Origin of the sequence: Sulfurimonas sp., from assembly GCF_023228785.1 — a bacterium.
Classification (GTDB): Bacteria; Campylobacterota; Campylobacteria; order Campylobacterales; family Sulfurimonadaceae; genus Sulfurimonas.
Genome location: NZ_JALOAN010000020.1, coordinates 1 through 41,088 on the forward strand (window position 1 = coordinate 1; position 41,088 = coordinate 41,088).

The 41,088-nt window shown below is 34.3% G+C and carries 44 protein-coding genes; 20 read left to right on the forward strand and 24 right to left on the reverse strand.

Going from position 1 to position 41,088, the window contains the following annotated elements; translation table 11 throughout:
- The 4 genes from M0Q24_RS06555 to glmS form a co-directional block, all read right to left on the reverse strand.
- Window positions 1-1,038: AMP-binding protein (locus tag M0Q24_RS06555; RefSeq protein WP_295048655.1), on the reverse strand; the 1,038-nt coding region annotated here is incomplete at its 3' end.
- Window positions 1,028-2,218 (reverse strand): glutamate mutase L, encoded by a 1,191-nt coding sequence (locus tag M0Q24_RS06560; RefSeq protein WP_295048657.1) that lies wholly within the window; start codon window positions 2,216-2,218, stop codon window positions 1,028-1,030. The genes M0Q24_RS06555 and M0Q24_RS06560, both read right to left, overlap by 11 nt.
- Complete coding sequence (locus M0Q24_RS06565; RefSeq protein ID WP_295048659.1) at window positions 2,215-3,579, reverse strand: methylaspartate mutase; 1,365 nt, start codon at window positions 3,577-3,579, stop codon at window positions 2,215-2,217. The genes M0Q24_RS06560 and M0Q24_RS06565 overlap by 4 nt, the downstream gene beginning before the upstream one ends.
- The gene (glmS, locus tag M0Q24_RS06570) at window positions 3,576-3,989 is read right to left on the reverse strand and encodes a methylaspartate mutase subunit S (protein WP_295048661.1); all 414 of its coding nucleotides are present in this window, start codon (window positions 3,987-3,989) and stop codon (window positions 3,576-3,578) included. The genes M0Q24_RS06565 and glmS overlap by 4 nt, the downstream gene beginning before the upstream one ends.
- Before the next feature lie 196 nt (window positions 3,990-4,185).
- On the opposite strand from glmS, the gene M0Q24_RS06575 reads away from it, so the two are divergent.
- The 5 genes from M0Q24_RS06575 (at window position 4,186) to M0Q24_RS06595 (ending at window position 11,000) form a co-directional block, all read left to right on the forward strand.
- Complete coding sequence (locus tag M0Q24_RS06575) at window positions 4,186-5,760, forward strand: hypothetical protein (RefSeq protein ID WP_295048663.1); 1,575 nt, start codon at window positions 4,186-4,188, stop codon at window positions 5,758-5,760.
- A gap of 406 nt (window positions 5,761-6,166) precedes the next feature.
- Window positions 6,167-8,008 (forward strand): SLC13 family permease, encoded by a 1,842-nt coding sequence (locus M0Q24_RS06580; protein ID WP_295048665.1) that lies wholly within the window; start codon window positions 6,167-6,169, stop codon window positions 8,006-8,008.
- Window positions 8,009-8,074: 66 nt separating this feature from the next.
- Window positions 8,075-8,554, forward strand: a complete 480-nt coding sequence (gene rraA, locus M0Q24_RS06585) for a ribonuclease E activity regulator RraA (RefSeq protein ID WP_295048667.1) — start codon at window positions 8,075-8,077, stop codon at window positions 8,552-8,554.
- A 6-nt stretch (window positions 8,555-8,560) separates the two neighbouring features.
- The gene (gene dctP / locus M0Q24_RS06590; RefSeq protein WP_295048669.1) at window positions 8,561-9,694 is read left to right on the forward strand and encodes a TRAP transporter substrate-binding protein; all 1,134 of its coding nucleotides are present in this window, start codon (window positions 8,561-8,563) and stop codon (window positions 9,692-9,694) included.
- A 76-nt stretch (window positions 9,695-9,770) separates the two neighbouring features.
- On the forward strand, window positions 9,771-11,000 hold the full coding sequence (locus M0Q24_RS06595; protein ID WP_295048671.1) for a putative glycoside hydrolase: 1,230 nt from the start codon (window positions 9,771-9,773) through the stop codon (window positions 10,998-11,000).
- On the opposite strand, the gene M0Q24_RS06600 is transcribed toward M0Q24_RS06595, so the two are convergent.
- Entirely contained in the window at window positions 10,976-11,656 is a 681-nt protein-coding gene (locus M0Q24_RS06600) for a SprT family zinc-dependent metalloprotease (protein ID WP_295048673.1), read from the reverse strand. The two genes, M0Q24_RS06595 and M0Q24_RS06600, sit on opposite strands and share 25 nt — an antisense overlap.
- Complete coding sequence (queC, locus tag M0Q24_RS06605) at window positions 11,643-12,317, reverse strand: 7-cyano-7-deazaguanine synthase QueC (protein WP_295048675.1); 675 nt, start codon at window positions 12,315-12,317, stop codon at window positions 11,643-11,645. The genes M0Q24_RS06600 and queC overlap by 14 nt, the downstream gene beginning before the upstream one ends.
- Before the next feature lie 92 nt (window positions 12,318-12,409).
- Between queC and M0Q24_RS06610 the strand changes: the two genes are divergently transcribed.
- From M0Q24_RS06610 to M0Q24_RS06620, 3 genes are all read left to right on the forward strand, one after another.
- On the forward strand, window positions 12,410-12,595 hold the full coding sequence (locus M0Q24_RS06610) for a hypothetical protein (RefSeq protein ID WP_295048677.1): 186 nt from the start codon (window positions 12,410-12,412) through the stop codon (window positions 12,593-12,595).
- Window positions 12,596-12,666: 71 nt separating this feature from the next.
- Entirely contained in the window at window positions 12,667-13,086 is a 420-nt protein-coding gene (gene ybeY / locus M0Q24_RS06615) for an rRNA maturation RNase YbeY (RefSeq protein ID WP_295048679.1), read from the forward strand.
- Between the two features lie 2 nt (window positions 13,087-13,088).
- Complete coding sequence (locus M0Q24_RS06620; protein ID WP_295048681.1) at window positions 13,089-14,012, forward strand: calcium/sodium antiporter; 924 nt, start codon at window positions 13,089-13,091, stop codon at window positions 14,010-14,012.
- A gap of 11 nt (window positions 14,013-14,023) precedes the next feature.
- Here the strand turns inward: M0Q24_RS06620 and mrdA are convergent, their stop codons facing one another.
- Genes mrdA through M0Q24_RS06690 form a run of 14 tightly spaced genes read right to left on the reverse strand, consistent with a single transcriptional unit; the run spans window position 14,024 to window position 24,811 of the window.
- Window positions 14,024-15,808 (reverse strand): penicillin-binding protein 2, encoded by a 1,785-nt coding sequence (mrdA, locus tag M0Q24_RS06625; protein ID WP_295048683.1) that lies wholly within the window; start codon window positions 15,806-15,808, stop codon window positions 14,024-14,026.
- Window positions 15,805-16,257, reverse strand: a complete 453-nt coding sequence (locus M0Q24_RS06630) for a hypothetical protein (protein WP_295048685.1) — start codon at window positions 16,255-16,257, stop codon at window positions 15,805-15,807. The genes mrdA and M0Q24_RS06630 overlap by 4 nt, the downstream gene beginning before the upstream one ends.
- Window positions 16,224-16,682 carry an N-acetyltransferase gene (locus tag M0Q24_RS06635; RefSeq protein ID WP_295048687.1) on the reverse strand — a complete coding sequence of 153 codons (459 nt, stop codon included), beginning with the start codon at window positions 16,680-16,682 and terminating at the stop codon, window positions 16,224-16,226. The genes M0Q24_RS06630 and M0Q24_RS06635 overlap by 34 nt, the downstream gene beginning before the upstream one ends.
- Window positions 16,679-17,293: a ribosome biogenesis GTP-binding protein YihA/YsxC gene (yihA, locus tag M0Q24_RS06640; RefSeq protein ID WP_295048689.1), complete on the reverse strand. Its 615-nt coding sequence runs from the start codon at window positions 17,291-17,293 to the stop codon at window positions 16,679-16,681. Before yihA ends, M0Q24_RS06635 begins: the two co-directional genes overlap by 4 nt.
- A 1-nt stretch (window position 17,294) precedes the next feature.
- On the reverse strand, window positions 17,295-17,789 hold the full coding sequence (gene lptA, locus M0Q24_RS06645; RefSeq protein WP_295048691.1) for a lipopolysaccharide transport periplasmic protein LptA: 495 nt from the start codon (window positions 17,787-17,789) through the stop codon (window positions 17,295-17,297).
- 2 nt (window positions 17,790-17,791) lie between these two features.
- Entirely contained in the window at window positions 17,792-18,313 is a 522-nt protein-coding gene (lptC, locus tag M0Q24_RS06650) for an LPS export ABC transporter periplasmic protein LptC (protein WP_295048693.1), read from the reverse strand.
- Window positions 18,314-18,321: 8 nt separating this feature from the next.
- Window positions 18,322-18,816 carry an HAD hydrolase family protein gene (locus M0Q24_RS06655; protein ID WP_295048695.1) on the reverse strand — a complete coding sequence of 165 codons (495 nt, stop codon included), beginning with the start codon at window positions 18,814-18,816 and terminating at the stop codon, window positions 18,322-18,324.
- A complete protein-coding gene (hisB, locus tag M0Q24_RS06660) occupies window positions 18,813-19,385 on the reverse strand; it encodes an imidazoleglycerol-phosphate dehydratase HisB (RefSeq protein ID WP_295048697.1) in 573 nt (190 codons plus the stop codon). Before hisB ends, M0Q24_RS06655 begins: the two co-directional genes overlap by 4 nt.
- Window positions 19,386-19,389: 4 nt before the next feature.
- Window positions 19,390-20,208 carry a septal ring lytic transglycosylase RlpA family protein gene (locus tag M0Q24_RS06665; RefSeq protein ID WP_295048699.1) on the reverse strand — a complete coding sequence of 273 codons (819 nt, stop codon included), beginning with the start codon at window positions 20,206-20,208 and terminating at the stop codon, window positions 19,390-19,392.
- Window positions 20,201-21,430, reverse strand: coding sequence for a lytic transglycosylase domain-containing protein (locus M0Q24_RS06670; protein WP_295048701.1), 1,230 nt, complete (start codon window positions 21,428-21,430; stop codon window positions 20,201-20,203). Before M0Q24_RS06670 ends, M0Q24_RS06665 begins: the two co-directional genes overlap by 8 nt.
- Window positions 21,431-21,484: 54 nt before the next feature.
- Window positions 21,485-22,261 carry a TatD family hydrolase gene (locus M0Q24_RS06675; protein WP_295048703.1) on the reverse strand — a complete coding sequence of 259 codons (777 nt, stop codon included), beginning with the start codon at window positions 22,259-22,261 and terminating at the stop codon, window positions 21,485-21,487.
- The gene (locus M0Q24_RS06680) at window positions 22,258-22,422 is read right to left on the reverse strand and encodes a hypothetical protein (RefSeq protein WP_295048705.1); all 165 of its coding nucleotides are present in this window, start codon (window positions 22,420-22,422) and stop codon (window positions 22,258-22,260) included. The genes M0Q24_RS06675 and M0Q24_RS06680 overlap by 4 nt, the downstream gene beginning before the upstream one ends.
- Entirely contained in the window at window positions 22,410-23,954 is a 1,545-nt protein-coding gene (locus M0Q24_RS06685; RefSeq protein ID WP_295048707.1) for an ATPase, read from the reverse strand. Before M0Q24_RS06685 ends, M0Q24_RS06680 begins: the two co-directional genes overlap by 13 nt.
- Window positions 23,951-24,811 (reverse strand): NAD(+)/NADH kinase, encoded by an 861-nt coding sequence (locus M0Q24_RS06690; protein ID WP_295048709.1) that lies wholly within the window; start codon window positions 24,809-24,811, stop codon window positions 23,951-23,953. The genes M0Q24_RS06685 and M0Q24_RS06690 overlap by 4 nt, the downstream gene beginning before the upstream one ends.
- Window positions 24,812-24,973: 162 nt before the next feature.
- On the opposite strand from M0Q24_RS06690, the gene aspS reads away from it, so the two are divergent.
- Together aspS and M0Q24_RS06700 are read left to right on the forward strand one after the other, a co-directional pair.
- Window positions 24,974-26,731, forward strand: a complete 1,758-nt coding sequence (aspS, locus tag M0Q24_RS06695; protein WP_295048711.1) for an aspartate--tRNA ligase — start codon at window positions 24,974-24,976, stop codon at window positions 26,729-26,731.
- A 98-nt stretch (window positions 26,732-26,829) separates the two neighbouring features.
- The gene (locus M0Q24_RS06700) at window positions 26,830-27,399 is read left to right on the forward strand and encodes an adenylate kinase (protein WP_295048714.1); all 570 of its coding nucleotides are present in this window, start codon (window positions 26,830-26,832) and stop codon (window positions 27,397-27,399) included.
- Here the strand turns inward: M0Q24_RS06700 and M0Q24_RS06705 are convergent.
- Both M0Q24_RS06705 and M0Q24_RS06710 read right to left on the reverse strand, forming a co-directional pair.
- Window positions 27,390-28,091, reverse strand: a complete 702-nt coding sequence (locus tag M0Q24_RS06705) for an MOSC domain-containing protein (RefSeq protein WP_295048716.1) — start codon at window positions 28,089-28,091, stop codon at window positions 27,390-27,392. The genes M0Q24_RS06700 and M0Q24_RS06705 overlap by 10 nt on opposite strands.
- An 8-nt stretch (window positions 28,092-28,099) precedes the next feature.
- Complete coding sequence (locus M0Q24_RS06710) at window positions 28,100-28,387, reverse strand: hypothetical protein (RefSeq protein ID WP_295048718.1); 288 nt, start codon at window positions 28,385-28,387, stop codon at window positions 28,100-28,102.
- Between the two features lie 242 nt (window positions 28,388-28,629).
- On the opposite strand from M0Q24_RS06710, the gene M0Q24_RS06715 reads away from it, so the two are divergent.
- Window positions 28,630-29,238 (forward strand): DUF6166 domain-containing protein, encoded by a 609-nt coding sequence (locus tag M0Q24_RS06715; protein WP_295048720.1) that lies wholly within the window; start codon window positions 28,630-28,632, stop codon window positions 29,236-29,238.
- On the opposite strand, the gene M0Q24_RS06720 is transcribed toward M0Q24_RS06715, so the two are convergent.
- A complete protein-coding gene (locus M0Q24_RS06720) occupies window positions 29,235-30,479 on the reverse strand; it encodes an EAL and HDOD domain-containing protein (RefSeq protein ID WP_295048722.1) in 1,245 nt (414 codons plus the stop codon). The genes M0Q24_RS06715 and M0Q24_RS06720 overlap by 4 nt on opposite strands.
- A gap of 150 nt (window positions 30,480-30,629) precedes the next feature.
- Here M0Q24_RS06720 and flgA point away from each other — a divergent pair, with 150 nt between their 5' ends.
- Genes flgA through tmk form a run of 4 tightly spaced genes read left to right on the forward strand, consistent with a single transcriptional unit; the run spans window position 30,630 to window position 33,099 of the window.
- Window positions 30,630-31,511 carry a flagellar basal body P-ring formation chaperone FlgA gene (flgA, locus tag M0Q24_RS06725; protein ID WP_295048724.1) on the forward strand — a complete coding sequence of 294 codons (882 nt, stop codon included), beginning with the start codon at window positions 30,630-30,632 and terminating at the stop codon, window positions 31,509-31,511.
- Window positions 31,512-31,526: 15 nt separating this feature from the next.
- Window positions 31,527-32,051 carry a UbiX family flavin prenyltransferase gene (locus tag M0Q24_RS06730; RefSeq protein WP_295048726.1) on the forward strand — a complete coding sequence of 175 codons (525 nt, stop codon included), beginning with the start codon at window positions 31,527-31,529 and terminating at the stop codon, window positions 32,049-32,051.
- A 2-nt stretch (window positions 32,052-32,053) separates the two neighbouring features.
- Complete coding sequence (coaD, locus tag M0Q24_RS06735; protein ID WP_295048728.1) at window positions 32,054-32,539, forward strand: pantetheine-phosphate adenylyltransferase; 486 nt, start codon at window positions 32,054-32,056, stop codon at window positions 32,537-32,539.
- Window positions 32,530-33,099, forward strand: coding sequence for a dTMP kinase (gene tmk, locus M0Q24_RS06740; RefSeq protein WP_295048730.1), 570 nt, complete (start codon window positions 32,530-32,532; stop codon window positions 33,097-33,099). The genes coaD and tmk overlap by 10 nt, the downstream gene beginning before the upstream one ends.
- 116 nt (window positions 33,100-33,215) lie before the next feature.
- Here the strand turns inward: tmk and M0Q24_RS06745 are convergent, their stop codons facing one another.
- Complete coding sequence (locus M0Q24_RS06745; protein ID WP_295048732.1) at window positions 33,216-33,893, reverse strand: superoxide dismutase; 678 nt, start codon at window positions 33,891-33,893, stop codon at window positions 33,216-33,218.
- 188 nt (window positions 33,894-34,081) lie between these two features.
- On the opposite strand from M0Q24_RS06745, the gene hisS reads away from it, so the two are divergent.
- The 5 genes from hisS to M0Q24_RS06770 all read left to right on the forward strand — a co-directional run bounded on the left by hisS (window position 34,082) and on the right by M0Q24_RS06770 (window position 40,926).
- A complete protein-coding gene (hisS, locus tag M0Q24_RS06750) occupies window positions 34,082-35,293 on the forward strand; it encodes a histidine--tRNA ligase (protein WP_295048734.1) in 1,212 nt (403 codons plus the stop codon).
- A gap of 1 nt (window position 35,294) precedes the next feature.
- A complete protein-coding gene (locus M0Q24_RS06755; protein WP_295048736.1) occupies window positions 35,295-37,022 on the forward strand; it encodes an FMN-binding glutamate synthase family protein in 1,728 nt (575 codons plus the stop codon).
- Entirely contained in the window at window positions 37,019-38,848 is a 1,830-nt protein-coding gene (speA, locus tag M0Q24_RS06760; protein ID WP_295048738.1) for a biosynthetic arginine decarboxylase, read from the forward strand. Before M0Q24_RS06755 ends, speA begins: the two co-directional genes overlap by 4 nt.
- Window positions 38,849-38,856: 8 nt before the next feature.
- Window positions 38,857-39,558, forward strand: a complete 702-nt coding sequence (gene cysE / locus M0Q24_RS06765; protein WP_295048740.1) for a serine O-acetyltransferase — start codon at window positions 38,857-38,859, stop codon at window positions 39,556-39,558.
- Between the two features lie 198 nt (window positions 39,559-39,756).
- Complete coding sequence (locus M0Q24_RS06770; RefSeq protein ID WP_295048742.1) at window positions 39,757-40,926, forward strand: pyridoxal phosphate-dependent aminotransferase; 1,170 nt, start codon at window positions 39,757-39,759, stop codon at window positions 40,924-40,926.
- Window positions 40,927-41,088 lie beyond the last annotated feature (162 nt).

Here is a 41,088-nt window from a genome sequence, read left to right on the forward strand (position 1 = left end):
TTTGCACTCTTTTCCCTCTTCATTTACTACAAAGAGTTCTACATCAGGTATAGCTTTTCCAATAGACTCAGGTCTTATCTCAATCTGTGATGGATCAAGATATGTTGAGCGAAATGCTTCTGTTAATCCGTGCATAGAAAAGAAATCTGCTTCTTTAAAGATTTTTTTGCACTCTTTGATCATTTTAGCATTTACATTTCCACCTGAGGAAGTGATGATTCTAAGATCGTTAAAGAGTTCTGGATTTGGGATTCTATCAATTTCAAAGATTTGTGTGATATTAAAAGGCATCAAAGGCAGAACTGTTACTTTGTCATTTATGAGATGGTTAAAAAAGTCCTCTGGAAGTATAAACCTATGAAGTGCTAAAGTAGCTCTTTTGTAAAGCGTGCTAAAGATCTGGTTTAGTCCATAATCTAGGTTAAAGATAAGAATCCCAGAGATTACATCACTCTCTTTAAGTTTTAAGTATTGTGAGGCAACACGAGCTGAATCTATGAGATTTCTATGTGAGATCACTATTCCTTTTGGAGTTCCTGAGAGTCCAAAAGAGTAGGTAATAACTGCGTTGTGATGTCCATTTACACTGCAAATATATGGTTTGTTATAGTATTTAAAGATCTCCTCAAATGAGGCTATATCGCTAGAGGTAGTCTCATATGAAATAATATGACCATCAAATTTAATCTCTTCTATGTTCTCTAGTTTTACTTTGTCAGTTATGATGCACTTTATGTCACAATCGTCAATTATATACTCAATTTGTTGTGGTTTTAAAAGCTTAGTAAGAGGTACTAAGATGTATGGAGTTGAGAGAATTGCAAGTATTGCTATAACTTGATCCAGTCCTTTGTTTGAGTAAACTCCTACTCGTGACTCTTTTGGTAGATCTAGCTCATTTAGATAGTAAGCCACTTGATCCACTTTTCTTAAGAGTTCTTTGTAGCTAATGCTCTGTTGATTAAAAACTATCGCTTTTTTCTGAGGATGTGTAATCGCTCCATCTTCGATAAGCGTTCTTATAGAGTTAATTGACATTGTCATCTCCTTTTACTCCAATAGTCCAGATATCGTAGTTACTATCTAGAACTGTCATTGGGTTGTGTTGTGAATTTAGTATCTTCTTATAAAAAAATGAGATGATTTCTTCTATCTCACTTGCAGATAAGACCTTAGTGATGCCACCTGTAAAGACTATGGAGTTTATAGAGAGTAGTTTTAGGTTTATATATGATTGTTTGTAGTGTGACATCTTTGTAAGAACTAAAAAAATGGCTAGTTGCATCAAAACCTTAGTGCCCTTTTGGCTCTCATCACTAAAAATATTCTCCGTAACCTTTAGATATGATAGAAGTTCATAAACAAACTCATTATTTTGTGCGGCAAAGATAAGAGACTCTTTTGACTTATAGACTCCAAGCTTTTTAAATACAAGTCTATCATACTCATTTTCAGTTACGATATTGTCATCAACTAGATCTTTTGAGTAGTGTATATCTGTTGTAGCTCCGCCAATATCTATGAGTATAAAAGGATCAACCACTCCAAACTTTATATGGATAAACGGAAGAGTTTTGTTTACTATATATGGAGTTGAGTAGATCTGGTTTGCTGTGATCTCATAGAGGTTTTTAATATCTTCTTTTCCCTCTATATCTAACTGATACAGATTTGTAAGATACTCTTTTAGGTTTTCTTCTACAATATGAAGCTTTTCATCTATGATATTAGGTAATATCACAAGATTTTGGATGTTTTTTTCTAACTTTTGTGCTTCATTTTCACACCCAACAAAGACTATATTTGAGTAGTTTAGCATCTTTAAATATTCATACAAATCATCTTTAAAGATATCCTTGTTTGTGTTAATCCCACCAACTATAATAACCACATCTATCAAATCACTTGGAATGGAGTAATCAGCGAGGTTTTGATACATCACACTCTCTATGATGTTAATGCCAGAGTTAAAAGCGATATTTTTAGCATACTTTAGAGAAAAAGAGTTTGTAAGTCCGATGATAAGCGTACTTAGTCCTCCATTTGCAGAGGAGCAGATATATACATCATCTTTTTTATAGCACTCTATAGTTTTAGAACATTTGAACTTTAAATCGTCTAAAATATCTTTGTTAAAATCTCTAAAATGTTGCTCGATATTCTCTTGTGAGCTAACTTTAAAGTAGGTACTTCCTACATCTATTAAGAGTCTGTTCATTGCATGATTCCTATGTCGTGGATGATATCATTTACTATACTTGTAGTGTCCTTAGAGAGGTCACACTGTGCTTTTTCATACTCGTAGCATCTGTCTGGAATGGGTACATTTCCTCGTTTAATGATGCGAATATTTTTCTTTGCATCTCGTATGGTAATCATCTCGTTATGGTTAATAATGTGCGGAGAAAATGGAACATCTATGATGCCACTCTTAATGGAGTTAAAAACCTTTCTCCAAAGAGTGTCGGCTGGATCATTAAAAACAGCCTCCATTATGGCGTGAACTTCAAGAGTTAAGATCTCTTCTTCCTCTTCATCTACAATTTTTGGAAGTCCATTTAAGATCCCAAGTGTATATTGCGTATTTGCCACCGTTGCAGCATTTGCCTCTTTTGTAGGAATGCCTGAAGCTTCTTCTCTTGTTTTTGTGATAATCTTGTCCGCTCCGACCATAGATGCTATGACCGTTGACATATTTATAAGTTGCTCTGCAAAGCTTTTGTTAGTCGGAAATGCTCCCATCCACTGATGATAGACTAAATGAATACTTGCATCTTCGCAACCTATCTCTTTTGCGTAGTGAGCGGAGAGTTTTCTAATAACCGCACCCATAACAATATCTTGGTTCATAGATCCAGTTTGAGAAAAAGAGACTGAAAAGGACTTTACGCCCTCCTCTAGTGAGAGTAACATCTCTAAGAGTTGTATGGTTATAGTGATAGCTGGAGGCACAAGAGTTGCAGTTAGTGGTCCAAAAGATTCTCTGTTTATTGGCTCATTTAAGCGAGAGTAGTTTGCACAGATCTTCTCGACATATTTCCAATATAAAAAGGCTTTATCTAGTGGAAAGTTTTTAGAATATGGCAGTAAGTAGGTAATAGGACCGCCCTCTATCTCGAAGATGCCAGATGCGATTGCAGTCTCGATAAGGAGTCTTGCATCTGGCGTGCCATGCCTTAGGCTCACGGGCTTGTTAAAGTGAGTTATCATCTTTCTTGTAGTTCTGTAGCCGTGATTTACAAGCGGATAGCCATTTAACATATCTACATCATTTTCTTCACTAAGGCGAAGCATTTTTTTAGCTGTTGCGTAGTCGTTTAGTCTTGTATTTGAGTCAATGGTAAGTGGCAGAACATCGACATTTGCATTTACAAAGAACTCATTTAGAGCAAACTGTTTTTTGTATGTAGGAAATCCGCCACGAGGCTGAACGAGCATCTTTGTTTTTGTCTTAAAATGATGTGATATAAAGAGATCTTTACTAGCATTTCTCACAAACTCTTCGACCTCTGCAAAGTCAAAGTTGTCAACATACTCGTTACTTAGTATGATCTCTCTCTCTTCTTGAAGCAAGCTCATCTCATACCTCTTTGTTTTAAGTACTCTTCTAGAGTGTCGAGTCCTGTGTTTAAGTCCACCTGATGGAACACAAGGTCAAAACCATAGTTTTTATACTTTGGTACTATCTCATCAGCATCGCCACTTCCAACTACTAGGTTTCCGCCTATCATCATCACAAGATTGTCTAGGTTTTTATAACTCGCTTTTAGCAGTTTTATCTCCCTACTCCAGCCCTCAGCCTCACCATTTAGTGAAGAGATAAGAAGCACTTCTGCACCAGTTTCTACTACTGCATCAAAAAACTCTTCTAAGTAGGTGTTTACCCCAAGATTAAAAACCTCAAAACCTCTTGCATTTAAAGAGAGTTCGATGAGTCTGTTTGCCACAACATGTATATCATTCCCAACTACGCCTGTTACTACTTTCATGCTATTTCATGCCTATTTATTATTATGCTGCAAGGATATCAAAAATCTTTTAAAAGTTTGGTAAGGTGGGGTTTAAAATGTAGATGGTTGAGGGGGATTTTAAGGTGCTGATTTAATTAGTTGTTTTCTAGTTAATTAAGGTAAAATGCTTTTTTTGAATCAATATCTAACTTAAAGAATAAAAGGATTTTGTTATATGAAGATTGAAGACTTAAACTTTGGAAACATTGAGGGAAAAGATGAATTTGATTTATCTAACGGTATTTTTAAAAATAGCATAGATGATGTGTTTTTTTTAGATAAAAAAATTAACTATGAAAGTTTTTTAAAAGGTGAAAAATCATACATTTATGGACATAAGGGAACAGGAAAAACGTCTTTATTAAAATATCTAGAATATAAAGCTGATAAAGAAAAAAATAAGACAATTTCAATACTTTTTAAAGATATAAAAAATAACACTCTAATTTATAGTACTTTTTTAAAGTTATTAGGAAGTGTACATGATAAAAATAGAGCTTCAAAAGCTTTTTGGCAATGGTTTATTTTAAGCATCATAATTAAAGAAAATAATATTGAAACTACAGAAGATAACTTAATTTTTTATACAAAAAATACGTTATTTAGTAAGTTGTCAACTTTTTTAACTAAGATTATTAATGTTAAGTATAAATATCAATCTGCTAATCATGAACTTGAAATAGGAACAAATTTTAGTGATTTGAAAATAGATGAGAATAATGACTTATTTAATGCTGGTATTAAAATTGATATTTTGCAAAATTTAATTCAAAAAAACCTTAAAGATAAATTTTATATATTTATTGATGAACTCGAAACATCAAAAATGTCAGAAAACTACTTTCAAGATTCAATTTTAATAAAAAATTTGATTATTATGGTCAATAGTATAAATAAACTTTCAGAAAATATTTTTATAACTTTAGCAGTAAGAACTGAAGTATTAAATAATATTTTTAGTGCTGGAGATGAAATAAATAAGTTACTAGAATCAAAGGGAATCTGTATTCAATGGGAATATGATAAATATTCGATTACACACCCTCTAATTCAAATTATTCTTAAAAAAATTAGATATTCTATGAAAAATAATTCAAACATAAATATAATAAATAAATCTATAACTCTATCAGATAAAGAAATTTTTGATTATTGGTTTGAGGAAGAATTAGTTGAAGGAATATATAATTCAGAACAAGTTTTATTAAATAATACATGGCTAAAACCACGGGATATTATTAGACTTATGAATATTCTACAAAAGGAAGCTTTTTATAGTCAAAAATTTAATAAGTCTTTTTTTAAAGAAGCAATAAAAAAATATTCTGATGCTTCTTGGGATGAAATACAAGAAGAGTTAGTAAGTATTCTTGATAAAGATGAAATATTGTCTATTATAAAAACACTTACAAATTATGAATCAGAATTTTCATACATAGAATTAAAAGCTAGAATCATCAGAAATAGTAATTTTGATCATCCACAGACTGAAAAAATTATAGATGCTATGTATGACACAGGAATTATTGGTAATAAGTTTTTAGATGAAACAGGATTTTTAACATATAAATATTCTTTTAGAGGTAATAGATATATTGATAAAAATGTTGGTATTGAGGTTCATAAAGGATTATGGGAGTGTTTTACAATAAGTAAAAAACTAACTAGAAATAAAAACAGCAGTAATAATGAAAATAATGATGACGACAATACTAGTGAACTAGCCGAATTATTACACAAGCTAAAGTGATATAATAAAATCTAATATTGAATAAGTAAACTTATCTATGAAGTAAATTGTAGACAGATTGTGTCAGCTACATCTTTTTGAATAAATCTCCACTTTTATGAGATATTTTTCTTCTATCAAACTGATGTTAATAGGTATGCAATAAGATTACGCGTGGATTTAGCAGTGTGTCATCATGTTATCAACCATGAAGTTAATCGCTCTGCTGTTTTTGGAAACTCTCTAAAAGGTTTGAAGAACATTTTATAAATATTCAGACAAAAATAGAGAAAAATGAAGCTATAATCAATACTTAATCTTTCAAAATCTTTGATTTAAAAGTAGTAATAGTAAAAAGTGGAGATTCATTCATAGGGATAATCTACTCTCACATAACTAGCGAACAGCAGGGACATGGACTAAACATATGACGACTGACCAGATATTGATACTGACGATTTTGACCATAACGGTGGCTATGTTCCTATGGGGGCGTTGGCGCCACGACATGGTGGGTGCCGGTGCACTATTGGCATGCGTGCTGGCTGGTTTGGTACCGCCGCTCGAAGCTTTTGCAGGCTTTGGTCATCCAGCCGTTATTACTGTTGCCTGTGTTTTGGTACTTAGTCGTGGTTTACAGATTTCAGGCGTGGTGGACGCACTGACGCGTACCGTATTGCCAACACAAGCAGGTGCCACACTTAGCATGGCTGCGCTGATAGGACTAGGGGCGGTGCTCTCAGCCTTCATGAACAACATCGGTGCAATGGCACTGTTGATGCCCGTAGCCATACAAATGGCAAAGCGCTTAAACCTAACTCCTGGTCAGACACTAATGCCACTGGCTTTTGGCACCATACTTGGTGGCATGACAACGATGATTGGTACTCCGCCAAACATGATTGTCGCTGGTTTTCGCGCAGAGACTGGCTCTGAGAGCTTCTCCATGTTCGACTTCACTCAAGTTGGGTTACCTGTCGCCTTAGCTGGGTTAGCCTTCATACTCTTACTGGGCCCGCGCCTTGTTCCGGCACGCAAGCAAGCCGGAGTCGAAGGGTTCGAATCAGGCGCCTATATCACTGAAGCGCGGGTACTAGAAGACAGCAAAGCTGTAGGCATGACCTTGCGTGAAGTCGAAGCTGTGCTAGATGAGAGCGACACACAAGTCATTGGCATGATTCGTAACGATGTCCGCCTTACAGCACCAGACCAATGGCGTAAAATGCTCTCAGGAGACATTCTGATACTTGAAGCAGATGCCGAGAATCTTACTGATGCCCTCTCTACATTGGGCTTTAAGTTGGAGGAAGCCGTAGAACCAGAAAAAGAAGATGAGATAAAAAATAGCGATAAAGATAGAGATGCAGTAAACATTGAGGAGGAAGAGGAGAAGGAAAATACCTCAATCTCAGACGAAATCGTACTAAGAGAACTCGCCATTCTGCCAGGCTCTCCTCTGAGTGGACGCTCTGCGAGCAACATCCAGTTGCGAACACGTTACAATCTAAACCTGTTGGGTCTCTCGCGTAGTGGTAAACTCTCCATCAGACGCCTGCGCACAGCTCGCCTTGAAGCCGGTGATCTGCTACTAATGCAGGGTTCACCTGAGGCGGTCTCGGAATTTGCCGCCGACTATAGCTGTGTACCACTTGCCGAGCGCGATTTACGTATCCCAGACAAGAGTAAAGCCTTAAAAGCCGGCATAATCATGGCACTAGCTGTTGTTGTTGCAGCCTTTGGACTATTACCAGCGTCAATATCATTTGCAATAGGTGTACTTGCATCAATGGCTCTTCGGACAGTACCACTGCGCGACATATATGTGTCCATAGACTGGCCGGTAATCGTGCTGCTTGCAACGCTTATTCCTGTGGCTGGTGCAATGGACTCTACCGGTACTGCTGACCTAATTGCACGCTTAATCATCGAAAAAGTCGCATACGGCAACGCCGTTATCGGTCTGACACTAATTCTAGTCATTACAATGTTTCTTTCCGACCTGATGAACAATGTTGCCACCGCAGCAGTAATGTGCCCGATCTCAATCGGTACAGCATCAGCACTTGGGGTTAGTGCCGACTCTTTTCTTATGGCAGTGGCAATTGGCGCTTCCTGTGCATTTCTAACCCCTGTCGGTCACCAAAACAATACGCTAATTCTAGGACCGGGCGGCTTCAGGTTTGGTGATTACTGGAAACTGGGACTACCGCTTGAGATTCTCATAGTTGTTATCAGCATTCCAATGCTGCTTGTTGTGTGGCCACTGTAATATTTGACAAACTCTTAAATAAAAATAAGGTTATAATACAAACAATAAAGATTTTTAGGAAGAGAAATGGATTTTTTTACAGCAGATATTTGTGATGAGTATATTGATAAGGTTTTGGTTTTAGATCCTGAGTTTAAAAACTACGGTGGGGCATCAAGATGCCAAGGTGAAGTTGTTACTATAAAACTTGATAAAAACAACGCTGGGCTTGTGGAGATGCTTCGTGATGAAGATGGGAGCGGTAAGGTTGTGGTTGTTGATGTGCGAGAGGAGTATTTTGCCGTTGTGGGTGAAAACCTTATGAAGTTTGCATATAAAAATAACTACGCTGGCATCATAGTAAATGGCTATATTCGTGATACATTCCAGATAAAAGATATCCCTGTAGCTCTCTATGCTCTTGGAGTTTGCCCTAGAAAATATATCCCCGTTACAGAGTCAGAGAGAGGCGTGCATCTCTCTTTTGGTGGGATTGGTTTTGAAGATGGAGACTATATCTACGCAGATGGTGATGGCATTATAGTTACACAAGAAAAGTTAGTTTAAAGCGTTATGAACAGAAGAGACTTTATAACTGGTATAACTCTAGCATCTGCATCTCTGGCACTTAGTGGATGTAATGAGAGCAACCGCCAAGCTATAGACTATAATAAGCATCCAAAAAAATCAAGCGATGAGATTAAAAATTTCAACATCAACAAAAACAAAAAAACAAGCATAAAGCTAGCTACTTCTTGGCCAGCGCACTTCTCTATTATAGGTACTGGAGTTGAGAGTTTTGCAAAGAGAGTAAAAGAGATTAGCTCTGGATCTCTAAATATAAAACTCTACCCTAAAAATACTCTTGTTCCAGCGCTTGCGGTCTTTGATGCCTGTTCAAGCGGTCAGATAGACGCTTTTCACTCAGGTCCATACTACTGGAAGGGGAAAAACTCTACTTTTTCTCTCTTTAGTGGTATTCCTTTTGGTTTTAGTGCAGAGGAGATCAACTCATGGATGTTTCATGGTGGTGGACTAGAACTTTGGAGAGAAGAGTATGCAAAGTACAATCTCTACCCTTTTTTAGGAGGCAATACCAACATTCAGATGGGCGGATGGTTTAGAAAACCCATCAACTCTTTAGCTGATATGCAAGGGCTTAAGATGAGAATGCCAGGACTTGCTGGTGAAGTCTACGCCAAGATGGGTGTAAATCCGATCTTACTTCCAGCAGGAGAGATCTATACGGCATTAGAGAGAGGCATCATAGATGCGACTGAGTGGGTAGGACCTGCGTTAGATATCAAGATGGGCTTTTACAAAGTTGCGCCCTACTACTACTCTGGCTGGCATGAGCCAGGATCTATTTTAGAACTGACTTTTAACAACTACTCATGGAGTAAACTTCCACATGAACATCAGATGATGATAGAAGTTGCTGCTAGTGAGTTAAACTCAAGCATGACTTATGAATTTCACTCGCAAAACATCAATGCTCTTGCAAAATTAAAAGAGTTAAACATAGATATTTATAGATATCCAGAAGATGTAATAAAAGCTGCAAAAGTAGCCCTAAAAGAAGTCATTTCAGAGCAAAGTGTTAAAAGTGAAGACTTTAAAAGGGTTTATTCATCTATAGAGAAACACCTAAAACTCTCACGCGAGTGGAGTGATGCAAGCCTTCGTTATTTTCTAAATGAAAGATAAAGTATAATCGCATCTCTAAAGCAAGGGGTATAGTTTTTGCTCTTTGTTTTTAAGATTAAAATGCGGACTACTAACTTTGAGAAAATTACTATTTCTAACTACTTTTTTAAACACCCTACTTCTAGCTTCCTTTGATGGAACTATTGTCGATAAAAATACATTACAACCTATAGCAAAAGTGACGATCAGTGATTCTAAAGTAGATTTTTACTCAGATGAAAATGGTTTTTTCTCCGTTGTAAGTGATGAAGATAAGTACCATGCTAAGGCTTATGGATATAGACCACATACTTTTAAACAAGATCAAAATCAAAGTATTATAGAGCTAGAACCAATAACAGTAAAAGCGCTCTATCTTACTTTTTGGGGTGCAAATATTCATTCAAAAACAGTTGCGAGAGCCTTAAAAATCATAGATAAAACAGAGATAAATACCCTTGTGGTAGATGTGAAAAATGAATATGGTTCAACCAGTTTTAGAACTAAATTTGCAGAGGCAAATGATTATGGAGCGAGCAAAGATAGAACTATAGGCAACATAGAAGATTTTATAAAACTTATGAAATCAAAAAATATCTATCTTATAGCTAGAGTTGTTGTCTTTAAAGATGAACTCCAAGCAGCAAATAATGAAGATTATGCCATAAAAAGTGAAGATGGAACTATCTGGAGAAACCATGACAAAATGGCGTGGGTTGATCCCTTTGATAAGAGAAGCCATGATTATACTATCTCTATAGCCGAAGAAGCTGCTAAAGTTGGTTTTGATGAGATAAATTTTGATTATATTCGTTTTCCTGCAAAAGCCAATCTTAAACTAAAAAAAGAGAGTACAGAGGAAAATCGTCTAAACGCAATAGAGAGCTTTTTAAGTTCAGCAAAAAATAGACTAAGAAAATATGGGGTTTTTATTTCCGTTGATACTTATGGAAATATTTGTTGGGAGAGTGGCGATACTGGCATAGGTCAAAGTGTTGCTTCACTTGCAAAATATAGTGATTATATCTCTCCAATGCTCTATCCATCTGGTTTTGCTAGTGGAAGTTTTTACTTTGAACATCCATCAGAGCACCCTTATGAAGTTATTAGACGAAGTATAACAAACATACATGATACAATAGATGCAGTACGTATCAGACCTTGGTTACAGTATTTTAAAGATTATGCTCATAAAAAAAGAGCTTACAATAAATTTGAAATTACTGAGCAGATAAGAGGCTCAGAGGATGCAAATGCAAGTGGCTGGATGCTTTGGTCACCATCTAGTAGATACCACAAGGGTTACTTTGAAGCGTCCATAGAGTAGAGTTTTCTCTCTCTTATGTCTTTTTTCACTCTTAAGGCCTCGCTAAAATACCTTTCAACTAAGGTGTGAAAAGCTTTTGAGTGATTCATATGAACTAGATGAGCGAGCTCATGAACTACTACATAATCAATCTGCTCTTTGTATAATTTTAAAAGATTTGTATTTAATGTTATAACTCTTAAGGAGTTGCAACTCCCCCATCTGCTCTTCATCTTTTTAAATCTCAGCTCACTATATTTTAAATTCATAATATTTGAATAATGTTCTACTCTTTGAGTTAAGTAGTTTTTTGCATACTCTTTGTAAAAATTGTCATAGCATTTAAGTATATTTTCTTTTGTTGGTTTTCTTAGGTTGCAAAGGTAGTTACGAAGTATCTCAGCATCTTTAGCATCAACACTGTAGATCTCTCCAAAGAGTAAAACTTCATCTTCTAGGTTTATCTCTATTGGAGGGTTTTGTTCTTGTTTTGTAAGTTGTTTTCTTATCCAACTTTCTTTTTTTGTGAGTAGATCTTCAATGTAGAGTTTAGATCTGCTAGAAGTTTTTAAGATCACTTTAGCGTCGTTTGTAACACTTATATAGCTGTTTTTAAGAGCTTTTTTATGAACATGTAGAATGCTTAGATCTTTAAAATTTATCTCACTCGTATGCAATTTGATCCCTTACTCCAGCTAGTTTAAAGCCACGAAGTCTTAACCTACAGCTATCACAAACTCCACAAGCTTTTAGCTCATTTTTATAACAACTCCAAGTCAGATGCAGTGGAACTGCTAGATCTAGGGAAGCTTGAACTATCTGTGATTTTGATAGATGCACAAGTGGCATTTTTATCTCTAGAATTGTCTCATCTTTTGTTCCAAGATTTATAGAAGTTTGCATACTTTTTATAAAGGTATCTGTACAATCAGGATAACCGCTACCATCTTCTTCAACAACTCCAATGCTAAGAGCACTAGCACCCTCTTTTTCTGCAATGGCAGCTGCTATACTTAAAAATATGCCATTTCTAAATGGAACATAAGTTGAGGGAACTTCGTCACCTAACCCACTAGTTGGTACTTCCATCTCTTTGTCTATTAAAGCTGATGCCCCTATCTTAGAGAAAAAGTCTAGATCTAAGTTGTACTTCTTATAAACCCCTAGATCATCACATATGGCTTCAAAACACTCTAATTCTTTGTTCTGTGTTAGTTGAGAGTAGTTAAAATGCAGCGCAATTATCTCATAACCCTCTTCTCTCATCATATACGCGCTAAGAGTCGAGTCCATTCCACCACTCATAATACAGAGTGCTTTTTTATTTTTTATTTTCATAGAAATGATTTTAACATAAGTAAAAAATATTTTAATATTAAATCAAAGATTTTGTGTATATAATGAGGCAATTTAGTAACAAAGGAGAGACAATGGAAGTATCATCAAATACACCATCTACAGCGACAGCTCCTGTAGAAGGAAAAGATCCTATGAAAAAAGCATTAGAAGTACAAGAACAACAAGTTATGAAAGTTCTTGAGAGTGCAAATGAGCTATCTAAAGAGATGAATGCTCAAAAAACTGGTATGGGTAAAAACTTAAACATTACTGGTTAACTTAAAGATTCAGGCAGAAATTTCTGCCTGTTTTTGACAAAATATAAGCCGCATTAGATATAATCCCACTTATGATTGACATTGACAATAAAACTACTCTAAATGTAAATGAAGAGTTTTTAAATACCATCGCAATAACCCTCACAGATAAAGAGATAGAGCTAATTATTACAGATAAAAAAGAGATCCAAGAGATCAATAAAGCGCATAGAGGAATTGACTCTCCGACTGATGTTTTAAGTTTCCCATATGAAGAGATGCCTATGAGTCCTTTGGGAAGTATAGTCATCTCAGCACCTCATGTTCTAGAACTATCTAAAGATCTAGGACATTCTAGCGATGATGAGTTAGTTTTGCTTTTTATCCATGGTATTTTGCATCTTTTAGGCTATGACCATGAAGTAGACAGTGGTGAGATGAGAGAAGAAGAGATTAGGCTTATAAAAGAGTTTAATCTTCCAGATAGTTTAATAGTTAGAACACAAGGATAATAATGGATTTTATAATTTTTATAGCTGCAATGGGTGCTCTTATATATGGGGCTGATTTTATTATAAAAGAGTCAGAGAGAATTGCTCTGCATTTTAATATCTCTCACTTTGTTATAGGCGCAACGCTTGTAGCATTTGGAACATCTCTACCTGAGATGGCAGCATCTATGGCAGCAGCTTCGCAAGACAAGAGCGATATGGCAGTTGCAAATGTTGTTGGAAGTGTTATCTTTAATATCACTCTAGTTTTAGGTGTAGTATTTTTTATCAGTAAAAAAATGTATCCAAAAAGAGATCTTTTTTTACTTGATAGTGCTTGGATAATAGTACCATTGATCTTCTTTTTTCTAATGGTTCAAGATGGAGTTATTGGAAGAGTTGATGGGATTTTATATCTTCTTTTGATGGTATCTTACTTGATATTTTTGTTCAATGATCCAAAAGCAGATTTAGGTGTAGAAGAAGAGCTTACTAAGGAAAAATTTCAGTGGACTAAGCCTATTTTACTTCTTATTGTTGGTTTTACATTAACAATAGGTGGTGCTAACTTTGTTGTTGAGAGTGGTACGGATATAGCTAGAACTTTTGGTGTGAGTGAGTGGATTATAGGGATTTTTTTAATCTCTTTGGGAACTTCTTTACCTGAGTTAGTAGTCTCAATAGTAGCTATAAAAAAAGGAAATGCAGAGATGAGCATAGGAAATATTATAGGCTCAAATGTTGCAAACTTCTCAATGGTTTTAGGTGCTGCATCTCTTGTAAATCCACTCACAGTAGATCTAGTAGCTACAAAGTTTGATATGTTAATAATGATAGCAGCATCAATTTCGCTAGTATTTATCTTAGCAAACAGACTCTACAATAAAGCAGGAGCAATCTTTTTACTAATCATTTTAGCTCTTTTTATTCAGAATGCAGTTGTGTAACAACGAAGTTTTTATTTCTCTATATACTTAAGCTCTAAGAGCTTATTGTATATTTTTGATACTATCTCTCCTGCTGCAGATCCACCATGTCCACCATGCTCAACCATCGCCAAAACTACATACTGAGGATTTTTATATGGTCCATAACTTGTAAACCATGCGTGAGAACGAGTATAGTACTCCATATCATGCTCTAAAACTCTATCTTCAATATCTTGCATGATTCCAATAACTTGAGCTGTTCCAGTCTTTCCGGCTATATCTACTTTAGAACTTAGATAGTGTGTAGCTGTTCCTTTTGGATGATTACATACCTCATACATAGATCTTTGTATAAGAGGAAGTTTATCAATCTCATCTGATGTCAAAACATCTATAGGCTCAGGTTTGTACTCTTCGTCTCCTACATACTTTGCAAAGTGTGGAGTAGGAAGCTTGGAAGTAGCCATAAGAGCAGTAAATTGTGCTATTTGTATAGGAGTTGTTAAAAAATCACCCTGACCTATCGAAGTATTTACAGTTTCACCTATAAACCAAGGTCTATTATATTTTTTTCTTTTCCATTCACGAGATGGAACTATCCCAATAAACTCATTTGGCAAATCTACCCCAGTTTTTTTGCCAAGTCCATATCTCATAAGTCCATCGCTCATTTTTTTTATACCAACTTGTAAGCTTCCTTTATAAAAATAATCATCACAACTCTCTCTGATAGCTTTAATAAGTCCAGTTTGTCTATGCCCTCCTTTCTTCCAACATCTAAAAACACGTTTTCCAAGTGGCATTGATGCTCTACAGTCAACACTCCATGACTCATCTAAATCTGTTGTTATATAGATAAGTGCTAAGCCCATTTTAATAGCAGATCCAGGGGGATAAAGACCATTTACTAGCTTGTTTGTAAATGGTTTATCAAGACTATTTGAGAGCTTATCCCACATATCATATGATATCCCAGAGACAAAAGTATTTAGGCTATACTCTGGAAAACTACTAGCTGAGAGTATGGCACCATCTACTCCCATTACTACAACTGCTCCGGCCTTACCCTCAAAAAGCGAAGAGATATATTTTTGAAGTTCTATATCTATATTTAGAGTTAATTTTCTATCTTCATCAGCACTCTCATAAGAAAGCTCCTCTATCTCTTGATTGTTAGCGTTTACCTTTACCTCTCTTTGTCCCGGTATTCCTTGAAGGTAAGTGTTGTAATACTTCTCTAAGCCTGATTTTCCAGTATAACCAATAAGTTCAAGTAACTCATCTTCTTGAACATCTTTTTTATTTGCACGAGAAACATAACCTATGATATGCGCACCTATATTTTCATAAGGATAAAATCTTTTTGGTGCTGGTACTATACATATATTTTCTCTAAGACTTAAAACTGAATATACCGGCATAATGTCCTCATAAGATATAAAGTGCACTATATCTATGAAATTATGATTATAGTAAGAGTCTTTTTTTATATAATTTTTTATAAGAGTCTCTTTGTTAAGAGATGGGATAAGTTTTACTAAGTTATCTATCTCTTGATCGAACTCTTCAATATTGCTCTGATGCCTTAAATGCGGGCGAAGTTGAATCTTAAACCCAAGTTTATTTATAGCTATTGGTCTATTGTTCCTATCTACAATTTCACCTCTTACAGGTGCTATTTGCTCATTTTTGATAGTGTTTGAATAAGAAAGCTTTTCATAATAACTGTTTGATTCTACGGCTAAAAAAAATACACGAACAACAAGAGTTAACCAAGTGATGGCAAAAAAAGCAATAATAAACTTGATTTTCATAAGATGCTCACTATAAAAAACTCTATGACTATATAGTAGATGATGTAGTAGTTTAACTGTGGCATAGGTAATAAAAACACATTTGAAAGTATTGTTAAAAAGAGGTAAAAGCCTAGATAAGAAAGTAGCACAAAAGAGGCTTTTATACATGAGTTACAGCTAAAATTCTTCTTTAGTTTTGGAAGTATAAATTTATACACTAAACCTAAGTAGATGATAGAGCTAAATAGTGGATATCCCATTTGAGATTCAAAGATAATCAAACAAAAAGCAGTTAAAAAGATATAGAGTGAGTCCTCTTTTTTTAATGCATCAGCAAAGAGTAGAAAAAGCACCCCAAAGAGCGGGGGCAAGAAGAGATATATGCTACTTAGACTCTCATAGACTACAAAGAGTGCTACATAGATAAATGGTGCTAAAGAGTTTTGATTAGAGATACTTCGTTGCATACTGGAAAATGTTTACACTTGATACAATCAGCCCAAATTTTATGTTCGGGAAGGGACTCTTTTGGGATCTCTACAAAGCCTAATCTCTCAAAAAAAGATTGTCTATATGTTAGACATAAAACTTTTTGAAGTCCTAGGTTTTGGGCTTCTTCTACACATGTTTTAACTAGATTTTCTCCTATTTTTTGACCTCTAAAACCCTCTTTTACGATAAGAGATCTTATCTCTGCTAAATACTCGGTATGAATATGCAAAGCGCAAAAACCTAAAAGTTCATCTCCATCAAAACATAGTGTGTATGAGCGGATATTTGTAGCAACTTCATCACTGCTTCTGTTTAAGATTATTCCTGATTCTATCTCAGGAAGAACTAGTTTTTGCATAGTTGCAATATCACTTAGTCTTGCCTTTTTATAAGTTATCATACTTCATCTTCTTCATATAAAATCTCATAAATAGTAGTTATAACTTTTTGCATTCCTTTTTTCTTTGAGCTTGATACCATCATAGAGTTAGGAAACTTTTGTCTTAGTACGTTTTGCTCTTTTTGATTTAGTTTATCTATCTTTGTAAAGATTTGAAGTATGACTTGATTTTCTTTAATATTTGCAAGTAAAAATTCACTTACAGAAGCATCTATCTCCAAATCAGAGTGTCTACAGTCAATGAGATGAACAAATAGCTTAATCTGCTCTCTTTTAGAGATATAATCAGTTAAATTTTTCTCCCACTCATGCTTCATTGATTTTGAAACTTTGGCATAACCAAAACCTGGTAGATCCACAAACTTAGCTATTTTTTTCTCAGTTGTTTCTCTATCTATAAAAGTGACATCAAAGTAGTTTATAAGTCTTGTTTTTCCGGGAGTTGATGAAACTTTTGCAAGTCCTTTATGGTTTGTAAGAGCATTTAAAAGTGAGCTTTTACCAACGTTTGAGCGAGCCATAAAGACAACTTCATTTTGTTCTTGTGTCTCTGGTGCTGCTTCTATATTTGGAGCAGATGTTATAAATTTTGCATCAACAATTTCTATCATATTATTTTTCTTCTTTATCTTTAGTTGCGTTGTTTTCTTTATTTTCAATCTTAAATATCATTATAACAGGCTCTTTTTTTGCACCCTTAGCATAGGCTTTGCCCTCAATAGTTTTAAGTACAACTTCATCGCCAATAATTTCTTTTTTTTCATTAAGTTGCTTTAAATGTACATCCGTAAAAAAATGATACTCTTTTATATTTGGCATATAAATAACTTTTTGTGCCACGCCTTGATATAAAGAGCCCTCTTTTGTCTCTATATGAAAAGAGACATTGCCTACTGCTATATATTTTTGAGGTTGATGAGCGCTATCGGTGTGTACTGTTACTTTTGTGGCATTTAGTTCATCATTTTTTCTTATTATATTTACATTTCCAGTAAATATAGAAATTCCACTCTTTTCATCTCCATTAAACTGGTCAGCTTTTATCTTTAACTCTTGTGAAATTAAAGAAGACGCTAAAAATAGACTTAAAACCATTAAAATTTTCATAATTATCTCTCTTTTATTTGATATATAGCAATTACATTTTTGGACTTTACTTTACCATTTGTATTATTGTAAACCAAAGAAGTTCCAATAATTTCATTTTTCTCTCTATACATTATATAATCTTTTTGAGTCTCTGCTATAGCTTCTTTTTTGTTGTAAATGGCTTCTTGTGATTCAAAAACTAAACCATCTTCTCTATTGTAAATAACATTTCCAACTAGATTAATAATATCTTTTTTGTCTCTATATAGTCCAATATCAGATCTTATATTTGCAAGAAGTTCTTTTGAATTATCTGTATAGTCTATATCTATAACTCTATATTTATCAGCAAATCTTTTAGCTTTAGAACCTTTCATAATTGTGATAAGTTTTTCTTGATTTAGCTCATGTAAAACAAAAGATTCAAGCTCAAAGAGAGGAACATCTTTAAAGTCTTGTTTTGCTATATTTAGAGGTTTAAACCCGACATATATCATAATCAAGCCAATAAAAATAAGGATAAAAAAAGCATTAATATTCAAAATATTTCCTATATCCAAACTCTCATAAATTCTTCTCTTTGGTCATTCTCATCAACCAATAGATCAATCATCTCCCTAACCACACCATCGCCACCATTTTTGCTCAAAACTCTTTTTACTATCTCTTTTATCTCTTTAACTCCATCACTTGGAGTAAAGCTTTTTCCTACAAGGCACAACATATGGTAGTCATTTAAATCATCACCAATGGCTGCTACTTCATACAAGTTAAGCCCTAGAGAGTCAACTACCTCTTTTAATATTTTTTGTTTATCTTTTACACCTTGATAGAGATGTTTTATGCCTAGCTCTTTAGCTCGTCTTTTAACTATGCTAGATTTTCTCCCTGTGATGATAGCCACATGGTTTCCCATCTTTATCCAAGAGCTAATAGCAAGCCCATCTTTTACATTAAAACTTTTAGTCTCAACGCCATTACTTGAGTATGTAAGCTTACCATCGCTTAAACAACCATCAACATCCAAGACTATAAGTTTTGTCATAAAACATCTTTAGTACTAGGAATACCAACTCTGTCATTTTTAACTGTAGCTCTTCTAATAGCAACAGCTAAAGCTTTAAAAGAAGCTTCAATGATGTGGTGTCTATTTTTTCCTCTAAGCGAGATTATATGAGCACTAATCCTAGCGTTGAGAACAAATGCTCTAAAAAACTCTTCTACAAGTTCACTATCAAAATTGCCAACTTTACCCGTCACATTTGATTCATAAACCAAGAATGGTCTGTTGCTAAGATCTAGATCACAAGATACACAAGCCTCATCCATTACGATATTTGCACTACCAAATCTTTCAATATTTTTAACAGGATATAAGGCATCAGCAACAAGAGAGCCTAAAACTATACCAACATCTTCAACGCTATGATGATCATCGATGTGAGTGTCACCTTTACACTGTATCTCTAGATCTATAAGTGAGTGTTTAGAAAAACTCTCTAACATATGATCTAAAAAACCAACTCCCGTATCTATCTTATTCTTTCCATTTCCATATAACTCTAATGAAATTGTGATATCTGTTTCTTTTGTTTTTCTACTTTTACTTATCATGTTTCTAATCCTCTCTTACAATAAAAGCATTTTTAAAATGCCCCTGCGCTTTATAGTCTCTTGCCTCTTCTTCACTCTTAAAGCCTTTTAGCCAAACTTTAAAAAGTCTTCCTCTATCACTCTCTACATCTTTTATAATAGTTCTATAACCATCTGTTTTATCATGCATCTCTTGCATTTTAAGTGCACCCTCGATTTTTGAAAATGATGCTATTTGAAGAGCAAACTCACTAACAATCTCTTTTTGAGGCAATTGCTTGAGCTCTTTTTTACTTGGAATTTTCTTTTTACCTTTGGTCTCAAAGCCTAAGATCTCAAGTGATACAGGAGCAGTTCCAGCTGCTATCATATCTATCTTAGATGCACCAGTTTTTGATAGATCTATGATTCTGTTATCTACAAAAGGACCCCTATCGTTAATTCTTACAACTATAGATTTACCATTTGTTTTATTTGTAACTTTTACTATAGTGTTCATAGGTAGAGTTTTATGAGCTGCTGTCATGTCGTACATATTGTAAATCTCACCATTTGATGTATGCTTGCCATGAAATTTTGGTCCATACCAACTAGCACGACCTTCAAATCTATCACCAACACTTACAACAGTTGGATAGTATCTTATTCCACGAATCACATATGGTCTCATAGTTGGATGTGAGTAGGTTTTTTTATCCATTTGTGAGCTATGATGACTTCTATCTGAAGAGTAAGATTTTGCAGGTGAATAGCTTTGTGAACTATATACTCTCTGACCTCTAGTGCTACAAGCACTAAAGAGTAAAACTAAAAAGATAAGCCCAAGATATAAGAGTTTATTCATTTATCTTTAACCTATCGCCTACTTTTATAAAACTGCTGTTTAAATGATTTTGAAGCTTTATACTTTGTACACTGACTCTATAAGCTTTAGAAATAGACTCTAATGTGTCTCCTGCTTTTACCATATAGTAGTGCTGTGAAGTTACTTTTTTATTTTTGTTGCTTGTTTCTATTGGGATTACAAGTCTTTGTTTTAGACTTAATCTGTATGATTTTAGATTGTTAAAATCTTTTATAACCTTGTATGAAACTCCATATTTTGCACCTATAGCAGAGAGGTTATCTCCTTTTGTTACTACATGGACTTTATAGATGTTTTTCATAGGTTCAGATTTATACTTTTGTTTAAACTCATTTAGTTTTATATATGGAATATAAATGTCATAAGTTGAAGCGTAAGGTGGCACGAAGTCATATTTGAGCTGACGATTTAGTTTTTTAAGCTCATTGAGTGGAATACCTACCATTTTAGAGAGTCTTTTTATAGAGTCACCTCTTGAGAGTTGCACAGTTGAGATAGAGTAGGCATTTGCACGATTTAGTAGATGTTCATACTCACTGCTCATTAAAAACTGCTCATCATAACCTATCATAGCAAGAGCTACTATCTTTCTTATGTAAAATCTACTCTCTCTTGGAATGTACTTCTTTTTTGGATCAAGTAAAACAGCCAAGTCATCACTTCCAGCCCTTTTTATAGCTTGATTTAGTCTTCCACCACCACAATTATAAGCAATAGCTGCCAAATACCACTTACCAAATCTTTTATGTAAGTGAGAGAGATACTTCGCAGCTGCCTCAGTTGACTTTATAAGATCTCGTCTCTCATCAACATACTCATCAATTTTTAGCCCATAAAGTTTTCCAGTTGCTGGCATAAATTGCCAAAGTCCAGATGCTCTTTTTGGAGAATATGCACGAGTAGAAAAGTTTGACTCAGCCATAGCAAGATACAAAAATTCTGCTGGAACACCATGTTTTGTTAAAATACTTTTGATAGATGGAATAAAAGTATAAGCCTCATCCATAGCTTTAAAAAAGTGCTGATTTTTATCAATGTTTAACTTTTGAGCTTTCATTTGATTCATGATAGGATCATAAAGAAATGAAGCATCTATATCGAAGGACTCTAAAAGAGCTACCTCTTTATTGTGGTTGAAAACATATGTTAAATTCGCGTTTAGGAAGATTGGCAAAAGTAGTAGTAGAAAAAATCTTATCATTGAGTACTCTAATTTTAAATTTAAAGTCTAGATTTTATCTAAAAAAAGATTAAATTAGCGTAAAGTAAAGAGTCTTAGGGCATTTTGCGTAGTTAGCTCTTTTATATCATGAAGTGGTATACCTAATAGTTCAGAGATCTTTTGTGCTACAAATATTGTATAGAGCGGTTCATTTCTCTCTCCTCGATGTGGTGATGGAGTTAAATAGGGTCCATCTGTCTCTATAAGAAGTTTTTCTTTTGGGATTTTACTTAAGACATTTACCAATTTTTTTGCATTTTTAAAAGTCAAAACTCCTCCAATTCCAAAGTAAAAACCTTCTTTGGACAACGAGAGCAACTCTTCATCAGCATTGTAGCAATGAAGTACACCACCAACTTGTGCAGCACCAAGATCTAATAGTATCTCTTTTGAGTCTCTTGAAGCCTCTCTAATGTGAACTATTAGAGGTTTTTTATACTTTTTTGCAAGCTCTATTTGAGCTCTAAAGACTCGTTTTTGTTCTTCTTTTTCTTTTAATTTTTCTTCATCACTTCCCTCAAGCCTAAAATAATCAAGCCCACACTCTCCAATAGCTACACACTTCTCATGTCCAACATATTTTTCAAAATCAAGATCATTAAATGAAGCCATATCATAAGGATGTACACCTACTGCAAAGTAAACATCACTATTGGCATCTACAATTTCAAGAGTTCTCTCTAAGGTAGTTGGATCAGCTCCTGGGATGATAAATCTCTTTACTTTTGCAACTCTAGCTCTATTTAAGACTTCATCTAAGTCATCTTTGTATCTTTCATTATCTAGGTGAATATGTGTATCTATTATCATTTTTTACCCTTTTTTATCTCTCTAACTCTTATGATGTTTCTTAACATCAGATATATGAAAAAGATAGCTCCCAAAAGTGAAGCTAATGCTAAAAATAAGTTTGAAGCCATAAAAAGATTATAGCTTAGCACTAAAAGTATAAAAGAGATTACAAAGCACATCGACTTACTTCTAAAAGCTCTTTTGCGAAGTTTTTAGCCTCAACTGAGACACTCTCTCCACTTATAATTCTTGCTATCTCATCTACTCGTTCATTAAAATTAAGCTCTTTTACCTTTGATTCATCACCTTGTTTATATATCAAAAAATGTTGTTCTCCCATAGAAGTTAATTGCGGTTGATGTGAGATAACAAAGATTTGAAAGTGTTTTGATAGTTGTCTTAGAACCTTTGCAACGCTCATAGACTCTTCTCCACTAAGGTTTGCATCTATCTCATCAAGCATCAAAACCCCACCATTTTTATTCATGAATTCAGATTTTAAAGCCAAAATTGCAAGTCTTAGCCTATTGAACTCTCCTGTACTTACTTTTTGTAGATCTGTACTGTTTAACTTTATCTCTATTTTATCTTGCCCATTAGGATTGAGAGTACATCTACTTATGTTAATTTGAGCATCTCTTAAATAAAGCTCTTTTAAATACCTGTTTAGATCTCTCTCAAACGCGCCTATTTGAGACTCTCTTAACTTAGATATTTTATCTGCTAAAGTAAGTATTTCCTTTTTTAAACTCATCTCTTGCTTTGTCAGCTCTTCTTTGTTTATCTCTATATTTTCATATCTTTGCAACTCAAGAGCTTTTTGCTCTCTATACTCTAGCGCCTCTTCTATACTTCCATATCTCTTTTTTAGCCAACTAATCTCTTCTATACGGTTTAACACCTCTTCAATATCAACATCGTCAAGCTCATTAAATCTTGCCTCTGCACTATCAAAAATAGCTCTTAACTCATTCATTGCATCATCAAAAAAGGAGCTGTTATTATCAAGCAAATTTAGAGTTGAGCTAACAAAGTTTTCACTCTCAAAGATAGTGTTAGCTTTTTCTATGCTCTCTTGAAGTTTCTCTTTTTTTGATAGATCTTTTTTTATCTCAAGCAACTTTTCATCTTCTGATGGTTTTGGATCTATCTCTTGGATCTTATTTATCTCAAACGATGCAAACTCTTTTAATTCTACTATTCTTTTCTCTTCTTCTTCAATGAGATCTAGCTCAGTTCTTACTTGTGCATGCTTTAAAAAAGAGTCTCTATAACTCTTTTTTAAACTCTTTATATCTTTTGAACTCTTCTCTACCCTTAGATCTAAGATAGAGAGTAGGTTTGCATCTTCAAAGTCACTATAGTCTTTTAGACTTAGATGTCTTAAGTAGCCAAAACTAAGATCCGCTATAGCTTTTTTAGAGAGACTTTGATTGTTTATAAAGTATCTAGCTTTTTCTTTTTTTAACTGTTTAAAGATGTTTATCTCTTCATTTTCTATCCCAATATCATCCATCTCAAGTTGCCAGTTTACACTTGACTCACATAGAGATGCATCACAAGACTCAACTCCAAATGATGAAAGAATTGACTTCATAAGGATTGATTTTCCGCTTCCACTAGGACCTGTAAAAACAACGAGTCCTTTAGTTGTATTTAACTCAATCTCTTTAAAGCTTAGATAATCTCTTAGATAAAATCTCTCTATCATCTATGATCACCCCAGCCTAGCTTTTGCTTTAGAACTTCAAAGTAGTTAAATTCTTCTCTATGAATGAGTTTTGCCTTTGCAGATGCTAGTTTTATATGAACGCTATCACCCTGCTCTATCTCATGCATATCTTGCCCATCTATGATGACTAAAGCCTTATTTTGTGGTGTTTTCATCTCTATAGAAAACTTTCCTGGTAAGACTACTGGTCTTTGGCTAAGTGAGTGCGCAGAGATTGGTGTAAGTGCAAAAACTTCTGTTAGTGGAAAGATTACAGGACCACCGCAAGAGAGGTTGTAAGCAGTAGATCCCGTTGGGGTTGAGACTACCACTCCATCACCATAGTAGGTGTTAAAAGGCTTTGCATCTACTAATGTTTCTATATGAATCATATTTGAGATAGTTGAACGAGTGAGAACCATATCGTTAAAAGCATTAGTTTCTAACTCTTTGTTTTTACCAACGATTTTGACTTCTAAAACTGATCTCTCATCAACCCTTACCTTGTTTTGGGTCATCTTTTTTACAAACTCATCTAATTCATCTAAGTTTACATCTGCTAAAAAGCCTAAGCTTCCGGCATAAACTCCTAAAACAGGAATCCCAAACTTAAAAGATCTTCTAACCGCTGAGATAAGAGTGCCATCCCCTCCTAGAGTTACTATGGCATCTACATGTTGACACATAGCTTCAAACTCCATTCCCATAACATCAATCATCCCAGCGCTTATGCTATCTACATAAACATCGATATCGTACTTTTTAAAAATCTTCTCTAATTTATAGTAACTGTTCTTTAGCTCAGGTGTTGATGGTCGAAGTAGTACGCCTATTTTTTTTATGTTACTTGTTTGCAAATTAACTCTTTATTTAAAAATATTTGTTTGATTATACACTTTTGTAGTTAAAAAGATAAAAACATTGCAAATTGTCATGCAAAATGTAGATGTTTTTTCTCTTAGTCTTTGATAAGGCTACTTTCGTTATAATCGCGAAAATTTTATATAGGACTCTATATTTTGAGAACTCATTACTGTACAGATTTAAATGAAGAAAATGTAGGACAAGAAGTTGTTCTAACTGGTTGGGCAAATAGTTATCGCGATCATGGCGGGATTATATTTATAGATCTTCGTGATAAAACAGGGCTTATTCAACTAACTTGTGATCCAGAAGATGGTCCAGATGCACATAAGGTTGCAGATAGCGTTAGAGATGAGTTTGTTTTAATAGCAAAAGGTGTTGTAAGGCTTCGTGGAGAGGGACTAACAAATCCTAAACTCAAAACTGGGGCTATTGAGATTATAGTTAAAGAGTTAAAGATTGAGAACAAAAGTGCAGCTACTCCTTTTGTGATTGGTGATAACAATGTTGGAGAAGAGACACGTCTTAAGTATCGCTACTTAGAGCTTCGAGATCCTGCAATGTATGAAACTTTTCGTCTTCGCTCAAAAGCGGCAATTGCTGCAAGAAATATTCTTGATGCAAATGGCTTCTTAGAAGTTGAAACACCAATCCTTACAAAATCAACTCCAGAGGGTGCAAGAGATTACCTTGTTCCATCTCGTGTTCATAGTGGAGAGTTTTATGCACTTCCACAATCACCACAACTCTTTAAACAACTTCTTATGGTTGGCGGATTTGACCGTTACTTCCAGATAGCAAAATGTTTTCGCGATGAAGACTTAAGAGCAGACCGTCAACCAGAATTTACTCAAGTCGATGTTGAGATGAGTTTTTGTGATCAAGAAGATGTTATAAAAGTTGCAGAGGATCTACTTCACGCTATGTTTAAAGCTTGTAACATCGAAGTAAACACTCCATTTAACCGCATAACTTATAACGATGCTATGGAACTTTATGGATCTGATAAACCAGATCTAAGATATGACCTTAAAATGGTAGATGTTATCGATATTTTCGAGAGATGTGACAACGAGATCTTTACGAACATTGCTAAAAAACCAAATACTAACCGTATAAAAGCTCTTAAAGTTCCAGGTGCAGATCTAGTGTTTTCAAAAAGAGAGATGAAAGGTTTTGAAGACTTTGTAAGAGAGTTTGGCGCGCAAGGTTTGGGCTACTTTCAAATGAAAGAAGATGGACTAAAAGGCCCACTTACAAAGTTCTTTAACGAAGATGATATAAACCTTATCATAGCAAGAACCGAGCTTCAAGTAGGCGATGTAATCTTCTTTGGTGCTGGAGATAAAAAGACTGTTTGGGACTATATGGGAAGACTTAGAAACTATATAGCTGAGCATGAGAAGATGAACTTAGCAGATCCAGATGCTTACGAATTTGTCTGGGTAGTGGACTTTCCTATGTTTGAGGTAGAAGATGGAAGAGTAAAAGCTCTTCATCATCCTTTTACTCAACCAAAAGATACTGATAAAGAGGATATTGAAGAGATAGAGTCTATTGCTTACGATATCGTTTTAAATGGTACAGAACTCGGTGGTGGATCTATTCGTATCCACAAACAAGATGTTCAAGAAGAGGTTTTCAAGCTTCTAGGTATTGATGAAGAAGAAGCACAAGAGAAGTTTGGTTTCTTGCTTGATGCTCTAAAATTTGGAGCACCTCCACATGGCGGCTTTGCACTAGGATTTGATAGAATTATGATGCTAATCACTAAAAAATCAAGCATCCGTGATGTTATAGCATTTCCAAAGACTCAAAAAGCCTCTTGTGTGCTTACAAAAGCACCAAGTGCGGTCGATAACAACCAACTTAGAGATCTACACATTAGACTAAGAGACAAGCCTTTAAAATAGCAGAGTAAAGGCAAGTAATTTCCTTTACTCCGTTAAAGCCGCTAAGGCTACTGAAGCTAACTTTTGCAAAAGTCTGGTCAAAACTTCAAGGATTTATTTTGAAAAAACTATTTTTAATCATAGGCGCACCTGGATCTGGAAAGACTACAGATGCCGAGCTTATTGCAGAGGCTAACAGTAACATCACTCACTACTCTACTGGAGATATGCTAAGAGGTGAAGTTGCAAGTGGTAGTGATCTGGGTTTAGAGATAGAGAGCTTTATCTCTAAAGGTCTTATTGTACCCATTAGCATTGCTATTAAAACTATTACAAGCGCTATCAAAAATGCTCCTACTGAGATTATCATCATAGATGGTTATCCTAGAAGTATGGAGCAGCTTGAAGCTCTTGATGAGTACTTAAAGAGTGATGACTCACTTAAACTTGTGAGTGTTATAGAAGTAAAAGTAAGTGAGCAGACTGCAAAGGATAGAGTCTTAGGTCGTGCTCGTGGTGCCGATGACAACACAGAGGTTTTTGATAATCGTATGAAAATCTTCACTGAACCATTAGCCGAGATAGAGGCTTTTTACGCCTCAAAAAATCTCTTAAGAGTTGTTGATGGCGAGAGAGAGATAGAGGCGATAGTTAGCGAGATGGAAGCTTTTATAAAGACTCAAGTGTGATAGTGTGAGAATTGATCATCTTTCTCTCTAAACTCATATCTTTTAGTTAGAGAGACAAGAAAGGCTCTTCCCAAGTCATCGCACAAAAGTGCCTCTTTAGTTGCTTCTTCATCACTCATTGGATCTACGATAAGCTCATTTAGTTTAGCAATAGTAAGATTTTTATGAGCTCTTTTTTGTAAAATGACTTCATCTTCTTTTGATATATAACCCTCTTTTAAAACCTTCGCATACCAACCAGTGAAACCATTAAGAAATGTCACCTTTGTCATATCTTTTTCTTTTGTGCTTGCACTTAATTTCCAGCAAGGCTGTCTAGGCTGGGTTATTTGGACAATAGCTTCTCCAATTTCAAAGATATCGCCAATACAAATATCACTTTCACAAATATCTGATAAAATTAAGTTTTCTCCAAAAGAAGCAACACCTCTAAAGTCAAAATTACTTTCAAAATGGGAGTTTAGTTTTTCATAAGTAGATGCAGAAAAAAGAAATAGAGCTTTATTTTCTCCTCCATGATGGAGTGTGTCGCCCTGCTCATCTTCACTAAAGCCCTTCTTTGTAAGATAGGCTTTTGGTGTTGGTTTTTTCTTTATGGCTGAAACTAAGAACTCTCTTTTGCTATCTTCGAGTTTTATAGTCTCAACACTTCCAACTTTTAGTTCTAAGACCTTAGATATTGACTTTTTCATCTCTCTTGTTAATCTTCTTCTTCAAAATCAAAATCATCTTCATCACCTTCTTGAGCTTCTAAAATATCATCTATAAGTTCTTTAGCCTCTTCTTCATCTATATCACCGCTTTTTATGTCAGCCAATACATCTTGCAAATCCTCTTTAAACTCACGCAACTCTTCTATCTCTTCTTTTGCATCTTCGCTTGCAGACTTACTACCAGCTATCTCTTCGAAGATCTCATCAAGCCTTTCATCTATATCTGGAATAACGCTTTTTGTAAGTAGTTCTTCTAGTTTTTGTATATGTGACATCTTTTTTCCTTAAATGAATTGCATAATAATACTAAAAAAATACAAAATATGTTAACACATCATGGATTTTGTCGATGTATATGTATAATTAATCAAGGATTTTTATCATGTTAGTTTGGTTATTGGTATTTTTTTTGCTTATGCTAGTTAGTTATACTATCTATAGAACTCTTTTTTATGTAAAAAAGGTAGATTCTAAGAGTAGTAATGAAAACTATATTTTTAAATTATAAGAGATAATCATGACAACTAGAATCAACCATGTATTTAAAGGGCATAAAACACTTCTTGGAAATAGGTATGTAACATATGCAGAGGTTGAACTGCCTTTAAAATATGAACTTTTTAAAAAATCAAAAGATGGCTTTGATTGGGGAAACAGTAGTGCATCTTCTATGCAACTAGCTTTTTCTATGCTCCATCAGCTTAGTGATGCTGAATTTGCGCAAAACAATGCCTCTGCTTTTTGTAATGATATTATAAAAAGCTTAGCTAACAGAGATTGGATAGTAAACTCTTCTGATATTATCAACTGGATAAAAAATACTCCAGAGGGTGAAGAAGTTTTAAAAACAAAAGCACAAACTATGAGAGTAACTCAGCCAGATCTAAAGACTTTTAAAAAGATAAAAAGAAACATAGTAAAAGATATATGTAAAGAGCTTCGCATAACTCAAAAAAATCTTTCAGAGATTTTAGAAGTTCCAGAGGGGACTGTTAGTAGCTGGGCTGTTAAAAACGAGATCCCAAGACTTGGAAAAAAAGCTATAGAATTTTACATCCAAAACAGAAGAAATCAAGAAGTAGTAGATAGTTACAAAAACTTTGTTAAACTCCTACAAACTGCTTAAGAGTTCTCTCTTCTGCTAAGTTCAAATTCATTAGCACTACGGATAACTTCTAAGCTTAAATCTTCAAGTACTTGAGTGTTTATCCTATACTTTTGGCAAAAATTCTCTACTTCTTTTATATCGAAGTTTTCAAGACTCTTTGCAAAAAGAAGAATTTCACCTAAAACACCTTTACCGTCTATAATTGCATCTTTTATCTCAATATCTATATTTAGCTCATCTAGCACCCTTCTGATATTTGCATTAAAGAGCGCATCTAATAGCGATAAAACTCCTAAAAAATAGACTTTTGATGTGAGGTTTTGAACATTTGTATCTTTAAGTTGTTTTGAGGTTTCTACCATAAGATCTGTTCTTGATTTTAGTAGTTGCATAAGAGCAGTTTCACTCTCTTGTTCACTTTGATTTGTTTTTGTAGAATACATCATAAGCATCAACCACTGAGTTAGCGGTGTTCTGCCCATAAGAGTTAAAACTTGACGAATAGAAGAGATGGTGTGTCTAAAATGAAAAAGACCTGAGTTTACATACTTTAAAAGCTGAAGAGAAATAGCATGATTTTGTTCAAATTTAAGAACTATTTCATCAATAGAAGCATCACTCATCATAAAGTTACAAAGCTCAACTGCTCTTAGACTTTGTGGATCAAATTTTTCTTGTTCTAAGACTTTTGGTTTAGAAAAGAAGAAGCCTTGAACGAGTTTAGCGTGGTGTTTCTTAGCCTTATCGTAGAGTTCATGTGTCTCAACTTTTGTAAAGATAACTTGAGTAGCTATCTCTTTTAACAACTCAAGATTTTGCTCTGTTGAGTTTATGTCTACTTTTATATAAGTAATGTACTCAAGTAAAGAGTTGAATGATTTAAGCACTTCTTTTGTAAGTAAAACATCGTTAATGGCTAGAGTATAACCAAGCTCACTTAGTTCTATGATCCTCTCTTTTAAAGCATCTGTTAAGTTCATACTAGCTTGAAGTGAAAATATAAAATACTCTTTAGGTATATAAAAAACAACCTCATGCATCAAAAAGTTTTTATCAGCTTTAATAAAGGCTTTTTTATCACCTAAAAGATTTTTAACTCCAAATTTGTTTAAAACATTACTTAAAACTGCAACAGTTGCTTCCCTATCATCTTGGATCTTAGAGCTTTTGTTTGAGTCTCTATAGAGTAACTCAAATGCAAAGATACTCTCGTCACTGCATAATATAGGCTGTCTTGCTATATATAAATTTGGATTCATTACACTCTCTAAAATAAATTTTAATATCAAAGTATACAAAAAATAGCTTAAGCACAATATGAATATGATTTTTTATTTTATAATATCTTTTACTACTGAGTAGACATTTACTTTAAAATAATATGTTACAATAAATAAAAAAGCTACAAAATGTTTAAAAAATTTACTCTTTTCATACTCTTGTCAAGTCTCATATTCGCAAGTGATTTTGCTCATATAAAACTACAAAGCACTTACTATATTGATTCAGATGAGATTTATATCTCTCACATCATAAAAGATGCTCCGCGAAATAAACAAATATATAAAATAACCGAGGGCAGATATACAAAAAGAGTAAAATCACAAGAACTATTAAAATTACTAAAAGAGAATGGATATAGAGATATTTTAGCTGAGACTTCTTATGTAAAGTTCGTAAAAAAAAGCCCAATAAACACTTCGAATATAGTTAATTATCTTAAACTTTACTATCAAAGACACTATAGAAAAATAGAAATAAAAGATATAAAAGTTCAATCAAGAGGATTTTTAGAGTCACTCCCCAAAAATTATATAATTGAGATAAGGGATGATGCGTATCTTGCAAAAGATGGGATATTAAGCATAAAAACACCAAAAAACAAAAAGATTTACTTTAACTTTATTATTGATGCAAAGGTCTTTGTCTATACTACAAAAGAAACACTCGCTCGCTCAACTGCTCTATCAGCTCTTAACACAATTAAAAAGAGTATAATTTTAGATAAATTTATGGCAAAGCCTATTGAAGATTTAGAAATTATGCCCTTAGAGAGTAGACATCATCTACAAAAAGATAGCATCATAACATCAAGAGACGTAGAGATCTTAAGCATGATAAAGAGAAATCAAAGTGTAAATGTCTCTATGGATAGTAAAAATATGTCCATAACTTTTAGTGCAAGAGCACTTAAAGATGCAAAGATGGGAGATACTATCACTGTTGAAAAAGCCAATGGTACAAGATTAAAAGTAGTTGTAATTGGAAAAAACAGAGCGATATTAAAATAAGAAAGTTGGGCAAAAATGAAGCGTAAAATAGTAGTAGCGACAAGTGGTGCTAGTGGAGTGAACTTAGGTATAAAAACTATGAAGTTACTTCCAAAGAGCGTTGAGAAACACTTTATTATGACAAAAAACTCACATGTAGTTTTGAAAAAAGAGAATAACTTAACCATTCATGATAATGAAAATATAGCAGCAAGTGTTGCATCTGGATCTTTTGGTGTAGATGCGATGATAATAGCACCTTGCAGCATGAATACACTAGCTAAAATCGCCTGTGGGATCTCAGATAATCTAGTTACAAGATGTGCAAGTGTTATGATAAAAGAGCAAAAAAAGCTTATCTTAGCTCCAAGAGAGATGCCTTTTTCTGCTATTGCGCTAGAAAATATGCTTAAACTCTCTCGCCTTGGAGTTATTATAGCCCCACCTGCTATTGCCTACTATTCAGAGCAACAAACACTAGAAGAGATGGAAAACTTTATCATAGGAAAGTGGTTTGATCTACTTGATATTGAACATAATCTTTATAAGAGATGGGAGTAATATTGAGAAATATCGCACTATATCCTGGAACATTTGATCCTATTACCAATGGTCACTATGACATTATTGAGAGGGCTTTAAAACTCTTTAATGAGGTCATCATAGCAATTGCAGTATCGCATGATAAACAACCTATGTTTAGCCTAGAAGATCGTATAGAGATGGTAGAAAAAGCAACCTCACATCTAAAAAACGTTAGCGTAGTTGGCTTTGACACTCTCACAGTTGAGCTTGCAAAAAAACATGGAGCTTCTGTTCTTATTCGCGGTCTTCGTGCCGTTAGTGACTTTGAGTATGAACTACAACTTGGATACTTAAATAACTCACTTGATGACTCTATAGAGACAGTATATTTGATGCCAAAACTAAAACACGCTTTTATAAGTTCATCAAGTGTACGAAGTCTTTTAAAGTTTAAAGCAAAAACAGAACATTTGCTTCCTCGTGAAGTACAAAATATCATAGGGAGTAAAGAGAGATGTATATAACAATAGAAGGCATTGATACTGCTGGAAAAAGTACTCAGATCCAAAAACTACAAGAGCATTATAAAGATGCTCTCATCACAAAAGAGCCTGGTGGAACTGAACTTGGAACTAAGATAAGAGAGATAGTATTAGGAGCAGAGATTAAAAGTAAAAAAGCTGAATTTTTACTCTTTTTAGCAGATAGAGCTGAACATATACAAGAGGTGATAAAACCAAATATAGATAAGATGATTATCTCTGATAGAAGTGTTGTTAGTGGGGTTGCTTACGCTTTAGTCCAAGGAGAAATAAGCGAGACAGCAATTGTACACCTCAATAGATTTGCTACAGATGCCATTTATCCTAAAAAAGTATTTTTACTAAAACTTACAAAAGAGGAACTAGAGTACAGACTCTCTCAAAAAAAGCTTGATGGTATAGAACTTCGTGGTGTTGAGTATCTGCTTGGCATTCAAGAAGCCATTATAAAAGCTACACAGCTCCTAGATCTAGAGCTTGTAGTAGTTGATGCGACTAAAGATATAGAAGCGATAACTAAAGAGATAATTAGCGCTATTTAACTTGCAATTTTTCTTATAAATTAAAATGAACTAGTCCATTTTAATGGCAAGGACAAATGTCCCTTGCAACCCCATAAACTTACAAAAAAATAGTTTTTTTGTAAGTCACAAGCTATTTAGCTTGTAACTCGATCTGCATTTTGCATATCATCTAGTATTTGACAAAATGGATCATGTATATCATTACATGGTTCTATAGCAATAAAAACATCATTGTTTGTTGCTTCATAAGTCTTTTGTGCAAATTCCCAGTTAATATGCTCCCAAAACTCAGCTAAATATTTTGGTCTTGCATTACGATAATCTATATAGTAGGCATGTTCCCAAACATCACAAACAAAAAGAGGAATAGCGCCAACGCTTAGTGGAGTCTCTGCATTTTTAGTTTGCTTTAACATTAACTGTCCCTTTGGCTCACGAACAAGCCAAACCCAGCCTGATCCAAAAAGAGTAGCACCCTGCTTTAAAAACTGCTCTTTTAAAGCCTCAAGTGAACCAAAATCTTCTTCTATCTTAGTGAGTAGTGCTCCTTTTGGTGGAGTTGACACAGCACATAGAGATTTCCAGTAAAAAGTGTGGTTAAAGACTTGAGCTGCGTTGTTAAATGTAGCTCCATCACTATCACGAATGATAGAAGAGAGAGACATTTTGTCATACTCACTACCTTTTATGAGCTCATTTAAGTTTTTAACATAAGAAGCGTGGTGCTTATGATAGTGAAACTCAATAGTCTCTTTAGATATAAAGGGTTCTAACTCGTCTTCTTCAAACGGTAATTTTTGTAATTCAATCATAATAATCTCCTTAATTTTTTTAAACTTAATTCACTGACTATTATAATATCTTATTATTAAAGGGCATTGAATGATCTAGGCTACTTTATAATAGTGTAAAAGTCACTATAAAATAAATATGATATAAGCATAAAATGGTATCCTTTCATAGATTTAAAACTCCAATATAAAAAGATCCAAGGAACTACATGATCAAGTCGCTAAGAGGTATGAACGATATTTTAAGTGAGGATTATCAAAGATTTACTCACTTTATAGATACTGCCACAGAGATAGCCAAAAGATATGGTTATCACTTTATAGAGACCCCTCTACTTGAAGAGACATCTCTTTTTAAACGCTCAGTTGGGGATTCTAGCGATATAGTCTCTAAAGAGATGTATCAGTTTATTGATAAAGGCGACAATGATGTCTGTCTTCGTCCTGAGGGAACGGCTGGCGTTGTAAGAGCTTTTGTGCAAAAGAAACTTGACAAGGCTGGTGGTATTCATAGATTTTTCTATCATGGACCGATGTTTCGCTACGAGAGACCTCAAAAAGGAAGACTTCGAGAGTTTCATCAGTTTGGAGTTGAGAGTTTTGGAGTAGAGAGTGTTTATGAAGATGCATCTATGATTATGATGGTTAGCGATATCTTAAATGCTCTTGGTATTGGCTATAGACTTCAACTAAACTCTCTAGGGTGTAACGAGTGCATGCCTCCATATCGCCAAAATTTAGTCAACTTTGTTAAAAGCGTAGAAGATAAAGTTTGTGATGATTGTATCCGTCGCTTAGATACCAATTCCATAAGAGTTCTTGATTGTAAAAACCCAACTTGTCAGACTCTCTATAGAGATGCTCCAAAGCTTATAAACTCACTATGTGCAAGCTGTAATGATGATTTTAACAAACTTACAGAGATATTAAAAGAGAACAATATAGAGTACGAAATAGATACAAATCTTGTTCGAGGACTTGACTACTACTCAAAAACTGCATTTGAATTTGTTAGTGACAACATCGGATCTCAGAGTGCGATAGCAGGTGGTGGAAGATATGACAGACTTGTAGAGTTTTTAGATGGAAAACCAACTCCTGCTGTTGGTTTTGCTATGGGGATAGAGAGGCTTCTTGAGCTTATCGATATGCCACAGACTAAAAGAGATGGTTATTATATGGGGGCTTTGGATGAAGAGGCAATTGACCTAGTTGTAAAGCTAACTCAGAGTAAAAGAAAAACTCATATAGTTACACTTGACTATAAAGCGAAAAATTTACAAAAGCATTTAAAAGCAGCTGATAAAGCAGATGCTAAATTTTGTTGTGTTATTGGTTCAAATGAATTGAATAATGGTACAATTTGGATTAAAAATTTACAAGAAAAAACAGAAGAAATAATTAAAATAGAGGATTTTTAATATGGAGACACTTCATAGTATATGGATTTTATTTGTAGAGTTTATTGAATTTTTTATTCTCGCAGGTCTATTTGCTACGGTAGCTTTGTTTGTTTACGATAAATATATCCAAAGAAAACATGCACTACTTATTAACTATCCAGTTATTGGTCGTTTTAGATATTTTTTTGAAGCACTTCGTGAGCCTCTTCGTCAATATTTTGCAAATGAAACTTTTTATGATTCAAAAGATAAGATAGACTGGGTATATACTGCTGCAAAAGACTTGCCAAACTATAAATCTTTTTCAGTTGCTCAGCCTTTTTCAGGTTCAAGATTTATTATAAAACACGCTACAAATGTTTTAAATGAAGATGAAGTCCTAGAAGATACAAGCGTAGTTTTTGGTAAAGATAGAGAGATTCCTTTTGTGTCACATACACCTATAATCCGCTCTGCTATGAGTGATGGTTCAATCTCTCCAGAAGCAGTTAGGGCTTTTTCTATTGCAGGAGCTAAAACAAATCTAACTATAAATACAGGAGAAGGATCTCTCACATCAAACCATCTCTTTACTCATAAACCAAATCTAGATGATTGTGACTATCTTGAGATAGTTAAAAGTACTCCTTGGGCTGAGTTTGTTTTTAAAATAGGTGATAAGCTCTTTAATCGTGCAAGAGCTTTAAAATGGTATAGAACTGCTTTACTTAACAGAGATACTCAAAATACTTATATATATGACACAACTTCTCATGTTCTGTTTCGTGTAAACTGGAATGCATCAATAGAGTCTTTTCCAAAAGAAGTGCCACAAGATATCCCAAACATGATATTTCAAATGAGTTCTGGTCTTTATGGAGTCAGAGATTCTAGTGGTATATTTGATGAGTTAAAGTATCAAAAAGTTATGAAATTTTGTCGCATGACTGAGATAAAAATAGCTCAAGGTGCAAAACAAACTGGTGGAAAGTTAGCAGCTGCAAAAGTAACTGCTGATGTAGCATTTTACAGGGGTGTACCGCAAGGAAAAGATATATTTTCACCAAATAGATTTCCTTATGCAGATACAACTAAACATCTTTTAGACTTTGTAGAGAGACTTCAAAAACTCTCACTTAAGCCTGTTGGTTTTAAGATAGTTATCTCTGATATGGATGCTGTAGATGAACTGGCTTGTGAGATTGCAAAAAGAAAGGCTGATGGTAAAAATATACCTGATTTTATCTCAGTAGATAGTGGTGAAGGTGGAAGCGCTACTGCTCCGTTGGAGCTGATGGAATCAGTTGGACTTACTACAAACAATGCCCTTTATATTTTAGACATGATGCTAAAAAAACATGGTGTTCGCCAAGATATAAAGATAATAGCAAGTGGTAAAATACTAACACCAGATGATGCTATCATCACTCTTTGTATGGGTGCAGATGCTATCGGTATTGCAAGAGGTTTTATGATGAGTGGTGGCTGTATTCGTGCTAGACTGTGTTCTGGATTTGGATCTCATGTCTGTCCTGTTGGAATGGCTACACAAGATGAGAAAAAAAGAGCCTCATATCTTGTGATAAAAGAGGGAAAAGAGATAGGAAACTATCATCTAAATTTAGTAAAAGGGATGAAAATGATATCCGCAGTTATGGGCATTAAAAATATTAATGATATGAATAAAAAGAACTTAACCTTTAGAAATCAAAACTCTGAATTATATTTTGATATAGATAAATATTTTCAACAAAAGTTGCACGTATGAATCACTTTGGTTTAGACATATGGTCAAATAAAAATTTTATAGTAGAAAATGGTGAAGTCAAGCTAAACTACAAAAGTATGCCTTCTATCTTAGAGCTAGTTCAAGAAATTCGCTCAAATGATGTTAGAGGACCTATGCTTTTGAGGTTTCCACATCTTATAAAAAAACAGATTAGCAGTCTTTACTCCTACTTTGACAAAGCTATAAAAGCAAACAACTATAAGGGAAATTTTAATGCTGTTTTTCCTCTTAAGGTAAACCAATTTCCTCACGCTATAGATGCTATAACAAAACAAGGAAAGAGGTTTAATTATGGGCTTGAAGCAGGTTCAAAAGCAGAACTAATCTTAGCGATGAGCAAAACTCCTATTGGTGCTTATATCACAGTAAATGGTTTTAAAGATAAAGAGATGATTACTCTAGGATTTATCGCAGCTCAAAGTGGACACAACATCACTTTAACCATAGAAGGGTTAGGGGAGTTAGAAACTATTATAGAGGTAGCACAGGAGTGCAAGTTAAAAGTTCCAGATATTGGCATAAGAGTAAGACTTCATAGTGCAGGAAGTGGGATTTGGGCAAAAAGTGGAGGAATGGATGCAAAATTTGGACTAACTTCTACAGAGATCATAGAAGCGATCAAACTCTTAAATGAAGCAGATCTACTAAAACATTTAAGTATGATTCACTTTCATTTAGGCTCTCAAATGTCAGATATTGCACCATTAAAAAAAGCACTAAGAGAAGCTGGAAATATCTATGCTGAACTGAGAAAAATGGGTGCACACTCACTTGATAATATAAATATTGGTGGAGGTCTTGCAGTAGAGTATGACCAACATACAAAATCAAAAGCAAGAAACTACTCTATAGATGAGTTTACAAGCTCAGTTGTTTTCTCACTAGGACAAGTTATGGATGCTAAAAATGTTAAGCATCCAAATATTTTTACAGAATCAGGAAGGTTTATTGTAGCATCTCACGCAGTACTAGTTACTCCGGTTTTAGAGCTTTTTACACATGATTATCAAGAAAAACTGCTAAATTTTAAACCTGTCAATCCACCTCTTCTTGAAGAACTTATAGAGTTAAACAAACTACTTAGCAATCAAAACTGTATAGAGTATCTTCACGATGCACTAGATCATATGGAATCACTTCTTACTCTTTTTGATCTAGGTTATATAGATCTTCAAGATAGATCAAACGCTGAGATCTTAGTTCACAACATTATAAAAAGAGCCTTATATTTAAAGTCAGCAGATCCAACAGATGAGCTAGAACAACTCCAAGTAAAGTTGCAAGAGAGATATCTTATAAATGCCTCTATTTTTCAAAGTTTACCAGACTATTGGGGCCTAAATCAGCACTTTCCTGTTATGCCACTTCACTATCTAAACACAACTCCACTAAGAGCCGCATCTCTGTGGGATATAACTTGTGATAGTGATGGAGAGATAGGCTTTGACCCTGAAAAGCCTCTCTACTTGCATGATATAGATCTTGATGAAGAAGACTACTTTTTAGGATTTTTCAATGTTGGAGCCTACCAAGAAACACTTGGTATGAATCACAATCTTTTTACTCATCCTAGTGAATACACTATTGAAATAGATGAGGATGGTCATAGGATCATAAACGAAGTTGAATCAAAAAATATCTTAGAAATATTGGAATCACTTGGTTATAGAAAAGATGAGATTTTAAATAAACTTAAAGGTGATTTAATTAAAAGTGATTTTATATCCGAGCAAGAAAAAAATGATACACTTGCAAAACTTGAAACTTTTGTAGAACAAAACGGTTATCTACGAACAACAAACTAAGGTTAATTATGGGATTATTTGGCGAAATTAAAGAAGACTTTTTAAATGTGTATAGAAATGACCCTGCTCTAAACTCTAAACTAGATTTTATCTTTAATTATCCTGGTGTTTGGGCAATAGCATGGTATAGAGTAGCACATAGACTCCATAAGGCAAACTTTAAGAGACTATCTCGAATGATTATGGGTGTAAACCATATAGTTACAAACATTGATATACATCCAGCTGCAGTTATTGGACCTAGGGTTTTTATAGATCATGGAACTGGTGTAGTAATAGGTGAGACAAGTGTTATAGAGAGTGATGTTTTGATATATCAAGGAGTAACCTTGGGTGGTGTCTCTTTAGTTCAAGGAAAACGTCATCCTACTATAAAAAAAGGTGTGGTTATTGGAGCTGGTGCTAAAATTTTGGGCAATATTACTATCGGAGAGTACTCAAAAATAGGGGCGAACTCTGTAGTCGTTAGAGAAGTTCCAGATTGTTCTACTGCGATTGGAATCCCTGCTCATGTCATAGAAAAGGGCAGATGTAAAGATCCATTTATGCATAACTTACTTCCAGATATCAACAAAGAGATGTTTGAATATCTTCTAAAAAGAGTTGCTATTTTAGAACATATTTTAGTTGTTGATAATAAAAATGTATTGGAGAAAGATTTAGAACTAGAAAATATCTACGAATCCTTTATAAAAGCTATGAAAAGCTAAGAGAAACTAAGCCACAAATATTAAAATATTCTCTGACTCCCACGCTCTGCGTGGGAGTATATATGTGCACTGCAACTCAAATATATATGAGTTCCAACGCAAGAGCATTGGAACTAGAGAAAAGCTAAGAGAAACTAAGCCACAAATATTAAAACTTTAGTATAATTGCACCAATATTTTATTGTAAGGAATGCACTTATGCTAACTGACCGCGTCAACACACTATCTGAATCAATTACTATTGCTATTACTACTTTAGCACAAGAGTTAAAAGCACAGGGGAAAGATATCCTTAGCTTTTCTGCTGGAGAACCTGACTTTAACACACCTAAAGTTATCAACGATGCTGCTATTGCAGCGATCAATGAAGGGTTTACAAAATATACTGCTGTTGATGGCATAATTGAGTTAAGACAAGCGATAGCTAATAAGCTAAAAAGAGATAACGATCTCACTTACGCACCTAACCAAATCATCACAAATAATGGTGCTAAACACTCTCTTTTTAACCTAATTAGTGCAACTATACAAAAAGGAGATGAAGTTATTATCCCAGCTCCATATTGGGTTACTTATCCTGAATTAGTTTTATATTGTGGTGGTAGTGTAGTTGAAATTCAAACTAGTGATGAGACAGCTTTTAAGATTACACCAGAGCAACTAAAATCTGCTATCACTCCAAAAACGAGGATGCTAATACTAACTACTCCATCCAACCCAACTGGATCTATCTACTCAAAAGATGAACTTATCGCTTTAGGAAAAGTTTTAGAAGGTAGTGATATTATCGTTGCTTCTGATGAGATGTATGAAAAACTAACTTTTGAAGGTACTTTTACATCTTGTGCCGCAGTTAGCGAGGATATGTTTAAAAGAACTGTAACTATAAACGGGCTAAGCAAATCAGTTGCAATGACTGGTTGGAGATTTGGTTATATGGCTGCACACAATACTGAGCTAATTAAAGCTACTAAAAAACTTCAAAGTCAAAGTACTTCAAATATTAACACTATAACTCAAAAGGCAGCAATTGCAGGACTTGACGGAAGTGCTGATGCAGATATAGAGATGATGAGATTAGAGTTTATTAAGCGAAGAGATGAAGCGCATACACTTATAAACAAGATAGATGGACTTAGTGTTGTAAAGCCTGATGGTGCATTTTACTTGTTTGTAAATATTAAAGATGTTAGCTCTGACTCACTAGGATTTTCAAAAGAGTTACTTGATAAAAAACTTGTAGCTGTAGTTCCAGGTGTAGCTTTTGGAAGCGAGGGTTACTTTAGAATGAGTTTTGCAACTGATATAGAGACTATTAGAACAGGAATCGCAAGAATTGCAGAGTTTGTAAAAGAGTTAAAAGCTTAATACGCGAGGTTAAAACCTCACTCGTTCCAATGCTCTGAGACTGTGAAAGAACTTTCTAAAAGAACTCTTAAATAAGGGTTCTTTTAATCCCTAAAATGGTACAATACCGTCATAAAACTTCGTAATATAGGGCTTTGATGAGTAGTAATTATAAAGAAGGCT

Excerpts from the sequence above, each read along its gene's own strand:
- cysE (WP_295048740.1), top strand. The coding sequence starts at position 38,857 with ATGGGATTATTTGGCGAAATTAAAGAAGACTTTTTAAATGTGTATAGA.
- yihA (WP_295048689.1), bottom strand. The coding sequence starts at position 17,293 with ATGATAGAAATTGTTGATGCAAAATTTATAACATCTGCTCCAAATATA.
- M0Q24_RS06720 (WP_295048722.1), bottom strand. The coding sequence starts at position 30,479 with ATGAATCCAAATTTATATATAGCAAGACAGCCTATATTATGCAGTGAC.
- hisB (WP_295048697.1), bottom strand. The coding sequence starts at position 19,385 with ATGATAAGTAAAAGTAGAAAAACAAAAGAAACAGATATCACAATTTCA.
- M0Q24_RS06630 (WP_295048685.1), bottom strand. The coding sequence starts at position 16,257 with ATGCAACGAAGTATCTCTAATCAAAACTCTTTAGCACCATTTATCTAT.
- M0Q24_RS06610 (WP_295048677.1), top strand. The coding sequence starts at position 12,410 with ATGGAAGTATCATCAAATACACCATCTACAGCGACAGCTCCTGTAGAA.
- glmS (WP_295048661.1), bottom strand. The coding sequence starts at position 3,989 with ATGAAAGTAGTAACAGGCGTAGTTGGGAATGATATACATGTTGTGGCA.
- hisS (WP_295048734.1), top strand. The coding sequence starts at position 34,082 with ATGATCAAGTCGCTAAGAGGTATGAACGATATTTTAAGTGAGGATTAT.
- M0Q24_RS06755 (WP_295048736.1), top strand. The coding sequence starts at position 35,295 with ATGGAGACACTTCATAGTATATGGATTTTATTTGTAGAGTTTATTGAA.
- rraA (WP_295048667.1), top strand. The coding sequence starts at position 8,075 with ATGGATTTTTTTACAGCAGATATTTGTGATGAGTATATTGATAAGGTT.
- M0Q24_RS06680 (WP_295048705.1), bottom strand. The coding sequence starts at position 22,422 with ATGTGCTTTGTAATCTCTTTTATACTTTTAGTGCTAAGCTATAATCTT.
- M0Q24_RS06580 (WP_295048665.1), top strand. The coding sequence starts at position 6,167 with ATGACGACTGACCAGATATTGATACTGACGATTTTGACCATAACGGTG.
- M0Q24_RS06730 (WP_295048726.1), top strand. The coding sequence starts at position 31,527 with ATGAAGCGTAAAATAGTAGTAGCGACAAGTGGTGCTAGTGGAGTGAAC.
- M0Q24_RS06635 (WP_295048687.1), bottom strand. The coding sequence starts at position 16,682 with ATGATAACTTATAAAAAGGCAAGACTAAGTGATATTGCAACTATGCAA.
- lptA (WP_295048691.1), bottom strand. The coding sequence starts at position 17,789 with ATGAAAATTTTAATGGTTTTAAGTCTATTTTTAGCGTCTTCTTTAATT.
- M0Q24_RS06705 (WP_295048716.1), bottom strand. The coding sequence starts at position 28,091 with ATGAAAAAGTCAATATCTAAGGTCTTAGAACTAAAAGTTGGAAGTGTT.
- ybeY (WP_295048679.1), top strand. The coding sequence starts at position 12,667 with ATGATTGACATTGACAATAAAACTACTCTAAATGTAAATGAAGAGTTT.
- M0Q24_RS06675 (WP_295048703.1), bottom strand. The coding sequence starts at position 22,261 with ATGATAATAGATACACATATTCACCTAGATAATGAAAGATACAAAGAT.
- M0Q24_RS06565 (WP_295048659.1), bottom strand. The coding sequence starts at position 3,579 with ATGAGCTTGCTTCAAGAAGAGAGAGAGATCATACTAAGTAACGAGTAT.
- queC (WP_295048675.1), bottom strand. The coding sequence starts at position 12,317 with ATGAAAATAAAAAATAAAAAAGCACTCTGTATTATGAGTGGTGGAATG.
- M0Q24_RS06560 (WP_295048657.1), bottom strand. The coding sequence starts at position 2,218 with ATGAACAGACTCTTAATAGATGTAGGAAGTACCTACTTTAAAGTTAGC.
- M0Q24_RS06665 (WP_295048699.1), bottom strand. The coding sequence starts at position 20,208 with ATGAATAAACTCTTATATCTTGGGCTTATCTTTTTAGTTTTACTCTTT.
- tmk (WP_295048730.1), top strand. The coding sequence starts at position 32,530 with ATGTATATAACAATAGAAGGCATTGATACTGCTGGAAAAAGTACTCAG.
- M0Q24_RS06575 (WP_295048663.1), top strand. The coding sequence starts at position 4,186 with ATGAAGATTGAAGACTTAAACTTTGGAAACATTGAGGGAAAAGATGAA.
- M0Q24_RS06685 (WP_295048707.1), bottom strand. The coding sequence starts at position 23,954 with ATGATAGAGAGATTTTATCTAAGAGATTATCTAAGCTTTAAAGAGATT.
- M0Q24_RS06715 (WP_295048720.1), top strand. The coding sequence starts at position 28,630 with ATGACAACTAGAATCAACCATGTATTTAAAGGGCATAAAACACTTCTT.
- mrdA (WP_295048683.1), bottom strand. The coding sequence starts at position 15,808 with ATGAAAATCAAGTTTATTATTGCTTTTTTTGCCATCACTTGGTTAACT.
- M0Q24_RS06710 (WP_295048718.1), bottom strand. The coding sequence starts at position 28,387 with ATGTCACATATACAAAAACTAGAAGAACTACTTACAAAAAGCGTTATT.
- dctP (WP_295048669.1), top strand. The coding sequence starts at position 8,561 with ATGAACAGAAGAGACTTTATAACTGGTATAACTCTAGCATCTGCATCT.
- speA (WP_295048738.1), top strand. The coding sequence starts at position 37,019 with ATGAATCACTTTGGTTTAGACATATGGTCAAATAAAAATTTTATAGTA.
- M0Q24_RS06770 (WP_295048742.1), top strand. The coding sequence starts at position 39,757 with ATGCTAACTGACCGCGTCAACACACTATCTGAATCAATTACTATTGCT.
- flgA (WP_295048724.1), top strand. The coding sequence starts at position 30,630 with ATGTTTAAAAAATTTACTCTTTTCATACTCTTGTCAAGTCTCATATTC.
- M0Q24_RS06745 (WP_295048732.1), bottom strand. The coding sequence starts at position 33,893 with ATGATTGAATTACAAAAATTACCGTTTGAAGAAGACGAGTTAGAACCC.
- M0Q24_RS06655 (WP_295048695.1), bottom strand. The coding sequence starts at position 18,816 with ATGACAAAACTTATAGTCTTGGATGTTGATGGTTGTTTAAGCGATGGT.
- M0Q24_RS06670 (WP_295048701.1), bottom strand. The coding sequence starts at position 21,430 with ATGATAAGATTTTTTCTACTACTACTTTTGCCAATCTTCCTAAACGCG.
- M0Q24_RS06620 (WP_295048681.1), top strand. The coding sequence starts at position 13,089 with ATGGATTTTATAATTTTTATAGCTGCAATGGGTGCTCTTATATATGGG.